At 59.8% G+C, this 56,162-nt stretch carries 55 protein-coding genes, 1 pseudogene and 1 riboswitch (2 of these 57 cut by a window edge); of the genes and pseudogenes, 26 read left to right on the top strand and 30 right to left on the bottom strand.

The genetic code is table 11. The features are described 5' to 3' along the window. From FQ187_RS02700 to FQ187_RS02680, 5 genes are all read right to left on the bottom strand, one after another. Nucleotides 1-5, bottom strand: partial view of a homoserine O-acetyltransferase gene (locus FQ187_RS02700; protein WP_149628311.1) — the start only. Its footprint begins 1,135 nt before the window's first position; the window shows 5 of its 1,140 coding nt (coding positions 1-5); its start codon is at nt 3-5; its stop codon lies beyond the left edge, outside the window. A 184-nt stretch (nt 6-189) separates the two neighbouring features. Next, a complete protein-coding gene (locus FQ187_RS02695; RefSeq protein ID WP_149628310.1) occupies nt 190-483 on the bottom strand; it encodes a DUF167 domain-containing protein in 294 nt (97 codons plus the stop codon). A gap of 4 nt (nt 484-487) precedes the next feature. Continuing rightward, the gene (locus FQ187_RS02690; RefSeq protein ID WP_129440346.1) at nt 488-1,078 is read right to left on the bottom strand and encodes a YggT family protein; all 591 of its coding nucleotides are present in this window, start codon (nt 1,076-1,078) and stop codon (nt 488-490) included. Nucleotides 1,079-1,088: 10 nt separating this feature from the next. Next, nucleotides 1,089-1,907 carry a pyrroline-5-carboxylate reductase gene (gene proC, locus FQ187_RS02685; protein WP_149628309.1) on the bottom strand — a complete coding sequence of 273 codons (819 nt, stop codon included), beginning with the start codon at nt 1,905-1,907 and terminating at the stop codon, nt 1,089-1,091. Between the two features lie 35 nt (nt 1,908-1,942). Continuing rightward, nucleotides 1,943-2,629 (bottom strand): YggS family pyridoxal phosphate-dependent enzyme, encoded by a 687-nt coding sequence (locus FQ187_RS02680; RefSeq protein WP_149628308.1) that lies wholly within the window; start codon nt 2,627-2,629, stop codon nt 1,943-1,945. Nucleotides 2,630-2,684: 55 nt separating this feature from the next. Here FQ187_RS02680 and FQ187_RS02675 point away from each other — a divergent pair, with 55 nt between their 5' ends. Continuing rightward, complete coding sequence (locus FQ187_RS02675; RefSeq protein ID WP_149628307.1) at nt 2,685-3,719, top strand: type IV pilus twitching motility protein PilT; 1,035 nt, start codon at nt 2,685-2,687, stop codon at nt 3,717-3,719. Nucleotides 3,720-3,768: 49 nt separating this feature from the next. On the opposite strand, the gene FQ187_RS02670 is transcribed toward FQ187_RS02675, so the two are convergent. Further along, entirely contained in the window at nt 3,769-4,389 is a 621-nt protein-coding gene (locus tag FQ187_RS02670) for a C40 family peptidase (RefSeq protein WP_149628306.1), read from the bottom strand. A 250-nt stretch (nt 4,390-4,639) separates the two neighbouring features. On the opposite strand from FQ187_RS02670, the gene FQ187_RS02665 reads away from it, so the two are divergent. Next, complete coding sequence (locus tag FQ187_RS02665; RefSeq protein ID WP_149628305.1) at nt 4,640-5,071, top strand: NINE protein; 432 nt, start codon at nt 4,640-4,642, stop codon at nt 5,069-5,071. Nucleotides 5,072-5,108: 37 nt separating this feature from the next. On the opposite strand, the gene FQ187_RS02660 is transcribed toward FQ187_RS02665, so the two are convergent. The 7 genes from FQ187_RS02660 to gshB all read right to left on the bottom strand — a co-directional run bounded on the left by FQ187_RS02660 (nt 5,109) and on the right by gshB (nt 11,117). Further along, complete coding sequence (locus tag FQ187_RS02660; RefSeq protein WP_149628304.1) at nt 5,109-6,380, bottom strand: dihydroorotase; 1,272 nt, start codon at nt 6,378-6,380, stop codon at nt 5,109-5,111. Further along, entirely contained in the window at nt 6,377-7,381 is a 1,005-nt protein-coding gene (locus tag FQ187_RS02655; RefSeq protein ID WP_007897943.1) for an aspartate carbamoyltransferase catalytic subunit, read from the bottom strand. The genes FQ187_RS02660 and FQ187_RS02655 overlap by 4 nt, the downstream gene beginning before the upstream one ends. Nucleotides 7,382-7,408: 27 nt before the next feature. Continuing rightward, on the bottom strand, nt 7,409-7,912 hold the full coding sequence (gene pyrR, locus FQ187_RS02650; RefSeq protein ID WP_033060467.1) for a bifunctional pyr operon transcriptional regulator/uracil phosphoribosyltransferase PyrR: 504 nt from the start codon (nt 7,910-7,912) through the stop codon (nt 7,409-7,411). Nucleotides 7,913-7,995: 83 nt separating this feature from the next. Next, on the bottom strand, nt 7,996-8,433 hold the full coding sequence (ruvX, locus tag FQ187_RS02645; RefSeq protein ID WP_005792259.1) for a Holliday junction resolvase RuvX: 438 nt from the start codon (nt 8,431-8,433) through the stop codon (nt 7,996-7,998). After that, nucleotides 8,433-9,005: a YqgE/AlgH family protein gene (locus FQ187_RS02640; RefSeq protein ID WP_149628303.1), complete on the bottom strand. Its 573-nt coding sequence runs from the start codon at nt 9,003-9,005 to the stop codon at nt 8,433-8,435. Before FQ187_RS02640 ends, ruvX begins: the two co-directional genes overlap by 1 nt. Nucleotides 9,006-9,186: 181 nt before the next feature. Further along, nucleotides 9,187-10,086 carry an energy transducer TonB gene (locus FQ187_RS02630; RefSeq protein ID WP_149628302.1) on the bottom strand — a complete coding sequence of 300 codons (900 nt, stop codon included), beginning with the start codon at nt 10,084-10,086 and terminating at the stop codon, nt 9,187-9,189. A 77-nt stretch (nt 10,087-10,163) separates the two neighbouring features. Further along, the gene (gene gshB / locus FQ187_RS02625) at nt 10,164-11,117 is read right to left on the bottom strand and encodes a glutathione synthase (protein ID WP_008152603.1); all 954 of its coding nucleotides are present in this window, start codon (nt 11,115-11,117) and stop codon (nt 10,164-10,166) included. 234 nt (nt 11,118-11,351) lie between these two features. Here gshB and pilG point away from each other — a divergent pair, with 234 nt between their 5' ends. The 6 genes from pilG to FQ187_RS02595 all read left to right on the top strand — a co-directional run bounded on the left by pilG (nt 11,352) and on the right by FQ187_RS02595 (nt 21,358). Further along, nucleotides 11,352-11,756, top strand: a complete 405-nt coding sequence (gene pilG / locus FQ187_RS02620) for a twitching motility response regulator PilG (RefSeq protein WP_008152601.1) — start codon at nt 11,352-11,354, stop codon at nt 11,754-11,756. Nucleotides 11,757-11,813: 57 nt separating this feature from the next. After that, entirely contained in the window at nt 11,814-12,179 is a 366-nt protein-coding gene (gene pilH / locus FQ187_RS02615; protein WP_109635579.1) for a twitching motility response regulator PilH, read from the top strand. 10 nt (nt 12,180-12,189) lie between these two features. Then, a complete protein-coding gene (locus tag FQ187_RS02610) occupies nt 12,190-12,738 on the top strand; it encodes a chemotaxis protein CheW (RefSeq protein WP_149628301.1) in 549 nt (182 codons plus the stop codon). Nucleotides 12,739-12,893: 155 nt separating this feature from the next. After that, nucleotides 12,894-14,951 (top strand): methyl-accepting chemotaxis protein, encoded by a 2,058-nt coding sequence (locus tag FQ187_RS02605; RefSeq protein ID WP_149628300.1) that lies wholly within the window; start codon nt 12,894-12,896, stop codon nt 14,949-14,951. A gap of 52 nt (nt 14,952-15,003) precedes the next feature. Continuing rightward, nucleotides 15,004-20,910 (top strand): Hpt domain-containing protein, encoded by a 5,907-nt coding sequence (locus FQ187_RS02600; RefSeq protein ID WP_149628299.1) that lies wholly within the window; start codon nt 15,004-15,006, stop codon nt 20,908-20,910. Then, entirely contained in the window at nt 20,903-21,358 is a 456-nt protein-coding gene (locus tag FQ187_RS02595) for a chemotaxis protein CheW (protein WP_149628298.1), read from the top strand. Before FQ187_RS02600 ends, FQ187_RS02595 begins: the two co-directional genes overlap by 8 nt. A gap of 114 nt (nt 21,359-21,472) precedes the next feature. Here FQ187_RS02595 and FQ187_RS02590 read toward each other — a convergent pair whose 3' ends face one another. Continuing rightward, a complete protein-coding gene (locus FQ187_RS02590) occupies nt 21,473-21,868 on the bottom strand; it encodes a DUF6124 family protein (RefSeq protein WP_149628297.1) in 396 nt (131 codons plus the stop codon). Between the two features lie 340 nt (nt 21,869-22,208). Here FQ187_RS02590 and FQ187_RS02585 point away from each other — a divergent pair, with 340 nt between their 5' ends. The 3 genes from FQ187_RS02585 to FQ187_RS02575 all read left to right on the top strand — a co-directional run bounded on the left by FQ187_RS02585 (nt 22,209) and on the right by FQ187_RS02575 (nt 24,115). Then, on the top strand, nt 22,209-22,838 hold the full coding sequence (locus FQ187_RS02585; protein WP_149628296.1) for a nucleotidyltransferase domain-containing protein: 630 nt from the start codon (nt 22,209-22,211) through the stop codon (nt 22,836-22,838). Further along, entirely contained in the window at nt 22,801-23,226 is a 426-nt protein-coding gene (locus FQ187_RS02580; RefSeq protein WP_149628295.1) for a hypothetical protein, read from the top strand. Before FQ187_RS02585 ends, FQ187_RS02580 begins: the two co-directional genes overlap by 38 nt. 271 nt (nt 23,227-23,497) lie before the next feature. After that, entirely contained in the window at nt 23,498-24,115 is a 618-nt protein-coding gene (locus FQ187_RS02575) for a hemolysin III family protein (RefSeq protein ID WP_095127102.1), read from the top strand. Nucleotides 24,116-24,120: 5 nt separating this feature from the next. On the opposite strand, the gene FQ187_RS02570 is transcribed toward FQ187_RS02575, so the two are convergent. Next, complete coding sequence (locus tag FQ187_RS02570) at nt 24,121-25,029, bottom strand: LysR family transcriptional regulator (protein WP_149628294.1); 909 nt, start codon at nt 25,027-25,029, stop codon at nt 24,121-24,123. Between the two features lie 107 nt (nt 25,030-25,136). On the opposite strand from FQ187_RS02570, the gene FQ187_RS02565 reads away from it, so the two are divergent. Genes FQ187_RS02565 through FQ187_RS02555 form a run of 3 tightly spaced genes read left to right on the top strand, consistent with a single transcriptional unit; the run spans nt 25,137 to nt 27,677 of the window. Beyond that, nucleotides 25,137-26,378, top strand: a complete 1,242-nt coding sequence (locus FQ187_RS02565) for a D-amino acid dehydrogenase (RefSeq protein WP_149628293.1) — start codon at nt 25,137-25,139, stop codon at nt 26,376-26,378. Nucleotides 26,379-26,396: 18 nt separating this feature from the next. After that, nucleotides 26,397-26,747 (top strand): RidA family protein, encoded by a 351-nt coding sequence (locus tag FQ187_RS02560; protein ID WP_149628292.1) that lies wholly within the window; start codon nt 26,397-26,399, stop codon nt 26,745-26,747. Nucleotides 26,748-26,774: 27 nt separating this feature from the next. After that, a complete protein-coding gene (locus tag FQ187_RS02555) occupies nt 26,775-27,677 on the top strand; it encodes a transporter substrate-binding domain-containing protein (protein WP_149628291.1) in 903 nt (300 codons plus the stop codon). Nucleotides 27,678-27,809: 132 nt separating this feature from the next. Here the strand turns inward: FQ187_RS02555 and FQ187_RS02550 are convergent, their stop codons facing one another. Continuing rightward, nucleotides 27,810-28,529, bottom strand: coding sequence for a 16S rRNA (uracil(1498)-N(3))-methyltransferase (locus FQ187_RS02550; protein WP_149628290.1), 720 nt, complete (start codon nt 28,527-28,529; stop codon nt 27,810-27,812). A 27-nt stretch (nt 28,530-28,556) separates the two neighbouring features. Continuing rightward, on the bottom strand, nt 28,557-29,963 hold the full coding sequence (locus FQ187_RS02545) for an adenosylmethionine--8-amino-7-oxononanoate transaminase (RefSeq protein WP_149628289.1): 1,407 nt from the start codon (nt 29,961-29,963) through the stop codon (nt 28,557-28,559). Between the two features lie 223 nt (nt 29,964-30,186). On the opposite strand from FQ187_RS02545, the gene FQ187_RS02540 reads away from it, so the two are divergent. Next, a complete protein-coding gene (locus FQ187_RS02540) occupies nt 30,187-31,950 on the top strand; it encodes an FAD-dependent oxidoreductase (protein WP_149628288.1) in 1,764 nt (587 codons plus the stop codon). 413 nt (nt 31,951-32,363) lie between these two features. Here the strand turns inward: FQ187_RS02540 and FQ187_RS02535 are convergent, their stop codons facing one another. Then, nucleotides 32,364-32,870: a hypothetical protein gene (locus FQ187_RS02535; RefSeq protein ID WP_149628287.1), complete on the bottom strand. Its 507-nt coding sequence runs from the start codon at nt 32,868-32,870 to the stop codon at nt 32,364-32,366. 34 nt (nt 32,871-32,904) lie between these two features. Here FQ187_RS02535 and FQ187_RS02530 point away from each other — a divergent pair, with 34 nt between their 5' ends. The 3 genes from FQ187_RS02530 (at nt 32,905) to FQ187_RS02520 (ending at nt 34,575) form a co-directional block, all read left to right on the top strand. Beyond that, on the top strand, nt 32,905-33,135 hold the full coding sequence (locus FQ187_RS02530) for a hypothetical protein (RefSeq protein WP_149628286.1): 231 nt from the start codon (nt 32,905-32,907) through the stop codon (nt 33,133-33,135). Between the two features lie 262 nt (nt 33,136-33,397). Continuing rightward, nucleotides 33,398-33,949: a cytochrome b gene (locus FQ187_RS02525; protein ID WP_149628285.1), complete on the top strand. Its 552-nt coding sequence runs from the start codon at nt 33,398-33,400 to the stop codon at nt 33,947-33,949. Between the two features lie 32 nt (nt 33,950-33,981). Then, nucleotides 33,982-34,575 (top strand): YceI family protein, encoded by a 594-nt coding sequence (locus tag FQ187_RS02520; RefSeq protein WP_149628284.1) that lies wholly within the window; start codon nt 33,982-33,984, stop codon nt 34,573-34,575. Between the two features lie 287 nt (nt 34,576-34,862). Here the strand turns inward: FQ187_RS02520 and FQ187_RS02515 are convergent, their stop codons facing one another. From FQ187_RS02515 to ahcY, 5 genes are all read right to left on the bottom strand, one after another. Then, on the bottom strand, nt 34,863-36,758 hold the full coding sequence (locus FQ187_RS02515; RefSeq protein ID WP_149628283.1) for a DEAD/DEAH box helicase: 1,896 nt from the start codon (nt 36,756-36,758) through the stop codon (nt 34,863-34,865). 223 nt (nt 36,759-36,981) lie between these two features. Next, on the bottom strand, nt 36,982-37,797 hold the full coding sequence (locus FQ187_RS02510) for an ABC transporter substrate-binding protein (protein WP_149628282.1): 816 nt from the start codon (nt 37,795-37,797) through the stop codon (nt 36,982-36,984). Nucleotides 37,798-37,884: 87 nt separating this feature from the next. Further along, complete coding sequence (locus FQ187_RS02505) at nt 37,885-38,961, bottom strand: hypothetical protein (protein ID WP_149628372.1); 1,077 nt, start codon at nt 38,959-38,961, stop codon at nt 37,885-37,887. Between the two features lie 79 nt (nt 38,962-39,040). Continuing rightward, nucleotides 39,041-39,886 (bottom strand): methylenetetrahydrofolate reductase [NAD(P)H], encoded by an 846-nt coding sequence (metF, locus tag FQ187_RS02500; RefSeq protein ID WP_149628281.1) that lies wholly within the window; start codon nt 39,884-39,886, stop codon nt 39,041-39,043. An 89-nt stretch (nt 39,887-39,975) separates the two neighbouring features. Beyond that, nucleotides 39,976-41,385: an adenosylhomocysteinase gene (gene ahcY / locus FQ187_RS02495; protein ID WP_077747242.1), complete on the bottom strand. Its 1,410-nt coding sequence runs from the start codon at nt 41,383-41,385 to the stop codon at nt 39,976-39,978. Nucleotides 41,386-41,408: 23 nt separating this feature from the next. Continuing rightward, a riboswitch (S-adenosyl-L-homocysteine riboswitch) is annotated at nt 41,409-41,511 on the bottom strand. Nucleotides 41,512-41,709: 198 nt separating this feature from the next. Between ahcY and FQ187_RS02490 the strand changes: the two genes are divergently transcribed. Together FQ187_RS02490 and FQ187_RS02485 are read left to right on the top strand one after the other, a co-directional pair. After that, nucleotides 41,710-42,114: an acyl-CoA thioesterase gene (locus tag FQ187_RS02490; RefSeq protein ID WP_134420628.1), complete on the top strand. Its 405-nt coding sequence runs from the start codon at nt 41,710-41,712 to the stop codon at nt 42,112-42,114. Nucleotides 42,115-42,319: 205 nt separating this feature from the next. Beyond that, the gene (locus FQ187_RS02485) at nt 42,320-43,207 is read left to right on the top strand and encodes a formate/nitrite transporter family protein (protein ID WP_149628280.1); all 888 of its coding nucleotides are present in this window, start codon (nt 42,320-42,322) and stop codon (nt 43,205-43,207) included. Here FQ187_RS02485 and FQ187_RS02480 read toward each other — a convergent pair. Together FQ187_RS02480 and FQ187_RS02475 are read right to left on the bottom strand one after the other, a co-directional pair. Then, nucleotides 43,208-43,372, bottom strand: a pseudogene (locus FQ187_RS02480) (sodium:proton antiporter); the annotation flags it as partial. A gap of 65 nt (nt 43,373-43,437) precedes the next feature. Further along, nucleotides 43,438-44,607: an MFS transporter gene (locus FQ187_RS02475; protein ID WP_149628279.1), complete on the bottom strand. Its 1,170-nt coding sequence runs from the start codon at nt 44,605-44,607 to the stop codon at nt 43,438-43,440. 234 nt (nt 44,608-44,841) lie between these two features. Between FQ187_RS02475 and FQ187_RS02470 the strand changes: the two genes are divergently transcribed. Both FQ187_RS02470 and FQ187_RS02465 read left to right on the top strand, forming a co-directional pair. Then, nucleotides 44,842-45,675, top strand: a complete 834-nt coding sequence (locus FQ187_RS02470) for an EamA family transporter (RefSeq protein ID WP_149628278.1) — start codon at nt 44,842-44,844, stop codon at nt 45,673-45,675. A 40-nt stretch (nt 45,676-45,715) separates the two neighbouring features. Beyond that, nucleotides 45,716-46,099, top strand: a complete 384-nt coding sequence (locus FQ187_RS02465) for an MAPEG family protein (RefSeq protein ID WP_129440417.1) — start codon at nt 45,716-45,718, stop codon at nt 46,097-46,099. Nucleotides 46,100-46,144: 45 nt separating this feature from the next. Here FQ187_RS02465 and FQ187_RS02460 read toward each other — a convergent pair whose 3' ends face one another. After that, entirely contained in the window at nt 46,145-47,317 is a 1,173-nt protein-coding gene (locus FQ187_RS02460; RefSeq protein ID WP_149628277.1) for a murein transglycosylase A, read from the bottom strand. Between the two features lie 128 nt (nt 47,318-47,445). Here FQ187_RS02460 and FQ187_RS02455 point away from each other — a divergent pair, with 128 nt between their 5' ends. After that, entirely contained in the window at nt 47,446-47,895 is a 450-nt protein-coding gene (locus tag FQ187_RS02455; protein WP_149628276.1) for a cytochrome c, read from the top strand. A gap of 15 nt (nt 47,896-47,910) precedes the next feature. Here the strand turns inward: FQ187_RS02455 and FQ187_RS02450 are convergent, their stop codons facing one another. From FQ187_RS02450 to FQ187_RS02435, 4 genes are all read right to left on the bottom strand, one after another. Then, nucleotides 47,911-48,306: a DUF1090 domain-containing protein gene (locus FQ187_RS02450; protein ID WP_149628275.1), complete on the bottom strand. Its 396-nt coding sequence runs from the start codon at nt 48,304-48,306 to the stop codon at nt 47,911-47,913. Nucleotides 48,307-48,405: 99 nt separating this feature from the next. After that, the gene (gene ligB, locus FQ187_RS02445) at nt 48,406-50,085 is read right to left on the bottom strand and encodes an NAD-dependent DNA ligase LigB (RefSeq protein ID WP_149628274.1); all 1,680 of its coding nucleotides are present in this window, start codon (nt 50,083-50,085) and stop codon (nt 48,406-48,408) included. Nucleotides 50,086-50,244: 159 nt separating this feature from the next. Beyond that, nucleotides 50,245-51,435 carry a methionine adenosyltransferase gene (metK, locus tag FQ187_RS02440; protein WP_056739024.1) on the bottom strand — a complete coding sequence of 397 codons (1,191 nt, stop codon included), beginning with the start codon at nt 51,433-51,435 and terminating at the stop codon, nt 50,245-50,247. Between the two features lie 18 nt (nt 51,436-51,453). Then, nucleotides 51,454-52,449, bottom strand: coding sequence for a metalloregulator ArsR/SmtB family transcription factor (locus FQ187_RS02435; RefSeq protein ID WP_149628273.1), 996 nt, complete (start codon nt 52,447-52,449; stop codon nt 51,454-51,456). A gap of 259 nt (nt 52,450-52,708) precedes the next feature. On the opposite strand from FQ187_RS02435, the gene tkt reads away from it, so the two are divergent. The 3 genes from tkt to FQ187_RS02420 form a co-directional block, all read left to right on the top strand. Beyond that, nucleotides 52,709-54,706, top strand: a complete 1,998-nt coding sequence (tkt, locus tag FQ187_RS02430; RefSeq protein WP_149628272.1) for a transketolase — start codon at nt 52,709-52,711, stop codon at nt 54,704-54,706. Nucleotides 54,707-54,856: 150 nt separating this feature from the next. After that, nucleotides 54,857-55,909, top strand: a complete 1,053-nt coding sequence (epd, locus tag FQ187_RS02425) for an erythrose-4-phosphate dehydrogenase (RefSeq protein ID WP_149628271.1) — start codon at nt 54,857-54,859, stop codon at nt 55,907-55,909. 12 nt (nt 55,910-55,921) lie between these two features. Then, nucleotides 55,922-56,162: the 5' portion of a phosphoglycerate kinase gene (locus FQ187_RS02420; RefSeq protein WP_149628270.1), read on the top strand. 923 nt of this gene lie beyond the right edge of the window; the window shows 241 of its 1,164 coding nt (coding positions 1-241); it begins with the start codon at nt 55,922-55,924; its stop codon lies off the right edge, out of view.

Raw genomic sequence — 56,162 nt, 5'->3', positions numbered from 1 at the left:
GGCATCGACCCTGCTCTCGTTGAAATGAGGCGTAAGTCTAAAGACCGCTGCCTTTAGCAGCAAGCAAAGGCCGGGGCTGATTTCATTCAGCTGGACCGAGGCGCGCCATTCGCGAGCAAGCCCGCTCCCACATTGGAATGCGTTCCCTTGTGGGAGCGGGCTTGCTCGCGAATGCAGCGCCTCGGTCTATCAGCTCTGTCGCACCAACCCCGGCAAATCCGGCAGCTTCTTCGGCGAGCAAATCCGCACCCGTTTCTGCCGGTTCAACTCCCCGCTAATCAAACTCACCTGGCTCTTGGAAACCCCAAACGCCTTGGCCAGAAACGCCATCAAATACGCGTTGGCCTTGCCTTCAACCGGCGGCGCCGTCAGGCGAATCTTCAATCGATCCCCATGCAGCCCGCAGAAATCATCGCTGCGGGCCGCCGGTTGCAGGTGACATTCCAGAATCAGGTTGTCACCGTCCCAGCGAAAGTAGCTCACCGGGTCAAATCAGCAGGCGTAGGATTTCCGGCATCATCGTCATGGCGGCGAGGTTGTTGATCACCAGCATGTCGATCAGCTTGAGCACCATGAACGCCAGGATCGGCGAGATATCCAGGCCGCCAAGGTTCGGCAGGATCTTGCGGAACGGCGCCAGGGCCGGTTCGCAGATCTGGTTAACCAGTTCGGCGCCAGGGTTATGGCTGCCCGGTGCGACCCACGACAGGATCACGCTGATAATCAGGGCAAAGAAGAAAATCTTCAGGAACAGCGCGGTCACGCCGATCAGCGACCAGAGCAGCAATTGCAGCGGGTTACCGGTGGTGCCGTAAGTCAGCAGCAGAGTCAGGGCCATCAGCGCTAGCTGCACGAGGATTGCCAGCACCAGCGAGGACATGTCCAGGCCGAACATGCTCGGGATGATCCGGCGCAACGGCTTGAGCAGCGGCTGAGTGGCTTTCACGGCGAACTGGCAGAGCGGGTTGTAGAAGTTTGCGCGTACCAATTGCAGCACAAAGCGCAGCAGCACGATCAGCAGGTACAGGCTGCCGAGGGTTTGCAGCACGTAGACCGCTGCAGTGTTCAATCCAATCATGTAAGGCTCCTTATTGACCCAATTGTTCGGCCATCTCGGCCGAGCGGTGCGCCGCGGCGCCGAGTGCTTTTTCTACCAGGGCTTCGAAGCCGCCGGCCTGGAACGACTTGATCGCCGCTTCCGTCGTGCCCGCAGGCGACGTCACGCGGCGACGCAGTTCCGCAGCGTCGACGTCACTGGCCACGGCCATGTGAGCAGCGCCCAAAGCGGTTTGCAGGGTCAGTTGTGCAGCGGTTTCCGGCGGCAGGCCAAGTTTCACGCCGGCGGCGGTCATTGCTTCGATCAGCAGGAAGAAGTACGCAGGGCCCGAGCCGGAAACGGCGGTGACCGCGTCCAGTTGCTGCTCTTCATCCAGCCACAGTGCGATGCCGACGGCGGACAGCAGTTCTTGCGCCTGTTGGCGTTGCTCGGTGTTCACTTCAGCCGTGGCGAACAAACCGCTCACGCCCTGACGCAGCAGCGCGGGGGTGTTGGGCATGCAACGCACGATCGGTTGGGCGCCGAGCCAGTTGTTCATGCTGGCGCAGGTGATGCCGGCCGCAATCGAGACCACCAGTTGATTGGGCTTGAGGCTTGGACGAAGCGCTTCGCAGACGGCTTTCATCGCTTGAGGTTTGACCGCCAGTACGACGACTTCGGCGCCCTGGATGGCGTCGGCGTTGTCGGCGAACACGTCTATACCGTGTTCAGCGTTCACGCGAGCGCGGGTGTCAGCGCCCGGATCGCTGGCGCGGATCTGCGCGGCGTCCAGACCTTTGGCGAGCAGGCCGCCGATCAGGCTGGCGGCCATGTTGCCGGCACCGATAAAGGCAATACGAGTCTTGCTCATGTCAGGTCCTTATAAAGAGGGGAGTCAGCCATTGTTCACGGTTGACTGTAATCACGGGCGCCAAACAGGGCCGTACCGATGCGGACCCAGGTGGCGCCTTGGGCGATGGCCGACTCGAGGTCGTGGCTCATGCCCATGGAAAGTGTGTCGAGCGGCAGGTTCAGGCTGTCTTGCAGGCGCTGCACGGCAGCGAAAGCGGCATCCTGGGCGGCGCGATCTTCGGTCGGCTCGGGGATTGCCATCAACCCGCGCAGCTTGATGCGCGGCAGTTCGCTGATGGCATTGGCCAGCGCCGGCAGGTCGGCCGGGGTGCAGCCGGATTTGCTGGCTTCACCGCTGACGTTGATCTGGATGCAGATGTTCAGTGGGGGCAGCTCGGCAGGACGTTGTTCGGACAGGCGTTGTGCGATTTTCAAACGATCCACGGAATGCACCCAGGCGAAGTGCTCGGCGATAGCGCGAGTCTTGTTCGATTGAATGGGGCCGATGAAGTGCCAGATCAAGGGCAGGTCAGCCAATTCGAGCTGTTTGCCCAGGGCTTCCTGCAGATAGTTCTCGCCAAAGTCGCGCAGGCCGGCGGCGTAGGCTTCACGCAGGGCTTCGGCGGGCTTGGTCTTGCTCACGGCCAGCAGCTGGACGCTGTCTTCGTCGCGTTTTGCGGCGACGGCAGCGGCGTGGATGCGTGAACTAACCTGAGCGATGTTGTCTGCTATCGTGGACATCAAGAGGCGCCGGCGGCTGAAGGTTCGCGGCATTCTACTGGAATTGAGGAACGCTATGGATATCACTGAGCTGCTGGCTTTCAGCGCGAAACAGGGCGCGTCCGACTTGCATCTGTCTGCCGGCCTGCCACCGATGATTCGGGTCGACGGCGATGTGCGGCGCATCAACCTGCCGGCCCTGGACCACAAGCAGGTGCAGGCGCTGATCTACGACATCATGAACGACACTCAGCGGGTGGACTTCGAGAAGCACCTGGAGACCGACTTCTCCTTCGACGTGCCCAGCGTTGCGCGTTTTCGGGTTAACGCGTTCAACCACAATCGTGGTGCTGGCGCGGTGTTCAGGACCATTCCGTCCAAGGTCCTGAGCATGGACGACCTCGGTATGGGGGAAGTGTTTCGCAAGATTACCGAAGCGCCGCGGGGGCTGGTGCTGGTGACCGGTCCGACCGGTTCTGGCAAATCCACCACCCTGGCGGCGATGATCGATCATCTGAACACCCATCGTCATCACCACATCCTCACCATCGAAGACCCGATCGAGTTCGTCCACGAGTCGCGCAAATGTTTGATCAATCAGCGTGAAGTCCATCGCGATACACGCAGCTTCGCCACGGCTCTACGCTCGGCCCTGCGGGAGGACCCGGACGTGATTCTGGTGGGGGAGATGCGGGATCTCGAGACCATTCGCCTGGCGTTGACCGCCGCCGAAACCGGTCACCTGGTGTTTGGCACGCTGCACACGACATCGGCGGCGAAAACCATCGACCGGGTGGTGGACGTGTTTCCGGGGGACGAGAAGTCGATGGTTCGTTCGATGCTTTCCGAGTCGTTGCTGGCGGTGGTATCGCAGACCTTGGTCAAGAAGATCGGCGGCGGGCGGATTGCGGCCCACGAAATCATGCTCGGCACGTCAGCGATCCGTAACCTGATCCGCGAAGACAAGGTGGCGCAGATGTACTCGTCGATTCAGACCGGGGGAAACCTGGGGATGCAGACGCTGGATATGTGCTTGAAGGAGCTGGTGGCCAAGGGCTTGATCAGCCGCGAGCATGCGCGGGAGAAGGCGCGCACGCCGGATGGTTTTTGAGGCTTAAAGCAAAAGATCGCAGCCTGCGATCTTTTGATCTTGCTTCAAATCAGCGCTGAACAACCTGCAGGGTGTTCTTCTCTTTCGGAGTAACCCGCTTGGCAACCACATAGTGGCTTTCCCAGAAGGGTTTTTTCAGCGTGTCGATGGTCACCGACTTGCCACGACGTGGTGCGTGGATGAAGCGGTCGTTGCCCAGGTAGATGGCAACGTGATTGACCCGACGGCTCTTGATGTTGAAGAAAATCAGGTCGCCAGGTTTAAGATCCTTGCGATCGACTTTCTCCCCATGACCGCTGGCCATGGCGTTGGAAGTGCGCGGCAGGTCAAACGTGGCGTCGTTGAACGCGTATTTCACCAGGCCGCTGCAGTCGAACCCTTTACTTGGGCTGCTGCCGCCCCAACGGTACGGAGTACCCAGGACATTTACGGCGCGGCTCAGCACGTTGCTGCTTTCCTTGCTCGCCATCGGCGGTACAAGGCTGCTTTTGCTGCTGCTCAACTGGGGAGCGCGTTTTACGGATTGTGTGTTTTTGCTCGAAGGAGCAGAAACATGGGATTTTTGGGTGTAACCATTAACGTTAGGAAGACGTTGCTCACGATTGGTGGCGTGGGCGGCCAGTGGCATCAAAAGGCAAATGGTTAGCCATGTCTTGAAAAATGGACGCATTAGGCAAGGCTCATATTAGTTAGCGCGCAACTTTATAACAGCTTTTTTGGCCCTTCCGAGGCCGTTGGTCGATTCAACCCTGGAGTCAACGGAACCAAATAAGCGGAAAATGGACGCGATTGTCGGACAGACGTCAGGTGTTATAAGGCTTTGACGGGAGAGACAGTAGCATTTGCCATACGTCGGCAACTCGTAAAAAAGTCACAAAGATTTAAAGAATATTTATCTATCGTGTGAATCGAGGTCCTTCATGAACACCTATCAACAATCCGATCCGCAACAAGATACACACAGCAAAGTGATCGGTTACCTGCTGTGGATTTTCGGTTTTACCGGCGCTCACCGCTTCTATTACGGCAAGCCAGTGACGGGGACGATTTGGTTCTTCACCTTCGGTTTGTTGGGTATCGGTTGGCTGATCGACGTGTTTCTGATCCCGGCCATGGATCGTGAAGCGGACCTGCGTTTTACTGCCGGGCCCATTGAGTACAACGTAGCGTGGATTCTGCTGACGTTTCTTGGGGTGTTCGGCGTACACCGGATGTATCAGGGGAAGTGGATCAGCGGGTTGCTGTACCTGGTGACGGGCGGGTTGTTCTTTCTGGGGGTGCTGTATGACTTCTGGACGCTGAATGACCAGGTGTCGATTCGCAATGCCCAGAACCGAGGCGCTTTCCAGTAAGTTGTGGTGAGGGGGCAAGCCCCCTCGCCACAGGGTCTTAAGCCTGGTGGCTAATACGCCCATCCACCAAGGTGTAACGCACCACGCCCGGCAGGCTGTGGCCAATGAACGGGCAGTTTTCGCCTTTGGACAGCCAGGTCTCACCGGCCACGGTCGAAGCCGCCGGGTCGAACAGCACGATGTCCGCCGGTCCACCTACCGCCAGTTTGCCCGCCGGCAGGCGCAATGCCTCGGCAGGTCCGGTGCTCAAGCGCGCCAGCAGCGTTGGCAGGTCCAGCAAACCATCCTCCACCAGTGTCATCGCCAGCGGCAGCAGCAGTTCAACGCTGCTGATGCCCGGTTCGGTGGCCCCGAACGGCGCCAGTTTGGCGTCCCGCTCGTGGGGTTGGTGATGACTGGAGATGGCCGAGACTACACCCGATTTCACCGCTTCACGCAGGCCATCGCGGTCGGCGCGGGTGCGCAGCGGCGGCTGGACGTGATAGAGGCTGCTGAAGTCGATCAATGCTTCGTCTGTCAGGATCAGCTGATACAAGGCGACATCGGCCGTCACCGGCAGGCCGCGAGCCTGGGCCTGAGCGATCAGGGCCACGCCACGTGCACTGGTGAGCTGGCTGAAGTGTGCGCGCACGCCACTTTGCTCGACCAACAGCAGATCACGGGCCAGAGCCACGGTTTCAGCGGTTTCGGGAATGCCCGGCAAGCCGAGGAAACTGGCGGTCGGGCCTTCGTGGGCCAGGCCACCTTCGGCCAGATCATGGTCTTGAGAGTTGAAAATCACCGTCAGGTCGAAGGTCGCCGCGTATTCCAGCGCCCGGCACAGGGTTCGGGTGTTGCGGAAGCTGTCCAGGCCGTTGCCGAAGGCCACGCAACCGGCATCGCGCAGGGCGACCAGTTCTGCAAGCTGTTCGCCGTCCAGGCCTTTGCTCAGGGCTCCGATCGGGAAGACTTTGGTGTTGCCGGCCTCGCGGGCGCGGTCGAGGATCAATTCGGCCACGGCCGAGGTGTCCAGCACCGGTTTGGTTTTCGGCGGGCAGCACAGGCTGGTGACACCACCGGCTGCGGCAGCACGGGTTTCGCTGGCGATTGAACCTTTGCGGCTGTAACCCGGCTCGCGCAGGGCGACGTTCAGGTCAACCAGCCCAGGGGCGGCGACCAGGCCTTTGGCGTCGAGGGTGTCGACGGCGACAAAACCGGCTGGCGCGGCGCCAAGGGCAATGATCTTGCAGGCTTCAATATGGATATCGGTAACTTGATCCAGGCCGCTGGCTGGATCGATGACGCGGGCGCCGAGAATGCTGAGCTTCACTGGGCGTTCTCCTGCTCGAATTGGCGCTGGGCAGTCTGGCCGCTCATGGCCATGGACAGCACAGCCATACGAATTGCGATGCCGTAGGTGACTTGATTGAGGATGACCGAATGCGGGCCGTCGGCCACCGCCGACTCAATCTCCACGCCGCGGTTGATCGGCCCCGGATGCATGACGATGCAATCCGGTTTGGCTCCGGCCAGGCGCGCGGTGGTCAGGCCGAACAGGCGGTAGAACTCGCCTTCGCTCGGCAGCAGGCCGCCCGTCATGCGTTCACGCTGCAGGCGCAACATGATCACTACGTCGACGTCTTTCAGGCCTTCGGTCATGTCGGTGTAAACCTTCACGCCGTATTGCTCGATGCCGATCGGCAGCAGGGTTTTCGGCGCGATGACGCGGATGTCCGGGCAGCCGAGGGTTTTCAGCGCGAGCATGTTCGAGCGCGCCACCCGCGAGTGCAGGATGTCGCCGACGATGGCTACGGAAAGGTTTTCGAAGCCACCCTTGTGCCGACGGATGGTGAGCATGTCGAGCATGCCCTGGGTCGGGTGAGCGTGACGGCCGTCGCCGCCGTTGATGATCGCCACTTGCGGGCAGACATGTTCGGCGATGAAGTGCGCCGCGCCGGAATCACCGTGCCGCACGACGAACATGTCGGCGGCCATGGCTTCCAGGTTGCGCAGGGTGTCGAGCAGGGTTTCGCCCTTGCTCGCCGACGACGTGGACACGTTCAGGGTGATGACGTCGGCCGACAGGCGCTGGGCCGCCAGTTCGAAGGTGGTGCGGGTGCGGGTGGAGTTCTCGAAGAACACGTTGCACACGGTCTTGCCGCGCAGCAACGGGACTTTCTTCACCGCCCGGGCGCCGACTTCGAGGAACGAGTCGGCGGTGTCGAGGATTTCCGTCAGCAGCTCGCGGCGCAAACCGTCGAGCGAGAGGAAGTGGCGCAGCTGGCCCTGATCATTGAGCTGCAGCGGGCGCTTGGTTTCTAGAGGCGTCATCGCGAGGGGGACTCTCAATAGGGCGAATTAAAGGGCGAGGTCTTGCAGTTCGAGCTTGAGTTCCGGGCCGGACAGCTTCACCCGTTCGTGGGCGGCCAGCGACAGGGTCGCGCCGACCACATTCGGGCGGATCGGCAGCTCGCCGGCGTCCAGGTCCAGCAGGCACACCAATGTCACGCTGGCCGGGCGGCCGTAGTCGAACAGCTCATTGAGGGCGGCGCGGATGGTCCGGCCGCTCATCAGCACGTCATCGATCAGCACCAGGTGTTGGCCTTCGATCTCGAACGGCAGGGCCGAAGGGCGCACTTGTGGGTGCAGGCCGTTCTGGCTGAAGTCGTCGCGGTAGAAGGAGACGTCCAGGGTGCCGAGCGGCGAGTCGCTGCCCAGTTCATCGAGCAACGCCTGGGCGACCCAGACGCCACCGGTTCGAATACCGATGTAGCGCGGTTCGCTGATGCCACGTTTGGCCAGATAAGCGTCAAGCCGGGTCGCCATCTGGCTGATCAGTTCAACGGGATTGGGCAGGCTCATGGTTGCTCCTTCTTGGGCCCGAGCCAGGTTCTGCTGGAGAGGTGGCTCGGGTTGTCGCTAAGTAGAGACGCTGTTGCGGCTCTTCAGGATTCGAACAGTGCGGTGTTTTCGTCGAGCCAGCCTTGCAGCAGCAGGGCGGCGGCGATGGCGTCCACCGGGTTGTCGCGGTAGCTGCCCTTTTGTCCGCCACGATCACGCCGTTCACCCTTGGCTTCGAAGGTGGTCAGGCGTTCATCGTGGGTATAGAAGGGCAGGTTGTAACGACCGTTGAGGCGGCGGGCGAATTTTTCGGCGCGCAGGCACATGTCGCTAGGGGTGCCGTCCATGTTCAAGGGCAGGCCAACCACCACGGCATCGGGTTTCCACTCTTTGATCAGGGCTTCGACCTGATTCCAGTCGGGAATACCGTTTTGTGCCTTCAAGGTGCACAGCTCGCGGGCCTGGCCGGTAATCACCTGGCCGACCGCAACGCCGATCTGTTTGGTGCCGTAGTCGAAACCCAAAATCAGGCGCAGGGCCATCAGGCGTGTCCCGCCTGGCTGGTCAACAGGCTGAGATTGACGCCCAGGTGCTTGGCCGCTGCTTCCAGGCGCAGTTCGCTGCTGGTGTTGAACAAAATATCGGCATCGAACGGGCAGGTCAGCCAGGCGTTCTGGGCCAGTTCGGCTTCCAGCTGCCCGGGTTCCCAGCCAGCGTATCCGAGGGCGATCAGGCTCTTCGCCGGACCGACGCCGTCGGCGATGGCGAACAGTACGTCCTGGGAGGTCGACAGGGCCAGTTTCTCATCAAGCTCAACGGTGGCCTGATAACTCTGCCCCGAGGGGTGCAGAACAAAACCGCGATCGGTCTGCACCGGGCCGCCGATGAAGATCGGCACGTGCTGGCAGAGCACCGGCGGTTCGATGTCGGGGCGCAGCTGCTCGAGGATATCGGCCAGGTTGAGGTCTTGCGGACGATTGACCACCAGGCCCATGGCACCATTGGCCGTGTGCTCGACGATGTAGGTCAAGGTGTGCGCAAAGTTCGGGTCGACCATGTGAGGCATGGCGATCAGGAATTGATGCTTGAGGTAGCTGGGGCTGACGTTCTTCATGAGCGCTAGTGTGGCGTTGGAGGGGCGAACTGACAAGCTGAGGATGGCGCAATTTGGCAGTCGACACCGATCCAATGTGGGAGCGGGCTTGCTCGCGAAGGCGTCGTGTCAGTCGACATTAATGTTGAATGATTGACCGCATTCGCGAGCAAGCCCGCTCCCACAGGGGATTTGTGGGGTGTCAGTTACTGGAGAGTCTGTCCCCGCGCGCAAACTTCCACGTGCGGATGATTTCCAGGCGGTCGATATCCGACAAATCCCCGGTAAACGGTGAAAATGGCGCCGCCAGCCGCACGATGCGCTGCGCTGCCTGATCCAGCAGCGGTTGCCCGGATGACTCCAGCACCAGCACTTCATAGAGCGAGCCGTCGCGGTTGATCGAAACCATCAGGCGCAAATTGCCGTAGATCTGCTTGCGTCGCGCTTCGTCGGGGTAATTCAGGTTGCCAATGCGCTCAACCTTCTTGCGCCACTCGTCCTTATACCAGGCGCCCTTGTCGCGCATGGTCGACGCGGCACTCAGGCGATGGATACGCGGGCGCTTGGCATACAACTGTTGTTCGTTGGCCAGTTCCGCTTCCAGGCTGGCAATGTCGGTGGACAGCTGTTCACTGTCGAACGTCGGCGCGGCGACTGCGGGTTTGGTGACGGGCTTGGGTTCTTCTGTTTTGGCCGCGGCCTTTTTCGGCTTGGGCGCGACGGTCGTCACGGCTGCCTTCGGTGCGGCTTCCCGCACTTCAGGCTTGGCCGCCGGCGGTGGCGTGACTTTCTGCACCTTGTTGTCCTGGAAAGGTGCGACCTCGGTGGTCTTGGGAATTGCCTTTTTATCCAGGGTGCCGCTGCCTTGCTGATTTTCTTGAGCGAGGAAATCGGCTTTCTGAGGCTTCTTTTCGCTTTTGAAGGTGGCGAGGGTGATTTCCAGGGTTTTGCTGATTTGCTTGGGTTCGACCATGGAAAAGCCGACGCCCAACAGCAAGGCCAGGTGAATCAGCGCCGCAAGAAACAGGGTAAAACCGAGGCGATCAGCCGGGCGCACGCCACGATGGGCGAGTTCAGCGGGCAGATCGGACGGGAGCGTCATGACAAAAAAACCAACATCGCGTTTTTCACAGGCCGCGGATGATAACGCAATGTTGGTCGTTTCTTGGCTGTTCTATATCAACGAGCCTTGAGCTTCTGATCGATGGCATCCATCAGAAGGCCGCCGATGTCGGTGCCAAACGCGTTATCAATCTCGCGAATGCAGGTCGGGCTGGTGACGTTGATTTCCGTCAGATGCTCGCCGATCACGTCCAGACCGACGAACAACAGGCCTTTTTCGCGCAGGGTCGGGCCGACTTGTGCGGCGATCCAGCGATCTTTCTCGGTCAGCGGTCGGGCTTCGCCACGGCCACCGGCGGCGAGGTTGCCACGGGTTTCACCGGCGGCAGGAATTCGTGCCAGGCAGTAATCCACCGGCTCGCCGTCGATCATCAGGATGCGCTTGTCGCCATCGACGATCGCCGGCAGGTAACCCTGAATCATGATCTGCTGTTTGCCATGCAGGGTCAGGGTTTCGAGGATCACCGACAGGTTCGGGTGGCCAGCGGTGTGACGGAAGATCGAAGAGCCGCCCATGCCGTCCAGCGGCTTGAGGATCACGTCGCCGTGGTGATCGGCGAATTCACGCAGTACGTCCGGGCGACGGCTGACGATGGTCGGCGGCGTGCACTGCGGGAACAGCGTGGCGAACAGCTTTTCATTGCAGTCACGCAGGCTTTGCGGCTTGTTGACCACCAGCACGCCAGCGCGTTCGGCTTGCTCCAGCAGGTAAGTGGAGTAGACGAATTCCATGTCGAACGGCGGATCCTTGCGCATCAGGATCACGTCCAGATCGCTCAGCAGCGCGTCGGTCTCGGCTTCGAGTTCGAACCATTTTTCCGGGTTGGCGAAGACTTTCAACGGACGCATCCGCGCCCGCGCTTCGCCTTCGGCCTGGTACAAATCGCCCTGTTCCATATAGAACAGTTCCCAGCCGCGCTTCTGTGCGGCCAGCAGCATGGCCAGCGAGCTATCCTTTTTATAGGAAATGCTGGCGATAGGATCCATGACAATCCCGACGCGAACGCTCATGGGTTTTTCCTCGAAATTGGGTGGGTCGCAGTGACCTGAAAAAGTGGCGTCAGAGTGGCGCTCAGTGTGTTCCCGGTCAAGGAAAAACCACCGCGCCGGTCCCCCGATAGATTGCATTTGGAGACTGTGCTAAAAAGGCTACCACATCGTTCCGGCCCTTAAACATCAAGGGTTTCGAGCCTCCGGTTATCGGAAATGGACAATTTGATTCGCAAAGGCGACGGCAGAGCATTTATGGAACAGCATTCCAGCGCCTTGAAGGTCATGGTGATCGACGATTCGAAAACGATTCGCCGCACCGCCGAAACGCTGTTGAAGAACGTGGGTTGTGAAGTGATCACCGCCATCGATGGTTTCGATGCCCTGGCCAAGATTGCCGACAATCACCCCGGCATCATCTTTGTCGACATCATGATGCCGCGTCTGGATGGTTATCAGACCTGCGCTTTAATCAAGAACAACAGCGCGTTCAAGTCCACGCCAGTGATTATGCTGTCGTCCAAGGACGGGCTGTTCGACAAGGCCAAGGGGCGCATCGTCGGCTCCGACCAGTTTTTGACCAAGCCTTTCAGCAAGGAAGAGCTGCTGAACGCGATCCAGGCCCATGTCCCGGGCTTCGCCGCTGTTTTGCCGCAATAGGACACGCACAGTGACGCTCGGCCAGCGGGCCCGGTGTCGACAAGAATGGGGAAGACCATGGCACGTATTCTGATCGTCGATGATTCGCCGACCGAAATGTACAAACTGACCGGCATGCTGGAAAAGCACGGTCATGAAGTGTTGAAAGCCGAAAACGGCGCCGACGGCGTGGCCCTGGCCCGTCAGGAAAAACCCGACGCGGTGCTGATGGACATCGTCATGCCCGGCCTCAATGGTTTTCAGGCGACCCGCCAGCTGACCAAAGACCCGGACACCGGGCACATCCCGGTGATCATCATTACCACCAAGGATCAGGAAACCGACAAGGTCTGGGGCACGCGCCAGGGCGCCAAGGACTACCTGACCAAACCGGTCGACGAAGACACCCTGATCAAGACCCTGAACAACGTGCTGGCCGGTTGATCGTCCGGCCATGACCGAGTCGCTGACGGCTTTCGAACTGCTGCTGCAGATCGACCAGCGTTGTCGTCTGCTGGCGGCGGACTTGCCGTCCCAGCCGACCCGACAAGACAGTTGGAGCGGCATCGGCTTCCGTCTGGGCGAACACTGGTACGTCGCGCCGATGGGCGAAGTCAGCGAAGTGTTGCACGAGCCGCGGTTCACCCAGTTGCCGGGGGTCAGACCCTGGGTCAAGGGCGTGGCCAACCTTCGCGGGCGGCTGTTGCCGATCATCGACTTGTGCGGCTTCTTTTTTGGTAAAGAGCCTGGGCATGAGCTGTCAACAGTGCGCAAGCAGCGCCGGGTATTGGTGGTGGAGCATAACGACGTGTTTGCCGGGTTGATGGTCGATGAGGTTTTCGGCTTGCAGCACTTTGCCCAGGACAGTCTTGAGCCGGTAGATACCTTGAGCGACCCGATTGCACCGTTCATCAAAGGCCGGTTTCAGCGCGAGCAGAACTGGCAGGTGTTCAGCCCGTTTGCGTTGGTGCAGTCCCAAAGCTTTATGCACGTCGCGGTTTAATTGGCGCAACGCCGATCTAATGTGGGAGCGGGCTTGCTCGCGAAGGCGGTGGGTCAGTCAGAATCAATGTTGAATGAATGACTGCTTTCGCGAGCAAGCCCGCTCCCACAGGGTTCTCGGCAAGGTTCACAGGTGTGGTTAACAGGCGAGGACCGATGATAAAAGCAAAAACAGGCAAACCAGAAGGGTCGCGCAGCCGGTCACAGATCATCGCGCTGTTCATTGCGCTGATCGTCTTCATCATGCTGCTGTTCGCCAACTTCGCGTACCTCAACACCCAGGCCGCGTACGACAAGCAGTACATCGGCCACGCCGGTGAGCTGCGCGTGTTGTCCCAGCGCATTGCCAAGAACGCCACCGAAGCTGCTGCCGGCAAGGCGGCGGCGTTCAAGTTGCTGAGCGATGCGCGCAATGACTTTGCCCAACGCTGGGGCTATCTTAAGAAAGGTGACCCAGACACCGGCCTGCCGCCCGCGCCGTCCACCGTGCGCCCGGAAATGCGCGCCGTGCAACTGGACTGGGAACGCTTGCTGAAAAACACCGACGCGATCCTCTCCAGCGAACAGACCGTGCTGTCGCTGCATCAAGTCGCCGCGACCCTGGCCGAAACCGTGCCGCAGTTGCAGGTCGAGTACGAAAAAGTCGTCGAAACGCTCCTCCAGCGCGGTGCCCCGGCCGCGCAGGTGGCCATGGCCCAGCGCCAGTCGCTATTGGCTGAGCGGATTCTCGGTGCGGTGAATACCGTGCTGTCCGGAGATGAAAATTCGCAGCAGGCCGCCGATGCCTTCGGTCGCGATGCGGCGCGATTCGGCCAGGTGCTCAACGGCATGCTCCAGGGGAATCCGTCACTGAAAGTCAGCCAGGTTGAAGATCGCGATGCTCGTGCGCGGTTGATCGAGATTTCCGAGCTGTTCGAATTCGTCTCGGGTTCGGTGGATGAAATCCTTGAAACCTCACCGGAGCTGCTCAAGGTCCGCGAATCGGCGACCAATATTTTCACCCTGTCGCAGACCCTGCTCGAGGAAGCCTCGCACCTGGCCGGCGGTTTCGAAAACCTGGCCGGCGGGCGCAACACCGACACCATTGGCGGCTACGTGCTGGGCCTGTTGGCGCTGATGTCGATCATCCTCATTGGTCTGGTGATGGTCCGGGAAACCAATCGTCAGCTGCGCGAAACGGCCGAAAAGAACGAGCGTAACCAGAACGCAATCATGCGCCTGCTCGACGAGATCGAAGACCTGGCGGACGGCGACCTGACCGTAACTGCCTCGGTAACCGAAGACTTCACCGGGACCATCGCCGACTCGATCAACTATTCCGTGGACCAACTGCGCGATCTGGTGGCGACCATCAACCTCACCGCTGGCCAGGTCGCTGCCGCCGTGCAGGAAACCCAGGCCACCGCCATGCACCTGGCGCAGGCTTCGGAACATCAGGCGCAGCAGATCGCCGAGGCGTCCACCGCAATCAATGACATGGCCCAGTCCATCGACCAGGTCTCGGCCAACGCCGCCGAATCCTCAGCGGTGGCCGAACGCTCGGTGGAAATCGCCAACAAGGGCAACGAGGTGGTGCACAACACCATTCACGGCATGGACAATATTCGCGAGCAGATTCAGGACACCGCCAAACGCATCAAACGCCTCGGCGAGTCCTCTCAGGAAATCGGTGACATTGTCAGCCTGATCGATGACATTGCCGACCAGACCAACATCCTTGCGCTCAACGCGGCGATCCAGGCCTCCATGGCCGGTGATGCCGGACGCGGTTTTGCGGTGGTCGCCGATGAAGTCCAGCGGCTGGCCGAGCGCTCGTCCGCCGCCACCCGGCAGATCGAAACCCTGGTGCGGGCGATTCAGACCGACACTAATGAAGCGGTGATCTCCATGGAGCAGACCACCACCGAAGTGGTGCGCGGCGCTCGTCTGGCGCAGGATGCCGGAGTGGCCCTGGAAGAAATCGAAGGCGTGTCGAAGACCCTCGCCGCGTTGATCCAGAGTATTTCCAACGCGGCGCAGCAACAGACGTCTTCGGCCGGTCAGATTTCCCTGACGATGAACGTGATCCAACAGATCACTACGCAGACCTCGTCCGGCTCCACCGCCACCGCCGAGAGCATTGGCAACCTGGCGAAAATGGCCAGCCAGCTGCGGCGTTCGGTGTCCGGTTTCACCTTGCCGGCCGCCAAGGCGCAGGCGTCGGATAAAGTGTGAAACGCCTGCGAGTGAATGCTTTTTTTGAGTAGAGCAGTGATTTGGAGTGGTTATGGGTGATCGGCACGACTATGTGGCCCTCGAGTGGGTCAAAGGCGAGATTGCCGAAACGCTGAAGGTGGCTCATCAGGCGATTGAAACGTTGCTTGATGACCCGCAGGCGACGCACGCGCTCAGTGAATGCCTGGCGTGCATCCATCAGGTTCACGGCAGTTTGCAGATGGTCGAGTTCTACGGCGCGGCGCTGCTCGCCGAAGAGATGGAACATCTGACCACGGCTTTGCAGCAGAACCGCGTCAGTCATCGCGATGAGACGCTCCACCTGTTGCTGCAAGCCCTTGGGCAGCTGCCGATTTACCTCGACCGGGTGCAAGGTGCGCGCCGCGACCTGCCGCTGGTGGTGCTGCCGCTGATCAACGATCTGCGCAGCGCCCGCGGCGAAAGCCTGTTGTCGGAAACCAGCCTGTTCAGCCCGCAATTGCCGGACCTGCCGCCCCTGGACGAAGAGTCGCTGGCGCTGCTGGAGCCGGCGGATTTACCGAATGTGCTGCGCAAGTTGCGGCAGATGTTGCAGATGGCCCTGGTCGGATTGCTGCGTGAGCAGGACGGCGAAACCAACCTCGATTATCTGACCAGAGTGTTTACGCGTCTCGAAGGCCTGTGCGGCAATGCGCCCCTGAGCCCGTTGTGGCAAGTTGCCTCGGCGCTGGTCGAAGGTATATGCAGCGGCTCGATTGCTAACAGTCCGGCGTTGCGCAGTCTGTTCAAGGAGGCCGACAAAGAACTGAAGCGCCTGCTCGAACAGGGCATGCCCGGAATCAATCAGCCGGCGCCGCTGGAGTTGCTCAAGAGTTTGCTGTTCTACATTGCCAAGGCCGAACATCCCACCGGGCAGATGCTGACCATGAAAGATCGCTACGGACTGGACGACGCTTTGCCTGACAGCGCAATGGTCGACGAAGAGCGCGCACGGCTGGCTGGTCCCGACCGCGATGCCATGCGCTCGGTGTTGGCCGCTTTGTGTGAAGAGCTGGTGCGGGTCAAGGAACGCCTGGACCTGTTCGTGCGCAGTGACCGCCAACACACCTCCGACCTCGAAAGCCTGCTGGCGCCACTGCGGCAAATCGCCGACACCCTGGCGGTGCTCGGTTTCGGCCAGCCACGCAAGGTCATCATCGATCAACTGGCGGTGGTGCTGAGCCTGGTCCAGGGCCAGCGTGAGCCCAACGATGCGATCCTGATGGACGTCGCCGGTGCCTTGCTCTACGTCGAAGCGACGCTGGCCGGCATGGTCGGCACCGTCGAGCCGGAAAGCCAGGAAGAAAGCCGTCTGCCGACCACCGACCTGACACAGATCCATCAGATCGTGATCAAGGAAGCGCGCATCTGCCTGCAACAGGCCAAGGACATGATCGTCGACTACATCGACGCCGACTGGGACCGCCAGCACTTGCAGCCACTGCCGGCCTTGCTGACCCAGGTGCGCGGTGCGCTGGCGATGATTCCGTTGAGCCGTGCGGCGAGCCTGATCGAAACGTGCAACCACTTCATCCGCGAACACCTGCTGCTGGATCCGGATCACCCCGGCTGGCAGGAACTGGACAGCCTGGCCGACGTCATCACCAGCATCGAGTATTACCTGGAGCGCCTCAGCGACGACCCCGAAGCGCCGGGTGAAAAGTTGCTCGACGTCGCAGAAAAAAGCCTGGCCTCACTCGGCTTTTTCCCCAGCGAGCAGCAGGTGCCGGTGCTTGAAGATGTGCTCAGCCCGAGTGAAGCGCAGGTCATGCAGGATCTGCAGGAACTGGACGACCCTGAGACCGTCCAGTCACTGGCCGATGTGTTGGCCAGCCCTGTGTCCTCCGTCAATCCGCCCGCCCTGACGACCCCGGGAAGCCTGTTGCCGCCGCCCGCCGGTGAAGAACCGGTGGACGACGAGCTGCGGGAAGTATTCCTCGAAGAGACCGATGAAGTCCTGGAAACTCTCCGGGAGTACCTGCCGCGCTGGTCGGCCGATCCCGAGAGTCAGTCAGCCCTGAGCGAACTGCGCCGCGCCTTCCATACGCTCAAGGGCAGTGGTCGGATGGTCCGCGCTTTGGTGCTGGGCGAATTGGCCTGGTCCGTGGAAAACCTGCTCAACCGCGTACTGGAACGCAGCGTTCCGCCAGGGCCGGCGGTGCAACAACTGCTGGGCGATGCGCTGAATCTGCTACCGGAGCTGGTGGCCGAGTTTGCCAACCATGCCCAGCGCCAGCGCAATGACGTTGACCAATTGGCTGCACGCGCCCACGCCTTGGCCAAGGGCAATGAGCCGATACCCGACGAGGACGCACAGGACGTCGCCGCCCTCGATCCGCTGCTGCTTGAGATTTTTCGCAACGAAGCCGAAACCCATTTGGGCAGCCTCAACCGTTTCCTCGATAAAGCCGCCGAGCACGTGCCATTGCAGGCCAGCGACGAGTTGCAGCGGGCGCTGCACACCCTCAAGGGCAGCGCCTCCATGGCTGGCGTATTGCCGATCGCCGAGCTGGCAACGCCGCTGGATCATCTGGCCCGGGAGTACAAGGCGCACCTGATCGCCCTGGACCTGGACGAAGTCGAACTGCTGCTCGACGCCGAAGGCTTGTTCCGTCTCGGGCTGCGACAGCTCAAAGCCGACCCACTGGCCGAGATTCCTGGCGCTCGCTCATTGATCGAGCGAACCCAGGCGTTGCTGGCCGAGCGTCTGGAAACGCTCCTGAGTGCCCCGAATACCGGGTTGCGCATCAAGCGTGATCCGCAACTGATCAACAACTTCCTCGCCCAAGGCATGGACATCCTGCTCGACGCCGAAAGCCTGTTGCAACGCTGGCAGCAACATCCCGGCGAGCGTCAGGAACTCAGTGCATTGCTGGATGAATTGACCACCCTCGGCGAAGGTGCCCACCTGGCTGATCTGCATCCGGTGGATGAACTCTGCGAAGCCCTGCTTGACCTATACGGTGCGGTGGAAGAAAGCAGCCTGGCGGTCAGCGAGGCGTTTTTCCACGAGGCGCAAAGTGCCCACGAAGCGCTGATCAACATGCTCGACGAACTGGCGGCCGGCCAGGAAGTCAGCCCGCAACCGGAACGCATCCGGGCCTTGCGCGGCTTGCTTGATGAGAGCCTTGATCCCTCGGCCATGGGCCTGATTCGCAGCGACGGTAGCCGCACCCTGAGCATTAGGGAACTGGGCAGTGCCACAGCCGAACTCGAACAGACCGCGACCCAGGTTGAGCTGGACGATGAGATCGTTTCGATCTTCCTCGAAGAGGCGGTGGATATCCTCGAAAGCGCCGGCCAGGCTTTGCAGCGCTGGCTGATCGACCCGGACAACGCTGCACCGTTGTTGTCGTTGCAGCGAGATTTGCACACGCTCAAGGGTGGCGCGCGGATGGCCGAGGTCGAGCCGGTCGGTGAGCTGGCCCATGAACTGGAAAGCCTTTACGAAGGTCTGGTGGACCGCCGTTACGCCTACAGCGAAGCATTGGCGCACTTGCTGCAACACAGTCATGACCGGCTCGCGCAGCTGCTTGATCAGTTGCAGAACCAACGGCCATTGGGCGATCCGGGTGAGGTGATCGAGGCTATTCGCGAGTTTCGCCAGGGCAACGCCAGCGCTGTTGAAGCGGTCGAACCTGTACGGGCCGAGGACTCGCCGGGGCACGATCCGGAGCTGCTGGAGATCTTCCTCGAAGAAGGTTTCGACATCATCGAAAACTCCGGCGCGGCGCTGGTGCGCTGGCAGGCCGAGCCGTCGAATCGTCAGGAAGTGGAAACCCTGCTGCGTGACCTGCACACCCTCAAGGGTGGCGCGCGGATGGTGGAAATCGCGCCGATTGGCGACCTCGCCCATGAGCTGGAATTCCTCTACGAAGGCCTGTCCGCTGGCGTACTGCAACCCACCGCCGCGTTGTTCGGCTTGTTGCAAAGCAGCCACGACCGACTGGCGCAGATGCTCGACGCGACCCGTGCCGATCAGCCATTGCCGCCCGCCGATCAACTGATCGACGCGATCAAGAACTTCAGTCATCCGGCTGTGCCCGAAACACCGGCACCGGTCGTGGTGTCCGCAACGCCGAAAGTCGAGACGCTCGCACCGCAACCCGATGCCGGCGCGGACATGGTCAAGGTCTCGGCAGAACTGCTCGATGATCTGGTCAACCTGGCCGGCGAAACGTCGATTTTCCGTGGCCGGATCGAACAACAGGTCAACGATGCGCGGGTGGCTCTGAGCGAGATGGAAACCACCATCGAGCGCATGCGCGACCAATTGCGTCGTCTCGACACGGAAACCCAGGGGCGGATTCTCAGCCGCCAGCAAGTCGACGCCGAACGCCTGGGCTACGAAGAATTCGATCCGCTGGAAATGGACCGCCACTCGCAGTTGCAGCAACTGTCGCGCGCGCTGTTCGAGTCCGCCTCCGACTTGCTCGACCTCAAGGAAACCCTCGACCGACGCAATCAGGACGCGGAAAACCTGCTGCAACAGCAGGGCCGCATCAACACCGAATTGCAGGAAGGCCTGATGCGTACGCGCATGGTGCCGTTCGAACGGATGCTGCCGCGCTTGAAGCGGATCGTCCGGCAGGTCTCCAGCGAACTGGGCAAGGATGTGGAATTCATCGTCGGCAATGCCGAAGGCGAGATGGACCGCAACGTCCTCGAACGCATGGCCGCGCCGTTGGAACACATGCTGCGCAACGCCGTGGATCATGGCCTGGAATCGGCCGAGGTGCGTATCGCGGCGGGTAAACCGGCTCAGGGTCGTATCACGCTGGACCTGTCGCGAGAGGGCGGCGACATCATTTTCGACATCCGCGACGACGGTGCCGGCGTGCCGCTGGACGCGGTGCGGCGCAAGGCGATCAACCGCGGGTTACTGGCCGCGGACAGCGACATCAGCGACCGCGATGTACTGCAATTCATCCTGCAACCGGGATTCTCCACCGCCGAGAAAATCACCCAGATTTCCGGACGCGGCGTCGGCATGGACGTAGTGCATGAAGAGGTCCGGCAGCTCGGCGGCAGCATGAGCATCGACTCTGTGCCGGGGCAGGGCGTGCACTTCCGGATTCGACTGCCGTTTACCGTGTCGGTCAACCGGGCGCTGATGGTGCAGTGCTTTGATGATCAGTACGCGATCCCGCTGAACACCATCGACGGCATCGTTCGCGTGCTGCCCAACGAACTTGAAGGGCATTACCGGCTCGATCCGCCGACCTACAAATATGCCGGGCAACACTATGAGCTGTGCTACCTCGGTGAACTGCTGAAAACCAGCCATCGCCCGAAACTGCTGGGCCAGAGCCTGCCGCTGCCGGTGTTGCTGGTGCAGTGCAACGAGCGGCACATCGCGGTGCAAGTCGACTCCATGGCCGGCACTCGCGAGATCGTGGTCAAAAGCCTCGGCCCGCAATTCGCGGCGGTGCAGGGTTTGTCCGGGGCCACGATTCTCGGCGATGGGCGGGTGGTGCTGATTCTCGACTTGCTGGCGCCAATCCGCGCCATGCAGGCCCGCGTGCCGCAACAGTCAGCGACTCAGGAGGCGGAGGTCGAGCCGCACAAGCCACTGCTGGTGTTGGTGGTCGATGACTCAGTCACCGTGCGCAAGGTCACCAGCCGTCTGCTGGAGCGCCACGGCATGAACGTGCTGACCGCCAAGGACGGTGTCGACGCCATGCTGCTGCTTGAAGAACACATGCCCGACCTGATGCTGCTGGACATCGAAATGCCGCGCATGGACGGCTTCGAAGTCGCGACCCAGGTACGCACCGACGAACGTCTGCAGCACCTGCCGATCATCATGATCACTTCCCGCACCGGGCAGAAACACCGCGACCGCGCCATGGCTATCGGCGTCAACGACTACCTCGGCAAGCCATACCAGGAATCGGTGCTGCTCGAAAGCATCGCCTTGTGGAGCAAAACCCATGCTTGAGCACCGCTCCAGTAACCTCACCGGCCTGCTGCTGCCCTTGGCCGACCGCAATCTGATTTTGCCCAACGTCGCTGTTGCGGAGCTTATTGATTACCAACCCAGCGCCTTCGACCTCGACACGCCGCCGTGGTACCTCGGGCGGGTAATGTGGCGGAACCGGCAGATTCCGTTGCTGAGTTTCGAGTCGGCGTGCGGGCAGAAAATCGTCATCGGCGAGCGGGCGCGGATCGTCATCCTCAATGCGCTCGGTGGGCGGCCCGATTTGAAATTCATCGCCTTGTTGGTGCAGGGGATTCCGCGGTCTTACAAGCTTGATAGTCAGTTGAGTTATGTGGATGTGCCGTTGTGCTCGCTGGAACAGGCGGCGGTGCAGGTGGGGGAGCAGGTGGCCAAGGTGCCGGATTTGCTGGCGCTGGAGGAGTTGCTCGTAAGTGCTGGGTTGATCTGACTGGCCTCTTCGCGAGCAAGCCCGCTCCCACAGTTGATCGTCGGTGAACACAAAATATGTGTACGACTGGGACCCCCTGTGGGAGCGGGCTTGCTTGCGAAGGCGGCCGTCAATTCACCACAGCCCTGACTGCGAAGCGCTGGCCTGAGCCTTCATCTGCGCCGACTCATGATGATCCAGCGCCCGCTCCACCAACAACTGCACCCCATCGGCCATTCGGCTGAGCGCCAAGGCTACAGAGCGGCGTGAGCCTTCCACATCGTCCGCCAGATCGGCAGCAATGGCGCTGATGGACAGCAGGTCTTCGGAGGCGTTGGCAAGAAGGGCTTCGGTGTCGATATCGGGGGAGACGCTGAAGAGCTGATGTTTGCGGCGCTTGCGCGGTTTTTCATGGGGTGGGAAGTAGTAGGAAAAGACGCGGTCGGCGGCTTCCTTGAGTTTTTCGGATTCGAGGGATGCTTGGGAATCGGTGTCAGTGTTATCTGCTGGGTTGGGCGTTACCTTGGACATAATGAGTTTCCGCTTACAGATTGGAGTTGGCCCATTCGTTATGAATGGCGCTTTTGCGCCCTTTTTTGGGGTTTCCAGTCCCAGTCACTGGATGTGCAGCGACACGCAAACGATAAGGACCAACGCAAAACCGCACCAGTCGGCGGGTTCCGGCATTGCTGTAGGCAGCGACGCCAGACTGCGTAGCCTCTCACCACTCCTGCGGACAAACTTTTAAACACAAAATCCCAAGCTGTCGGACCTTCCGACAAGCCCCCTCGCCACAAAGGTTTCTGCGTTAGGTTGAAGATTCCCAAAAAGGGACCTATCGTTCCTTTTTTGGGACTTATCGGTCGTTGCCGTGAAAAACCTGTCATTGAGCGAAGCTTTGTTCACCACCACCCAGCAAAAAGTGCTCGGCCTGCTGTTTGGTAAACCCGACCGAAGTTTTTACGCCAACGAGATCGCCCGCTGGGCTCAAGTGGGTAAAGGCAGCCTCATGCGCGAGCTGGATCGGTTGCAGCGGGCAGGCGTGCTGACCATGACCCGTCAGGGCAACCAAACCCACTATCAAGCCAATCCCGACTGCCCGATCTATGCGGAACTGCTGGGCATCGCCCGCAAAACCTTTGGTATTGCCGAACCTCTGCGTCAGGCGCTCCAACCCTTTGCCGAACAGATCACCTGGGCATTTGTGTACGGCTCTATCGCCAAGGATCAGGCAAACGCATCCAGTGACATTGATCTCATGCTGATCGGCGAGGGCCTGCACTACAGTGAAGTGATGGAGCGGCTTATACCGATGGAGGAGCAGTTGGGCCGCGTCCTCAACCCGACGCTCTACACCCCCGACGACTGGGCCGCGAAACTGGCCGCTGAAAATAGTTTTGTCGTGCGGGTAGCGCAGCAGGACAAGATCAATCTGATGGGGGGAAACCCTTTGGAGTCCAAGGATGGGCAGCAACGAGAATCTGGAAAACCTGTTACGTAGCGGTGGACTGAAAGCTGAGCCGCCGGATCGCAAGGAATGCGAAGGGCTGATGCGTTCGGTTGTGGATCGATTGAAAGACGCGCAAACGTCTTCGCTTTCCTTCGCGAGTCGTTTCGACCTGGCTTACAACGCTGCCCATGCCCTTGCACTGACGGCTCTTCGCTTGTGCGGCTACCGTTCAGACAAGCGATATCTGGTGTTTCAGTGCCTGATTCATACAGCTGATATTGGCAAAGTACAGGTTCGGCTATTCGCCCTGTGTCATGAGCGACGAAACCTGGCGGAGTACGAAGGCTATATGGATGAAGATCCGGCGTTGTTGGCGCAACTATTGGAAAGCACCGAGCAGCTTCAGATTCGCGTGCAGCAGCAGATGACCGGACTGTAATGCTCCGCCATTGAAAACTGCGGGGATTATTTCTGGCCTCTTCGCGGGCAAGCCTCGCTCCGGATTGGTGTGATATGCGGTTTCTGTGAACGACATATACCCGTAGGAGCGAGGCTTGCCCGCGATGCAGGCGACATGGCCGAAAATCAAGATCAAAAGATCGCAGCCTTCAGCAGCTCCTACGGGGGTGTCGTGTTCTGAAACATTGCGCTTTTAACCTTCAGGCCTGAGCCTTACGCGATGTTGCAACGAACGTTGAGGTGAGCAATACATGTATCACGGGGAAAGATTGAACGCCTGGACGCATCTGGTCGGGGCGGTGGCAGCGGTGGTCGGGGTGGTGTGGATGCTGGTGATTGCTGGCATGGACGGTAGCCCGTGGAAGATCGTCAGCGTGGCGATTTACGGGTTCACCTTGTTGGTGCTTTACAGCGCGTCGACCGTTTACCACAGCGTGCGTGGGCGCAAGAAAGCGATCATGCAGAAGGTCGATCACTTTTCGATCTACCTGTTGATTGCCGGCAGCTACACGCCATTCTGTCTCGTGACGCTACGCGGGCCGTGGGGCTGGACGCTGTTCGGGATTGTCTGGGGATTGGCGCTGATCGGCATCCTGCAAGAGATCAAACCGCGTTCGGAGGCGCGGATTCTGTCGATCGTGATCTACGCGGTGATGGGCTGGATCGTGCTGGTGGCGGTCAAACCGTTACTGGCGGCGTTGGGCAGTACGGGTTTCGCCTGGCTGGCGTCGGGCGGCGTGCTGTACACCGTGGGCATTATCTTTTTTGCGCTGGATAGTCGTTTGCGCCATGCCCACGGGATCTGGCACCTGTTCGTGATCGCCGGGAGTTTGCTGCATTTCGTGGCGATTCTGTTTTATGTCCTTTGAGGCCTCTAAGGGATCAAGCGATCCAGCTGCGCCTGCGCCCGTCGGCTGAACACCTGCAACAAGTCGCTCAAAGTGTGGGGCGGCGGTTCGTCGGCGCGGGTCACCGCGTACAACGTGATCGGTAACGCTGGCGCCAGAGGTCGAATCGCCGTGGTGGCGGGGGACGCACCAAGCGCGGTAAACGGATCGATCACCGCCAGCCCGGCACCGGATTCCACCATCGCCCGCGCGAGCGAATAGGTCTGCACGGCGATGCGTACCCGTGGCGGCGGATCGACCGCTTCAAGGTAGCTGTCGAGTCTGGCCGCGAGCGGGTCGGCGCTGGACAGGCCGATCAGCGGCGCACCCGCCAGTTCGCTCAACGGCAACGGCTGGCCCAGAGTGTCATCGGCCCAATAACCTGTCGGTGCCAGCGCCACCAGCATCCCGCAGGCCAGAGCTTGCGCCTTCAGGCCCGGATGATCCGGGCGCTGCAAGGTCAGCGCGACATCCACTTCGCGCATCAACAAATTCTGCATCAGCTCACGGCTGTGGGCGCTGGACAGTTCGCAGACGATGTCCGGGTAGCGTTGCGTCCATTCGTTGATGGCCGGCGGCAGCAGCGACAGGGCCAGCGCCGGGATCGCGCCGATCCGTACGCTGTGACCCGGCTCGCGCCGCAGGCTCTGGGCCAGACGTCGTACGCCTTGCAGGCTTTCGGTGACCTTGTCGACTTCGCGCTCAAGTTCCAGCGCTTCAGGCGTGGCCTGCAATTTACCGCGTACCCGCAGGAATAACGGGAAGCCCAGTTGCTGCTCGGCGTGTTGCAGCATTTTGCTCACCGCCGGTTGCGATACGTGCAGCAACTGTGCGGCGCCACTGACCGAGCCGGTCTGGCGAATGGCCTGGAAAATCTCGATGTGTCGCAGTCGCATGGCAAGTCCATAACCTTTATTTATGGGGCAGGCATCTTTAAGCATTGTTCAACGGCTGTCACCTGGTCCTAACCTGAAGCCTGTTTCAACAACGGTTAAGGACAGACATGGCTCAGCGGGTTTGCATTATCGGTGGCGGCGTCATCGGGCTGACGACGGCTTACGCACTGATTCGCGACGGCATCGACGTGACCCTGATCGAGGCCCGGGATTCGCTGGGCAGCGAGACCAGCTTCGCCAACGGCGGCCAGTTGTCCTACCGTTACGTCGCGCCACTGGCCGATGCCGGCGTACCGTTGCAGGCGCTTGGCTGGATGCTGCGCGGTGACTCGCCGTTGAAGCTGCGTCCGCGCCTGGACCCGGCGCAATGGCGCTGGATGGCGTCCTTCCTGGCGGCCTGCCGTCGTTCGGTGAATCAGCGCAACGGCGCGCACCTGCTGCGTCTGGCGCTGCTGAGCCAGTCCACGCTGCAAGGCTGGCGCGACGAAGACCGTCTCGACGGTTTTGACTGGCGGCGCAACGGCAAACTGGTGACGTTTCGTGAAGCCGCCAGTTTCGAACACGCTCGCCGTGGACTGGCTGATCCGCGACAGCAGCACGTGCTGTCGCGGGCCGAATGTGCCCAACTGGAGCCTGCACTCGCCGAGGCGCCGTTTGTGGGAGCGATTTATACGCCTGACGAAGAAGTCGCCGATTGCCATGCTTTCTGCCAGCAACTGCTGGCTCGACTCCAGGCGTCGGGGCGTTGCGAGTTTTTGCTCGGGCGCAAGGTCACCGGCATTCGCCACGCGGACGGCGCGGTGCAGGCCGTCGAAATAGGTTCGCAAGTGCTGCCTGTCGAGCAACTGGTGATTGCCGCCGGTCATCGCAGTCCGGCGCTGGCGCTGCCCGGCATGAACTTGCCGCTGTATCCGCTCAAGGGCTACAGCCTGACCTTGCCGATCCGCGCCGAACATCGCGCGCCGGAGCTGAGCATCACCGATTACAACCGCAAGATCGTTTACGCCCGCATCGGTGAACAACTGCGCGTGGCGGCGATGGTCGATATTGTCGGTTTCGACCCGGCACTCGACCCCAAACGTCTGGCGCTGATCAAGCGCCAGGCGCAGGAAACCTTACCGAATGCTGGCGATTACGACGCCGCCATCGAATGGGCCGGCATGCGCCCGGCCACCCCCAGCGGCGTGCCGTTGATCGGGGCCACGGCGTACCGCAACCTGTGGCTCAACCTCGGCCATGGCGCCCTGGGTTTTACCCTGGCCTGTGGCAGCGCCCGGTTGCTCAGCGAGTTGATCGCCCGACGCGCACCTTCAATCGAAATGCAGGGCCTCGCCCCCCGCGTCGCCTGACTTGAAAAGGAAAAACCGATGAACATCAACCGAATCAACAGCAACAGCCGCCTCTCTGGCGCGGTGACCTTTGGCGATCTGGTGTTTCTCTCGGGACAGGTTCCGGGTGACAGCACCGACGTCACCGGACAAACCGCCGAAGTGCTGGCGAAGATTGACGCGTTGCTGGCCGAAGCTGGCAGCGACAAGGATCATCTGCTTAACGCGACCATTTACCTGAATGACATTGGCCGCGATTTCGCCGCCATGAACGAGGTCTGGTCGCAGTGGCTGTCACCGGGCAACGCGCCGACCCGCACCACCTTGCAGGCGCAACTGGCCCGTCCAGAGGTGCTGGTGGAAATCACCGTGATCGCCGCCCGCCGCTAATCGCCTTACCCACAACGGAGAATAACAATGCAAAAAATCACGTTGATCGGCTGCACCCTCGGCCTGCTGCTCGCCAGTCAGGTCCAGGCCAACGAAGCGCCGCTGACCGGCACGCTGAACAAGGTCGCCAATGCCAAGAGCATCACGTTGGGCTATCGCGACGCGTCGGTGCCATTCTCCTACGTGGGTGATCACACGGGGCAGCCGATGGGCTATTCGGTGGACCTGGCGAGCAAGATTGTCGAGCGCATCAAGCAAAAACTCGATCAGCCGGATCTGCAGGTGAAGTACAACCTGGTGACCTCGCAAACGCGCATTCCACTGGTGCAGAACGGCACGGTCGACCTTGAGTGCGGCTCCACTGGCGTGACTGCCGAGCGCATGCAGCAAGTGGCGTTTTCCTACGGGTTCATCTACGTGAAGGGGCAGTTGCTCACGGCGAAGGACAGCGGCATCAAGAGTTTCGCCGACTTGCGCGGCAAGAATGTCGTGACCACTGCGGGCACCACCAACGAGCGGTTTCTGAAGAGCTACAACGTCGATAACAAGATCGATATGTTCGTGATCAGCGCCAAGGACCACGGCGAAGCCTTCCAGATGCTGCAGTCAGGTCGGGCGGCGGCGTTCTACATGGATGATGCGCTGCTTTACGGCGAACGCGCCAAGGCCCGCGATCCGCATAATTGGGTGGTAGTGGGCGAGGAGCAGTCGCGGGAAATCTACAGCTGCATGGTGCGCAAGGATGATCCGCAGTTTCTTGAGTTGGTGAACTCGACCCTTGCCGATCTGTACAGCTCGGGCGAGATCAACGGCATCTATCAGCGCTGGTTCCAGCAACCGATTCCACCCAAAGGCCTGAACCTGGAATTCCCGATGACCAGCGAGCTGAAGGCAATCATCGCCAAACCGGTGAGTGACCCGGTGCAATAGTTTCTGAACGATCAGATTCTGTTTTATGTCTTGTAGACCGCGTCGCGGGCCTTCGCGAGCAAGCCCGCTCCCACATTTGATCTCTGAACGACACAGATCAAGTGTGGGAGCGGGCTTGCTCGCGAAGAGGTCCTAGAAGTCGCCCCAAAGCTGTTGGGCAACCGCCAACGCTACCACCGGCGCGGTTTCGGTGCGCAACACGCGAGGGCCGAGGCGGGCGGCGTGAAAACCGCCAGCCTTGGCCTGCTCGACTTCAGCGTCGGACAACCCGCCTTCCGGGCCGATCAAAAACGCGAGCGTCGCCGGTTTCGCATGGCTCACCAACGGCTCGGCCACCGGATGCAGCACCAACTTCAATTCTGCCTGAGTCTGCTTCAGCCAATCGGCCAGCAGCAGCGGCGGATGAATCACCGGCACCCGTGAACGCCCGCACTGCTCGCAAGCGCTGATCGCAACCTGACGCCAGTGCATCAGGCGTTTGTCGGCACGTTCGTCTTTCAGCCGGACTTCACAGCGGTCGCTGAAGATCGGGGTGATTTCAGTGACACCCAACTCGGTGGCTTTCTGAATCGCCCAGTCCATCCGCTCGCCACGGGACAAGCCCTGGCCGAGATGGATCGACAAGGGCGACTCGACCTGCCCGGCGAAGCTTTCATCGATCTGCACGACGACGCGCTTCTTGCCGACCTCCACCAGCGTGGCGCGAAACTCCTGGCCCGAACCGTCGAACAGTTGCAACGCATCACCCTCGGCCATGCGCAGAACGCGGCTGATGTAATGGGCCTGGGCCTCGGGCAACTCGTGTTCGCCGGTGCTCAAGGGGGCGTCGATAAAGAAGCGGGACAGTCTCATGCTGGGTCTCTAAAAATTGGATGGTCTTTAGCCCGGATCGCGGAAGCCCGGGTGGAAGTCTTTCGGCACCGCCACGCTAACGCTATCGCGAGTCGCGATGTCGATACCCTCGCTGGCCACTTCGGCCAGAAAGTCGATCTGTTCAGGCGTGATCACGTATGGCGGCAGGAAGTACACCACGCTGCCCAACGGTCGAAGTAAAGCACCACGCTCCAACGCATGCTGGAACACTTTCAAGCCGCGACGTTCCTGCCACGGATAAGCTTCCTTGGTGGCCTTGTCCTTGACCATCTCGATGGCCAGCACCATGCCGGTCTGGCGCACTTCCGAAACGTTCGGGTGATCGGCCAGGTGCGCAGTGGCGCTGGCCATGCGCTGAGACAGGGCCTTGTTGTTCTCGATGACGTTGTCTTCTTCGAAGATATCCAACGTCGCCAATGCCGCCGCGCACGCCAGCGGATTGCCGGTGTAGCTGTGGGAGTGCAGGAAGGCGCGCAGGGTCGGGTAGTCGTCGTAGAAAGCGCTGTAGACATCTTCGGTGGTCACGCAGGCCGCCAACGGCAGGTAACCGCCGGTCAGGGCCTTGGACAGGCACAAGAAGTCCGGGCGGATGCCGGCCTGCTCGCAGGCGAACATCGTCCCGGTGCGGCCGAAGCCGACGGCGATTTCGTCGTGGATCAAGTGCACGCCATAGCGGTCGCAGGCTTCGCGCAGCAGTTTCAGGTACACCGGGTGGTACATGCGCATGCCGCCGGCGCCCTGAATCAGTGGCTCGACGATGACTGCCGCGACGGTGTCGTGATTCTCGGCCAGGGTTTGTTCCATGGCGGCGAACATGTTGCGCGAGTGTTCTTCCCAGCTCATGCCTTCCGGGCGCAGGTAGCAATCGGGGCTCGGCACCTTGATGGTGTCCAGCAGCAGCGCCTTGTAGGTTTCGGTGAACAGCGGCACGTCGCCCACCGACATCGCCGCCATGGTTTCGCCGTGGTAGCTGTTGGTCAGGGTGACGAAGCGCTTCTTGTTCGGCTGGCCGCGGTTGAGCCAGTAGTGAAAGCTCATTTTCAGCGCGACTTCGATGCAGGACGAACCGTTATCGGCGTAGAAGCATCGGGTCAGGCCTTCCGGCGTCATCTTCACCAGGCGCTCGGACAACTCAATGACCGGCTGATGGCTGAAACCAGCGAGGATCACGTGTTCCAGCTGACCGACCTGGTCCTTGATGCGCTGGTTGATCCGCGGGTTGGCGTGACCAAACACGTTGACCCACCAGGAGCTGACGGCGTCGAGGTAACGTTTGCCTTCGAAGTCTTCCAGCCAGACGCCTTCACCGCGTTTGATCGGGATCAGCGGCAGCTGTTCGTGGTCTTTCATCTGGGTGCAGGGATGCCACAACACCGCAAGATCGCGTTGCATCCACTGATTATTCAGGCCCATTTTCAGTCTCCTCGAGGCGGCTCGCGACGTGCGCGGGCAAACAATCGCGCAAGCCTATGCAATGCGTGACGTGGGGACAACCCATTGTGTGGATTGAGCTACTTTGTATAGGTGGATAGACGTCGCTGGCGGCCTTTTGATGGCTGACGTATTCTTCGCGGTTCTTTGAGTCGTCTGACTCGTAAAACCGCTATTTCCTACGTGTATTTCCGGAGTTCGCTGAATGTCTGCTGGTTGGCTGCGCGCCTGTGCGCTGGTGATGTTGGGGCTGTTCAGCGTGTCTGCGCTGGCCAAGGATAAAACGGCGATCGTGATCGGCGGAGGGCTGTCTGGCCTCACCGCGGCTTACGAACTGCAAAACAAGGGCTGGCAGGTGACCCTGCTGGAAGCCAAGCCGAGCATGGGCGGTCGCTCCGGCATGGCCACCAGTGAGTGGATCGGCAACGACAAGACCCAACCGGTTCTGAACAAGTACGTATCGACCTTCAAGCTGAGCACCACGCCGGCCCCTGAGTTCGTGCGGACCCCGGGCTACCTGATTGACGGTGAGTATTTCACTGCCGCCGATCTGGCAACCAAGCAGCCGGCCACCAGCGACGCGCTCAAGCGCTACGAAAAGACCCTGGACGATCTGGCGCGCTCGATCGAAGACCCGCAGAACCCGGCGGCCAACAGCACGCTGTTCGCGCTGGACCAGATTAACGTGGCCAACTGGCTCGACCGTCTGAATCTGCCGGCCACGGCTCGTCAGTTGGTGAATCAGCAGATTCGTACCCGTTATGACGAACCATCGCGCCTGTCGCTGTTGTACTTCGCACAGCAAAGCCGCGTTTACCGTGGAGTTGCCGACCGTGACCTGCGTGCTTCGCGTCTGCTCGGTGGCAGCCCGGTGCTGGCACAGGCCTTCGTCAAACAACTGAAAACCATCAAGACCAGCTCCCCGGTCTCGGCGATCACCCAAGACAAGGACGGCGTGACCGTCAAAGTCGGCAGCGTTGGCTATCAGGCTGACTACGTCGTCGTGGCCGTGCCATTGCGCGCCCTGAACAAGATCCAGATGACTCCGTCGCTGGATGCCCAGCACATGGGCGCGATCAAGGGCACCAACTACGGTTGGCGCGACCAGATCATGCTGAAGTTCAAGACGCCAGTGTGGGAAAGCAAGGCGCGGATGACCGGCGAGATCTACAGCAACGCCGGTCTGGGCATGTTGTGGGTTGAGCCGGCACTGAAGGGCGGCGCCAATGTGGTGATCAACCTGTCCGGCGACAACGCGCGCGTGATGCAGGCTTTCGGCGACAAGCAGATGGTCGATCAGGTGTTGATCCGTCTGCACGCCTTTTATCCACTGGCGCGCGGTTCGTTCACCGGTTACGAAATCCGCCGTTACAGCACCGACCCATCGATGGGCGGCGCTTACCTGGCGTTCGGCCCTGGCCAGATCAGCAAGTACTGGCGTCTGTGGGAACGTCCGATTCAGCGTGTAGCCTTTGCTGGCGAACACACCGACACGTTGTACCCGGGCACGCTGGAAGGTGCATTGCGCACCGGTCAGCGGGCAGCCAGTCAGGTAGAAGACCTGGCGGCCGGCAAGTCGTTTGAACCGGCGAAAGTTGTTCCGGCAGCGACCGTTGCGGCGGCCGGCGCGGTGGCAGCGAAGAAAGGTAACTTCTTCAGCAACCTGTTCGGTGGTTCTGACGACAAACCGGCACCGGTCAAGGCGCCAGAGCCAGTGGCTCCGGTTGCTCCGGCACCGGCTCCAACACCTGAGCCGGCCCCAGCGCCAGCGCCAGTCGAAGCGCCGAAACCAGCGGCACCGGTGAAAGCCGAACCCGCTAAAAAAGCCCCGGCCAAAACTCCGGCGAAGAAACCGGCAGCCAAGACCGAGGCGAAAAAAGCCTCGGCCAAGGCTCCGGTGAAAAAAACTGAGCCGGCGAAGAAACCAGCAGCCAAACCGGCGGCGACTACTGAGACCAATGCTCAGTAACGTTCAGGCGTAAAAAAAGCGCGGCTCAAGGGCCGCGCTTTTTTTTGACCATTTATCAAGCGTGAGACGTCCCGGTTTTGCCTGTGTAGTTGCCAGGAGTCGCACAATCCATGATCCCGGTCCTACACGCCTCGGTGATATCTCAGATACTTCCCACAAAGCAATCAGAAGCAAATGATAGATAACGCCTGACGTTGAGTTTTATGCTCTTCAAAAAACTGGAGGTCATATGAAAGCACTTACAGTAATGATTGTATTGATCGCACTTGCTGGCTGTGCAAATGGCCATTTTTTTCCTAAAGGATATAACCATGAACTGGCCTATAAATGCGATATAGATCCGTACAGCCCTGATTGCTTACAGCCGCCTCCAGTATTCAAAGGTCCTTAGACAAATAAGGCATATATCATAATTAGAGTGGACCTAATGAGAACTTCCATTCATAAATCTTTGTGCCCGTCGGTAGCACTTTGACAAAATGCTCGCTTGGCTTTGGAATACGACCAGGGACAAATCCAAAGCGAGCCCAGCACAGATTTCCCGTGCGCTGATCGTAAATGACCAGATTCCCATCATCTTGAATAGCCATACAAGCGTTGTGCCAAAGCGATTTATCAATACTGTGAGTGCTTTCAGCGATCCATAAACGCCTTCTGAACGGATCATAAAGAAAACCACTATTGCTGATCACAAACCGCAGAGGCTCACGCATTTTTTTCTGATACAAGGTTCTGCTATAAATCTGATTGCCATCTGCAATCCAGACTATAGCGCCATTATCCGTGATGACTAAATTTCCATCAGCTTGCAATACCAATCGAAATCGACTGTTTGGAGACATGAGATACTGGCCCGGCGACATCGATTGATTGGGAGGCAGCACCGGAGAACCACTTGCTTGAAATTGTGTAGTAGCCATATTTTTTCCTTACCTAATGAGTTGTAGAGCCCTCATGGAATCAGGTTCAAATACGGAAATGGCTATACATATTTGTCGCTTGGCTAAAAAAATCATCGCTGGTTGGCGTGAAACAGAAAACGAAACGGCAGCAGTCGTGTGCTCTGGATCGGTGAAGGCTGAGGCTGCCAAGAATACACCGGCCAAAGCTCCGGCGAAAAAAACTGAACCGGCGAAGACGCCAGCGACCAGACCGGCACCGACTTCGGAGATCAAGGCTCAGTAGCGTTCCGGCAAAAAAGCGCGGCTCAAGGGCCGCGCTTTTTTTACCGGAAAAAAACCTGAGCAGAAAATCGAATAAACCTTTTGCTACAGGTGTTCATTGGTTTGTATTCACTTTTTTTCACAATTTGGCGCCTTTAATCTTTCCTTAACTCCCCTATTTCAGACTCTTTATCGTATTTCTCGATATTTCAAAGCGAAATTTTCCGCTTTAAATCGATAGATAACTCGATAGTCTTGGTCGCAGTTCTCACAGGATTTGGGTAATGCAGCTACGTAATTCTTCTTCGCGCTACGGTTGGGTCAGCATTTTCATGCACTGGGGCGTGGCGCTGGTGGTCTTCGGTCTGTTTGCGTTGGGTTTGTGGATGGTCGGTCTCGACTACTACAGCGTCTGGCGCAAAGACGCGCCCGACTTGCACAAGAGCATTGGCCTGGTGTTGTTAGCCGTCATGGTTCTACGGGTGCTGTGGCGTTACATCAGCCCACCACCACCCACGCTTGAAAGCTATAGCCGCATGACGCGCATTGGCGCCAAGTTCGGCCATTCGTTCCTGTATCTCAGTCTGTTTGCTGTGATGATTGCCGGTTACCTGATTTCCACCGCAGAAGGTGTCGGGATTCCGGTGTTTGGCCTGTTTGAAGTTCCTGCATTGATTTCCGGACTACCGGATCAGGCAGACACCGCCGGTGTGATTCATCTGTATCTGGCGTGGGTGCTGGTCATTTTTTCCGGCCTCCATGCGTTGGCAGCATTGAAGCACCACTTTATCGATCGTGATGCGACCCTGACGCGAATGCTGGGCCGCAAAGCTTGAAGCTCAACCTCGACTCCAAAGGAATAGAAAGCATGTTGAAAAAGACTCTCGCCGCTCTGGCAATCGGTTCTGCTCTGCTGTCCGCCAATGTGATGGCGGCTGACTACGTCGTCGACAAGGAAGGCCAGCACGCCTTCGTTGACTTCAAGATCAGCCACCTGGGCTACAGCTTCATCACCGGTACCTTCAAGGATATCGACGGCAAGTTCAGCTTCGACGCTGCCAAGCCAGAAGACAGCAAGATCGAGTTCAACGTGAACACCGCCAGCGTGTTCACCAACAACGCCGAGCGCGACAAGCACATCGCCAGCGGCGATTTCCTGAACGCGAGCACATTCGCTAAAGCGACGTTTGTTTCCACCAGCGTCAAATCCACCGGCAAAAACGCCGCTGGCAAAGACACTGCGGATGTGAACGGGGACCTGACCATTGCTGGCGTGACCAAGCCAATCGTGGTCAAGGCCACTTTCCTGGGTGAAGGCAAGGATCCATGGGGCGGCTACCGTGCCGGCTTCGAAGGCACTACCAACCTCAAACGCTCCGATTTCGGCAAGCAGAAAGACCTGGGCCCACAGTCCGACGCGGTCGAGCTGTACGTTACGTTTGAAGGTGTGAAAGCGAAGTAACTTTCGCTGCTAAAACAAAAACGCCCCCGATCTTGCGATCGGGGGCGTTTTTTATTGCCTGGCGCAATACGCACAGGCGATGAGATCAAGTGTGGGAGCGGGCTTGCTCGCGAAAGCGGTGGGTCAGTCGCCATCAATGTTGAATGTTCAACCGCTTTCGCGAGCAAGCCCGCTCCCACATTTGTTCTTTGGTGAATCCGGTATTTGCGCTTGACTTCAGGGCCGCTACGCAGAAAAAAAATGCCCCTGATCTCGCGATCAGGGGCATTTTTTATGGCTGCGTTAAATCAGCGATTGCGGGTCAGCAACGCTGGTTTCTCGCCGCGCGGACGGCCTGGCAGTTGATCAAGTTGCTCAGGAGTCGGGAAACGATCGGTTTTCGACTCCTTGTGAATGATCTTCGGTGCCGGGCCGCGCGGGTTTTGCACGGCCGGCTCCGAACGCGGCTGGTCGTCGGTACGAGCCGGGCGACGGTTGCGGGACTCTTCGCGACGGGCCTGGCCGTCACGTGGAGCACCGTTGCGTGGGCCGCTGCGCTTGGCCGGCGGGGTGCCGGTGGTGGCGCCATCGCTGCTGCGTGGACCGCTTTGACGACCCTGAGGCTTGCCGCCGCCAGTGCGCGGAGCACCTGCACCTGCACCTGCGCCAGATGCGGCGCCTTGTGCCGGAGCACCCGGACGGCGACCACGGCCCTGAGCCGGTTTGGCTTGAGGAACGTAGTCGACGCGGTTACCGAAGTTATCGATATCGTCGTCCAGGAACTCGTCCGGAGCACGGTCCGCAGCAGCAGCGCGTGGCGCTGGACGCTGTTGCTCGCGAGCCGGAGTGCCTTCGCGTGGCTTGTGTTCACGCGCCGGGCGATCACCGCGGCCAGTGGCTGCAGGTTTTTCCTTGCCGCCCTTGTCCTTGCCTTTGTCTTTACGCCCGCCGCCACCGCCGGTGCCGTTCGGACCGTCGCCGCGCGGGCCACGTGGGTTGCGCGGGTTACGCACATCCGGACGCTCGCGGACTTCTGGTTTCTCGGCTTCTACAGCGCTGGAATCGAAGCCCATCAGGTTGCCGTCGGCAATCTTCTGCTTGGTCATGCGCTCGATGCTTTTCAGCAGCTTTTCTTCATCCGGTGCGACCAGCGAGATCGCTTCGCCTGAACGACCGGCACGGCCGGTACGGCCGATACGGTGAACGTAGTCTTCGTCGACGTTTGGCAGTTCGAAGTTGACCACGTGTGGCAACTGATCGATGTCCAGGCCGCGAGCGGCGATGTCGGTGGCGACCAGGATGCGCACTTCGCCGGCCTTGAAGTCGGCCAGGGCTTTGGTGCGAGCGTTCTGGCTCTTGTTACCGTGGATCGCAACGGCGCTCAGGCCGTGTTTGTCCAGGTATTCGGCCAGACGGTTGGCGCCGTGCTTGGTGCGGGTGAACACCAACACCTGTTCCCAGGCACCTGCGGTGATCAAGTGCGCCAGCAACGAACGCTTGTGGCTGGCGGCCAGGCGGAATACGCGCTGTTCGATACGCTCGACCGTGGTGTTCGGTGGCGTGACTTCGATGCGTTCCGGGTTGTGCAGCAGCTTGCCGGCGAGGTCGGTGATGTCTTTGGAGAAAGTTGCCGAGAACAGCAGGTTCTGACGTTTGCTCGGCAGACGGGCCAGGACCTTTTTCACGTCATGGACGAAGCCCATGTCCAGCATGCGGTCGGCTTCGTCCAGCACGAGGATTTCCACGTGGGACAAATCGACGCTGCCTTGGCCGGCGAGGTCGAGCAGGCGGCCGGGGCAGGCCACCAGCACGTCAACACCGCGGGACATGGCCTGAACCTGTGGGTTCATGCCGACGCCGCCGAAGATGCAGGCGCTGACGAACTTCAGGTCACGGGCATAGACCTTGAAGCTCTCGTGTACTTGAGCCGCGAGTTCGCGGGTTGGGGTCAGGACCAGTACGCGCGGTTGGCGCGGGCCGTGACGCTGGGATTTGTCCGGGTGACCGTTGGGGAACAACCGCTCCAGAATCGGAAGGGCGAAGCCGCCGGTTTTACCAGTACCTGTCTGAGCCGCGACCATCAGGTCGCGACCTTGCAACACGGCGGGAATGGCCCGCTGTTGCACCGGAGTAGGCTCGGTATAGCCCGCTGCCTCGATGGCGCGGACTAAAGCCTCGGAGAGACCGAGGGAAGCAAAGGACATGAGTAATCCTGTTTTAGTTAGGGCTTGGCCCAATGGGAGTCTTGCCTGGCGCGAATGGCGTTTAAGAGGAACGCAATCCCGTCCGGTCCTGCTGGGCCAAGAAGGCTCATCTGGAGTGCTCGCGCGGGCTGAAAAGCTGCGCTGTAGCGGGGTCGAGATGCCTTGAACAAGTCCGAGCGTCCGGGCGTGAGCCTGGCGGGAAGGCCGGAGTATAACAGAGCAATCACTGCGCGCCGATTTCCTGCTGCTCAACGGTTTTTCCGCTGGCGGCGGTGGCTCTGGTGGTTTTTACCTCGGCCGCCGGGTCGGCGCCATAACGGGCGCTCAGTTCAGCGTACGCGGGCTCGCGCTTGAAGCGTCTGAGTTCGGCGCCGAAGCGCTGCACCAACAAGTCCATGCCGGCGTTGCGGCGCACTGCCAGAAACTGGCTCTGGTGGCTGATGACGGTCGGGTTTTCGGTAATCTTGTCGCGGATGCCCAATTCGTCGAGCAAGTGCTGTCCGACCCGGCGATCAGTGATGAGCAGGTCGATCCGCCCGCGCACCAGTTTGCCGAAATTGGCTTCATGGGTCGGCGCCGGTTCGTGAGTGAACAGGGTCGATTCACGAAAGTCCTGGCTGTACAGATAGCCTGGGGAGGTGCCTATGGTCAGCCCTTTCAGGTCGGCCAGGGTGCGAAAAGGGCGGGGCCGCTCATTGGCGTAGAACATCACGAACTCCACTTCAGAGAGCGGCTCGCCCGGGTAGAGCAGGGTGGCGTCGCGCTCATCGCTGTGGAAGATGTCCAGCGCGCCGTCTGCCTGGCCCGTTTCGAGCATCGACAGGCAGCGTTTCCACGGCAGGAACTGCCATTCCACTTCGATGCCCAGGCGTTTGAAGACGATGGCGGTGGTTTCGTAGTCCAGTCCCAGGGATTTGCCGTTTTCCTCATACACGTAAGGTGCCCAGGGCTCGGTGACAATGCGCAGCTTCTCGCCCCGAGCGGCGAAGCTCAGGCAAGTAAAAAGCAGAACTGTCAGCAACTGGGCAATAACGGGCATGGCCTGAGGTTAGTACTCTCAGGGCCTAATGAGAAGCTCGGGCGAGCATGTTTAGCGTTGTCCTTGAGATAGATTGCGCGCAGGCCTCTATTTATCGGCCGAATTGAGCAAGTGGTCGTGGATAGCTTTGCGTCGACCGCCCAGGATCAGTCGTACCAATTCCCTGTCGAACCAGCGTTCGAGCAAGTGCTGAGTGACCGGCTTGCCGAGGCGCTCTTCCTGGTTTTGCAGCGCCTTGTCCCACCACACCGGCCCACAGGCCTTGTCGAACTCATTGTGGTGTTCATAGCAGCCATAGAGGATCTCGCGGATGAACTGACGCAGATGTTTGGGCAGTGCCAGGGTGATGAGTTTGTAGAGCATTCGCTGGGCCCATGGCGGTCGTGGCAGATGAGCTGACACGCGGCGAGTATCGTCCAATGCTGCCTGACTGGTCGGGTTCTTGGCGTGTTTGACGAGCCAGGCTTTAACCTTGGCCCTGAACAACTGCTTGCGGCTCCAGTAGTGATGGATCAGGTCCGGGCACTTATTGATCTGCATCGTGCGATAGGCCGCGACCGACAGGCAGAACTCTTCAAGGGTATAAGCCCCCTGTGCCATAGGAAACAATTCGTCGATCAAGGCAATGGAGTGATCGAGCACCTGTGCGTCCTGCTGGTGCAACCCGATCACGCCGGAGTTGAGCAGCATCATCTGATCGTCAGCCAGGCCTTTGTTCAAAAGCGTACTCGACAGCGCACTGTAGAGCACGTTCTCCTTATTGGTGCCGTATTGGGTGTAGTAGTCGTTGCACAGCAGAGTGCCGGGTTGCACGCGATTGAACAGTTCGACGGGTGAACAATGGAAGAACGTGTCAGTGTCGATCAGCAATGCGACTTCCGACTCCTCAAGCACCTTGCGCAACGCCACATGCTTGGCTCGAAAGTGATAGCCATGGGGTTCGTTCCAGCGGCGACGAGTAGGCTCGTCAAGGGGGCGCACTCGTACCGGCAGGTGCTCGTAGGGCTGCGGGTTGTCACTGAAAACCTGGATGTCGAGCGCTGAGTGGGGCGTTTCACGCAGCCAGGCCAAGGCACTCGCGATGCTGAACACGGCTTCCTGGTGGTACGTCTGGGAGCCGAAAACCAAATAAACCAGTTGAGGGCGTGGTGAGGACTCAGTCATCATTGAGAACAACATTCCCTGGGTCTTTTGAATATAAAAGGCCCTCAGAAGAGGGCCTTGGGATGAGGCGTGGAGTCTATCAGCGCGGTAGCTTCAGATTGTTCCACACGGCCAGGCTCGCTTCGGCCTGGTTCAGGGTATAGAAATGCAAACCCGGTGCTCCGCCCTGCAACAAACGTTCACACATTTCAGTAATAACCTGTTCACCGAAACGCTGAATGCTTGAGGTGTCGTCGCCGTAGGCTTCCAGCTGCTTGCGGATCCAGCGCGGGATTTCCGCACCGCAGGCATCGGAGAAGCGCGCCAGCTTGCTGTAGTTGGTGATCGGCATGATCCCCGGAACAATCGGGATGTTCACGCCCATCGCCCGTACACGCTCGACGAAGTAGAAGTAGCTGTCGGCGTTGAAGAAGTACTGGGTGATCGCACTGTCGGCGCCAGCGTTGGCCTTGCGCACGAAGTTGGTCAGATCGTCTTCGAAATTGCGCGCTTGCGGGTGCATTTCCGGATAGGCGGCGACTTCGATGTGGAAATGATCGCCGGTTTCTTCACGAATGAATTCAACCAGGTCATTGGCGTGGCGCATTTCACCACTGGCCATGCCCATGCCGGAAGGCAGGTCACCGCGCAGGGCAACGATACGGGTGATGCCGGCTGCCTTGTATTGGGTCAGCAGGCCGCGCAAGTCGTCCTTGCTGTCGCCAACGCAGGACAAATGCGGTGCGGCAGGTACTTTGACTTCGCTTTCGAGCTGCAACACGGTGTTGAGGGTGCGATCACGTGTCGAACCGCCAGCGCCGTAGGTGCAGGAGAAGAAGTCAGGATTGTAGGTCGCCAGATGACGGGCAGTGGCGATCAGTTTTTCATGCCCAGCGTCGGTCTTCGTAGGGAAGAACTCAAAGCTGTAGCGACGGTCTTCGGACATGGGAATACCCTTTGCAATCGCAAAAGGCGGGCCGGTGATGGCCGGTCCGCCTGGTCAGGATCGGCGGGCGCAAAGCCCGCCGGGTCCAATCAGTAGCGGTAAGCGTGCGGCTTGAACGGACCTTCAACGGTCACGCCGATGTAGTCGGCCTGGGTCTTGGTCAGTTGAGTCACCACGCCGCCGAAACCGCGGACCATTTCCAGGGCCACTTCTTCGTCGAGTTTCTTCGGCAGCACTTCAACGGTCAGGCGCTCGGCTTTCTGGGCTGGCGACAGGTCGGCGTACTTCTGGCCGAACAGGAAGATTTGCGCCAGAACCTGATTGGCGAACGAACCGTCCATGATGCGGCTTGGGTGGCCAGTTGCGTTACCCAGGTTAACCAGACGGCCTTCGGCCAGCAGGATCAGGTAGTCGTCGTTCTGGGCGTCGAACGCGCCAGGACCGGTACGGTGGATTTTGTGAACCTGTGGCTTCACTTCTTCCCATGCCCAGTTCTTGCGCATGAAAGCCGTGTCGATTTCGTTGTCGAAGTGGCCGATGTTGCAGACAACAGCGCGCTTCTTCAGGGCTTTGAGCATGTTTGCGTCGCAAACGTTGACGTTACCGGTGGTGGTCACGATCAGGTCGATCTTGCCCAGCAGCGCTTTGTCGATGCTTGCTTCGGTGCCGTTGTTGATACCGTCGATGAACGGTGAAACCAGCTCGTAACCGTCCATGCAAGCTTGCATGGCGCAGATCGGATCGACTTCGGAGACTTTAACGATCATGCCTTCCTGACGCAGGGACTGGGCCGAACCCTTGCCCACGTCACCGTAACCGATGACCAGCGCTTGCTTGCCGGACAACAGGTGGTCGGTACCACGCTTGATCGCATCGTTGAGGCTGTGACGGCAGCCGTACTTGTTGTCGTTCTTGCTCTTGGTTACCGAGTCGTTGACGTTGATGGCCGGGATTTTCAGCTCGCCCTTGGCCAGCATGTCCAGCAAGCGGTGAACGCCCGTGGTGGTTTCTTCGGTAACGCCGTGGACGCGGTCCAGGATGGCCGGGTATTTCTTGTGCAGCAGCTCGGTCAGGTCGCCGCCGTCGTCGAGGATCATGTTGGCATCCCAAGGCGCGCCATCTTTGAGGATGGTTTGCTCCAGGCACCACTCGTACTCTTCTTCGGTTTCGCCTTTCCAGGCGTAAACCGCGATACCGGCAGCGGCGATAGCGGCAGCGGCCTGGTCCTGAGTCGAGAAAATGTTGCAGGACGACCAGCGCACTTCGGCACCCAGGGCAACCAGGGTTTCGATCAGCACGGCAGTCTGAATGGTCATGTGGATGCAGCCGAGGATTTTCGCGCCTTTGAGCGGCTGCTCACCGGCGTACTTGCGGCGCAGACCCATCAGGGCTGGCATTTCGGATTCGGCGATGATGGTTTCGCGACGGCCCCAGGCAGCCAGGGACATGTCGGCAACTTTGTAATCGTTAAAATCTGCAGGCGTGATAACAGCGCTCATGATGAGCCTCCATTCGTAATGTATGCGAATGGGCGCCGTTGTGCGTTTAGTGTTTGACCGATAACGGTCAAGCAACGCCCCATCCGAGCCTGACAGGTCGAACCTGCTGCAGCGCCCCTCGGACAGGTGGCGGGAAAACGGTATCAACCGAAGATGACCGTTTTGAAACGGAGGCGATTATAGCCGTGTGAGCGATACTTCCAAAGCGTTTCTGTTGGTCAATGTCTGAACGGTAATCGAGACCATAGTCGATGCCTGATAGAGCTCTAGGTCGGGCTCTGCCATGATGCCCACCATCATTCGGCAAGACGCTCAGGAGTGAATATGAATTTCCACACCCGCAAATGGGTAAAACCCGAAGACCTCAACCCCAACGGCACGCTGTTCGGCGGCAGCCTGTTGCGCTGGCTCGACGAAGAAGCGGCGATCTACGCCATCGTCCAACTGGGCAATCAGCGTGTGGTCACCAAGTACATTTCCGAGATCAACTTCGTCAGCGCCTCGCGCCAGGGCGACATCATCGAACTGGGCATCACCGCCACCGAGTTCGGTCGCACCTCAATCACCTTGAAGTGCGAAGTGCGTAACAAGATCACCCGCAAAAGCATTCTGACGGTGGAGAAGATTGTTTTCGTCAATCTGGGTGAAGACGGTTTGCCTGCGGCACACGGTCAAACCGAGATCAAGTACGTCAAAGACCAGTTCAAGGATGATATCGCCAGCGAGTGATATCGGCGGCGCGCCCTTCGCGAGCAAGCCCGCTCCCACATTGGATCTTCAGCGAACACTGTTCCTGTGAACGACTGAGATTAAGGGTGGGAGCGGGCTTGCTCGCGAAAGCGGTGTAACAGTCGATGATGTTTTAACGGGTCAGTGAACAGCTCCGAACCCTGCGTGTCGTACCTACATGACACGCCACCGGTTCCGGAGCTTTATGGACACGCAAAAAGACGGCAAGACCCCGAACCTCTCGCCTGAAGAACAGCACGACGTCGACAGGAGCCAGCCACCGCGGGCGGCGGTGTTGCACGAAATCATCCGCACCCAGGGCGATCAGGAGCTCGAACGCAGCGTCGCCGCCTTGTGGTGGTCGGCGCTGGCCGCCGGCCTGACCATGGGGCTGTCGCTGATGGCCATGGGGCTGCTCAATTCCCGTCTGCCGGACGGCGAAGGCTTCAAGGTGATCGCCAGTTTCGGTTACTGCGCAGGCTTTCTCGCGGTGATCCTCGCCCGTCAGCAGTTGTTCACCGAGAACACCCTGACGGCTGTGCTGCCGATCATGACCAAACCCACACTGAACAATTTCGGTCGATTGCTACGCCTGTGGTCGGTGGTGCTGGTGGGCAACCTCTGCGGCACGTTGCTGGTGGCGTATGTGATGCTGAATCTGCCGATTTTCGACAGCAAGACCGACCTGGCCTTCCTCGATATCGGGCGCAAGATCATGGAGAACGACGCCAGCCAGATGTTCGCCAAAGGCATTGTGTCGGGCTGGATGATCGCCACCATGGTCTGGATGATTCCGTCCATGGAGAGCGCGAAGATGTGGATCATCATCCTCATCACCTACCTCATGGCGTTGGGGGATTTCACCCACATCGTGGTCGGGTCCGCTGAGGTCTCGTATCTGGTGTTTGCCGGCGAGTTGCCGTGGAAGGATTTCTGGCTGGTGTTCGCCGGGCCGACGCTGGCGGGGAACATCATCGGCGGCAGCTTCATCTTCGCGCTGATCAGTCATGCGCAAATTCGCAGCGAGAGCGGGCCGCCGAAGAAGTCTACGGATCAAGGCCAGGAGCCCGACCCGCAGAACACCCTAAAATGATCAGTGATGATCGGCCTGTGCCGCTGGCGCAGGCTCGTCCTTGGTCACGTGCTTGACCAGTTTGCCAATGCTCAAGCCCTGCAACAGGATCGACGACAGCACCACGATGTAGGTGATGCTCAGAAGCAAGTCTCGCTCCGGGCCCAGCGGCAGGGCGAGGGCCAGTACCCGCCGCGTCAACTTCTTCGCGGGCTTGCTCGCGAAGGCAATGTCATGGGCAATGCAGTTATTCAGCCGGACACATTAACCGCAGCAGCACTGCGACGTTGCAGATAAATGTAGGAAAGTGCCGTCAGTACCGTCAACCCGCTGACCAGTGCGCCGGTCCACGGCAAGTCCGCCAGGTCCGCACCACTGGCGACGACCAGTCCACCAATCCACGCACCGGCCGCGTTGCCGAGGTTGAACGCGCTCTGGTTCAACGTTGAGCCCAGATTCGGCGCTTCATGGGCCTGATCGATGATCAGCAGTTGCAAAATCGGGCACAGGGCAAAGGCGAAGATGCCCCACAACACCAGCGTGATCGCTGCCGGGATCACTGAGTGACTGGTCTGTGTGAACGCGGCCAGCACAACCAGCACGGCCAGTGCCATACCCACCAGCGACGGCAGCAATCGACTGTCAGCCAGGCGACCACCGAGCATGCTGCCCGCGGTCAAGCCGACCCCGAATAGCAGCAGCATGATGGTCACGCCATGCGGGCTGACACCGGTGATGTCTTGCAGGATGGGGGCAATGTAAGTGAAGACGCTGAACAGGCTGGTCGATGCCAGCACGCTCATGCCCAGCGCCAACAACACGTTGACCTTGCCCAGTACTTTGAACTCGCTGGCGAGGTTGGCTTTGTCCATGGCGATGTCCTTCGGCAACCAGACCCACTGCGCGATCGCGGCAATCACGCCGATTACCGACACCGCCCAGAACGTCGAGCGCCAGCCGGCGTATTGCCCGAGCGCGGTGCCCAAAGGCACGCCCAGCACGTTGGCCAGGGTCAGGCCGGTGAACATCATGGCAATCGCCTGGGCGCGTTTGTTAGGTGCCACCAAACCGGCGGCAACCACCGAACCGATGCCGAAGAACGCGCCATGGCAGAGCGCGGTGATCACTCGTGCGGCCATCAGCGTGGCGTAGTTCGGCGCCAATGCGCAAAGAATGTTGCCGAGGATGAACATCAGGGTCATGCCCAGCAGCGTGGCTTTGCGCGGCATGTTGGCGGTGCCGATCGCGAGGATCGGCGCACCGAACACCACGCCCAGGGCGTAGCCGGTGATCAACAGGCCCGCGTGGGGAATGCTCACGGCGAGGTCGCGGGCGACATCGGGCAGCAAGCCCATGATGACGAATTCAGTGGTGCCGATGCCGAACGCGGCAACAGCGAGGGCAAGCAAGGCGAGTGGCATGCGCAAGGTCTCTGTCGGTAGTCTTGACGCTCTGATCAGGCATACGCATGCCGACGCCTGTTCTCGACGAGCGCGGGCGGTGGCAAAAATTTATTGGAATTAGTCTGTGCGCAACTGAGTGCGGCGTAGTCGCTTGCAGTATAAACAGCTGCTGACATATGGCGAATCAATTATCTCCCCCGCTTCATGTAGAAAGGAGCATGGGAGGGGACGGTCAACAAAAAGGAGTGTGCCGTGCTTGCGACAGCACTGGTGTTAGTAGCGGCGCTGTTGCACGCGGCGTGGAATACCCTGATCAAATTCAGTGCGGAACGGCTGCTGGTGGTGGCCTGCATGGACAGCGTTGCAATGCTGTTTGTCGCACTGATGCTGCCGTTCGTGGCGTTGCCACCCCTGGACATCTGGCCGTGGATTCTGACGTCGGCGGCATTTGAATTGCTCTATCGCTATTTGCTGATACAGGCCTATAGGGTCGGTGATCTCGGGCTGGTCTATCCGCTGATGCGTGGTTTGTCGCCGCTGGTGGTGCTGGCACTGACGCTGATCTTTGCCGGGGAGGTGCTGACGAACCAGCAGATCTTCGGAATTCTACTCATCCCGTTCGGCATGCTGTGCCTGCTCTGGCAGGGCGGCGGCGGTGCGCGATTGCCGTGGTCGATGCTGCCGGTGGTGGCGTTGATCGGCCTGTGCATCGGCTGCTACACCTTCATCGATGGCCAGGCATTGCGGCGCTGGTCGCATCCGCTGGATTACCTGGTGTGGGTCACGTTGCTCAGTGCCTGGCCGTTCCCGTTACTGGCGCTGGTGCGTAAGCGACCGGCCTTCATGTTGTTCTGGCGTGAGCAGTGGCGGCTGGGGTTGGCGGTCGGGTTTTGTGTGTTGTTCAGCTACGCTCTGGTGCTGTGGGCCATGCAGCTGGGCTCGATTGCCGAGGCGGCGGCATTGCGCGAGATCAGCGTGATTCTGGTGGTGTTGTTCGGCATGCGCTACCTGAAAGAACCTTTCGGCAGGCCACGGCTCTTAGCCTGTGGGCTGGTGCTGATCGGCATGCTGGTAATGAAGTTCTGACTGGAACTCGACTCTTGAAACTTGAAGAAGGGATTGCGTTATGACGGTTGCTCTGTGGTGCATTTTGATCGCGATTTTCCTGCCCTATATTTGCACGGGCATCGCCAGGGTCAGTGGCGGGTTCAGGCCGAAAGACAACCATGACCCCCGTGACTTTCTCGAGTCGCTGAATGGTTTTGGCCGACGCGCGTATGCGGCGCATCTGAACAGTTTTGAAGTGACTCCCGCGTTCGCGGCGGCGGTGATCGTCGCGCATCTGGCCGGCAATGCCGAACTGGTGACGATCAATGTGCTGTCGGTGTTGTTCATCACCAGTCGGCTGCTTTACATCATTTGCTACTTGGCGGACTGGGCTATTTTGCGATCGCTGATGTGGTTGGTGGGGATGGGGTTGATCGTCAGTTTCTTTGTGGTTTCTGTTTAAGAGCAAGCTCAAAAGATCGCTGGCGATGCCAGCGATCTTTTGACTTTAAAGCTTGTCGGTCACCTGAGGCACTTGAGGCAGGGCTGCACCTTTAGGCCAGAGCATCCAGATTTGCCCCTGCTGTTTCATGTCTCCCGCCAATTGCCCGGCCGCCTCGCCGGTGCCCCAGAACAGGTCCGCACGGACTTCGCCGGCAATTGCGCCGCCGGTGTCCTGAGCGGCGACCGGGCGTACCAGTGCGGTACCGTCCGGTTTGGTGGTCGACAACCACAACAGACTTCCCAGCGGAATCACTTTGCGATCCACCGCCGCGCTATAGCCTGCGGTCAGCGGAACGTTCAGCGAGCCGCGAGGCCCTTCGTTGCTGTCCGGGTTGCGGGTGAAGAACACGTAGCTGGGGTTGCTGCCCAGCAGTTCCGGGATGCGCGTCGGATTGGCCTTGGCCCAATGGCTGATGGCGCCCATGGTCACGTCTTCTTTTTTCAGCTCGCCCTGGTCCACCAGCCAGCGGCCGATCGGTCGATACGGGTGACCGTTTTGATCGGCATATGCAATGCGCAACTGGCGGCCATCATCGAGCTGGATACGACCTGAACCCTGGATTTGCAGGAATTGCAGGTTCATCGGGTCGGTCAGCCAGGCAACAACCGGTGCCTTGACCCCTTTGGTTTCAATCGTGGCCGCATCGTCGTAAGGCTTGAGCACGCGACCTTCGAGTCGTCCGCGCAGGCGTTTGCCTTTGAGTTCCGGATAAATGCTGTCCAGAGAGACGATGATCATGTCCTCGGGCACACCGTACACCGGGATGTTTGCCACATCGGTCTGGGTCAGGCTGCCGGGGTAGACCGGCTCGTAATAGCCGGTGATCAAACCGTTGGGATTGTCATTGGCGGCGCGCAGGCCGTAGACGTCGAGGTTCTGCTTGAGGAAGCCGCGAATGTCGCTGGCGGTTTGCGGTACTTTGGCGGCAGCCGCACACGTCGAGCCCCACACCGGGTCGGCTTTGAGTCGAGTGCAGGCGCTGCGCCACGAACCGAAGCCGGCGACCAGGTCGTTGTCGGACACCGTCGGAAGTGCTTCCCACGTGGCGCTGGAGTAGGTCGCCAGGGCGTGGGTTTTCGGTGTGTTGTTGTCGCCACCGGTGCAGCCCGCCAGCACGGCCACCATCGGAAGGGTCCAGGCGAGGTTGTGACGCCATGCCTTGAAACGGCTGTTCATGGAGTAATTCCTTTGTCGGTTGCCTGAGTGCTCCATGCGCTCAAACAACCCGTAATGATAATAGGGCTATTGGTCTTTGCCTATGACGCGAGGATACTGGCCGCCGTTTCCCGTGACCTGAAGCCACCATGACTCTTAAAAGACTTTCTGTTGTATTGCTTGCCTGCCTGGCGTTGTCCGCCTGCGGTGGTGTCGATCCCAACTCGCCGCTGGGCCAGCGCAAGGCGATCTTCAAGCAAATGCTCAAGACCGGCGAAGACCTGGGCGGCATGTTGCGTGGTCGCATCCCGTTTGACGGTCCGAAATTCGCTGACGGTGCCGTGAAACTCGATGCCTTGTCCCGTGAACCGTGGAAACATTTTCCTCAAGTGCGCGAAGAAGATCACACCAGCGCCAAGAGCGATGTCTGGCAGAAACAGGAACACTTCCAGGACATGGCCCGCTCCCTTGAAGTCGCCACCGGTGAATTGGTGATTGCCAGCAAGGTTCAGCCTTACAAGGCCAGTAACCTGGGGCCGGCGGTGCAGAAGGTCGAAGATGCCTGCAGTGCCTGCCATAAAGAGTTTCGGGATCATTGAGTCCTGAACTGATCCTTACTTATCCAGCTCATCGAGTGCGTCCTGCAATTCCTTGCGGGACTCGGCGAGTTTGTCTTTGCGCTTGTTGATTTTCTCGGCGTCGCCTTTCTTCATGGCCTTGTCGAGGTCACCCTGACGCTTGCTGACTTCGTGCTTGGCGTCGAGCACCTTGTTCTCCCGTTCCTTCTTCAGGGAAGCGTCGGTGCATTGAGCCGTGACTTCGCTCAGGGCCGTTTCAAGGCCTGCCTGTTGATCGGCGTTGCCGTGAGACTTGGCCAGTTCAATCTGGTTGATGATGCCCTGCTTCTTTGCGGCGCAGCCGGTCAGGCCCGGAGCTTCTTCGGCGGCCATCAGTGGAGCGGCCAGCACGCTGCAAAGGGTCAACAGGGCGAGCGGTGAAAGAAGTTTCATAAAAGCTCCATGTGAAAAAGCGATCAGGTCGATGTGGCGATGGGGTGTTTGAGCCCAGCGGAACCATTGGGTTCCCGGGTCGGCGGGCATCGCCGGCCGCTAAAAACCGTCAATCCCTGCACCACGTAATGTTTCACTCAAGGCCAGGACCTGCGGGTCGCGGAAAAATGCGCTCAATTGCGCTGCGCGTCCCGGGCCGATGCCGGCTTCTGCCTGCCATTGTTCGATGTTTCGTTGTGCCAGTTCCTGCCATGAATCGGCAAGCCGCGCCTGGCCGGTCGGCGGTAAACCCAGGGCTTTGAGCCAGCGAGCGAAAGGGCGTTGTCGGGCACTGTTGAAACTTTTCAAAAGACGAGCGCTGCTGCGTTCGCCGAAGCCGTCAATGTTAGCAAGCTCTTGAGCATCGAGGGTTAACCAATCCAGCAGGCCATTCAGACGGCCTGTTTCGAAAAGTTTCTCCCAAGTGCCAGGACCGACATGTGGCAACGCCAGGCCCTGCTTGCCGCTGAGCCAGGTCAATCGGGCGAGGAATTGGCTTTCGCACCCCGGTGTCGGCTGCCAGCAACTCAAATGATGAAAGTCCTCCGCCAGCGGTACGCTCAATTCAGCGTGTTGGGTGCTGCGCAGCATGACACCGTCTAACCTTGGAATGGTCAGGCCTGCCAGGCTGATGGCGACCTGATCTCCGGCCTGGATATCAAGTGCTTCCCAGCGTTGCAGTGAGCTCACACTGACTCGCTTGATCTGCCGGTCATCGAGCATTACCGGTTTCAGTTCCAGCACAGGGGTGATCCGTCCGGTCCGTCCAATCTTGAAATGGACCTTGCGCACCTCGGCCAGGGCCTGGGCAAAAGGGTATTTCCAGGCGACGCTCCAATAAGGCGGTTTAGCCTGCCAGTGCTCGGCGGGCGGGCGCTGATCCTGGCGCAGGACGATGCCATCACTGGTGAAGGGCAGGGGCGAGCGATACCAGTGATTGCGCCAGCGTTCAGCGTCGGCAAATACCTTGATCGAGTGACTGTAAGGTGCGGTGCTCGGGAAACCCAACTCATCCAGGGCTGCGACGCGGGCGGGCAAACTGGCCGGGCCTTGGGGCCAGTCCCAGACAAACAGACCGATCCCGGCGGCTTGCTCTGTGTTCAACTTCTTACGGGCCATCAAACCGGCCACTGTGGCGCGTGCATTGAGGCTGCCGGCACGGGCCTGTACATGGTCGCTCAGGCGCCAATAGAGCTCGCCTTGCAGCAGCAGGTCCAGCGGCTGTGGCAATTGTTGGGGGATGGCGGCGATCTGGCGCGCCGAAGCCGTCCAGTCCTGGCCGTTTATTCCGTCACCGCGGCTGATTGCCTGAGTCAGCAGGCCTTTGCGGTAGATCAGCGTCACCGCCACGCCGTCGATCTTGGGCTGAATCCAGACATCGCTCCGTCCTTTTAGCCAGGCTTCGACGGCGCGACCATCGCGGAGTTTTTCCAGGCCCGTGTGGGCGATGGGATGAGGCATCTTGCCGCCCGCGGTACGTAGCGGTTCCGCGGATTGCTCCAGGTCGAAACAAGTGCGCCATTCGGTCAGTCGCGCACGGGACTGATCGTAGAGTTCATCGGCGACCAATGAACGGCCGCCCCGGTGATAGCTGTCGTCCCAGAGGTCGATTTGTTTTTGCAGTGACGTGATTTCGTCCAGAGCGCGTGCCGGTGGCCAGTCGGGGCACTCGGCAGCGTGGGTGGCCAGGCAGAAAATTATCAGTAGAAAGCCGAAAAACACGCGCAGGTCGAGCGGCATCGTGAGCGTCCTTGCTCAAGTGGAATGCTGGAAGGCTAGGACGGATTTTCAGGATGAGAGGGCCGGCTGTTTTTCAGCCTGTGTCGGCCTCGGGAAAACAGACAATAAAAAACCCCGCGCGGCGAACCGTGCAGGGCTTTTGGTACCGCCAGGGAAGTCTTACAGGCCGGCAGCAGCGCGCAAGGAATCGGCGCGGTCGGTCTTTTCCCAGGTGAAAGTGGTGAAAGTGTCTTCGCCCACAGTCTTGGTAGTCGGGGTGCGACCGAAGTGTCCGTACGCAGCGGTTTCCTGGTACATCGGGTGCAGCAGGTCGAGCATGGTGGTGATTGCGTATGGACGCAGGTCGAACACTTCGCGAACCAGTTTGACGATTTTGTCGTCGCTGATCTTGCCGGTGCCGAAGGTGTTCAACGAGATCGACGTCGGCTGAGCAACACCAATCGCGTAGGAAACCTGAATCTCGCAACGCTCGGCCAGGCCGGCCGCCACGATGTTCTTGGCCACGTAACGACCCGCGTAGGCGGCCGAACGGTCAACCTTCGATGGATCTTTACCGGAGAACGCGCCGCCGCCGTGACGGGCCATGCCGCCGTAGCTGTCAACGATGATCTTGCGACCGGTCAGGCCGCAGTCGCCAACCGGGCCACCGATGATGAACTGGCCGGTCGGGTTGATGTGGAACTGGGTGTCTTTGCTCAGCAGTTCGGCAGGCAGTACGTGCTTGACGATCAGCTCCATCACGCCTTCGCGCAAGTCTTTGTAGGACACGTCAGGGTTGTGCTGGGTCGACAGTACAACAGCGTCGATACCGACAACCTTGCCGCCTTCGTAACGGCAAGTCACTTGCGACTTGGCGTCCGGGCGCAGCCAAGGCAGCAGGCCGGATTTACGGGCTTCGGCCTGACGCTGAACGAGTTGGTGCGAGAAGGTGATCGGTGCTGGCATCAGCACGTCGGTTTCGTTGCTGGCATAGCCGAACATCAGGCCCTGATCGCCGGCGCCTTGATCTTCAGGCTTGGCACGGTCGACACCCTGGTTGATGTCAGGAGACTGCTTGCCAATGATGTTCATCACGCCGCAAGTAGCACCGTCGAAGCCGACATCGGAGCTGTTGTAGCCGATGTCCAGAATCACGTTACGCACGATCTCTTCCAGGTCGACCCAGGCCGACGTGGTGACTTCACCTGCGATGATTGCAACGCCCGTTTTTACCAGGGTCTCGACCGCGACACGGGCGAATTTGTCTTCAGCAATGATGGCGTCCAGCACCGCATCGGAAATCTGGTCGGCGATTTTGTCCGGATGCCCTTCGGACACAGACTCGGAGGTGAAGAGGGAGTATTCGCTCATCTCGATTTTTTCCTGAATTTACCGATGGTGAGTGTCGCCAGCCGGTCGCTGAAAATGGCGGACCTGGATCTGGAAACCATTACGTAAGCCTACATAGAGGCTTTCCCCGGGAACGAGTCCCGCAGCGGTGGCCCAACGGGCCAGATCGTCCTGTTCAAACCCCAACCATAGATCACCGCAGGCCTCCCTGGCCCAACTCTGGTTGTGGCTACATAACTCTGTCACGAGCAGGCTACCGCCCGGTTGCAGCAAGTTGGCCATGTGCTTGAGTGCTTCGGCCGGCGCGGCGAAATGGTGCAGCACCATGTTCAGTACAACGCAGTCAGCCTTGAGGCGGACACCGTTCAATGCATCGGCCAATTGCAGGCTGACGTTAGCTAGCGTTTCACGTTCGCAAACCTGGCGCGCCAGTTCGAGCATCGCCGGGCTGTTGTCCAGCGCCGTGACCTGAGTGAAGCGGCGCGCCAGTTCCGGCAGAAATGCGCCATCTCCGGGGCCGACTTCGATGGCCGTGGCGCCTTCGCTGAAGCTCAGCTTGTCGAGCAATGCCACCACGCTTTCGCGGTATTGCGGCAGACCGGCGATCAAGTCTTGCTGGGCGCGAAACTTCTCCGCGACCCGTGAGAAAAAGTCCTGGCTGGCCGCCGCTCGTTGCCCATGGACCTGACCGATCCGCGACTGCACCTCGGCAGGCAGGGTCAGGTTGTCCACTTCTTCCAGTAGCGCGGCATGCAGCTTGCCACCCAGCAGGTCGGTGTGGGGCAGGGCGCGACGGTAGAAAATCGCGTTGCCTTCACGACGCGTCGCCACCAGATCGGCCTGGGCCAATACCTTGAGGTGATGACTCATGCCGGACTGGCCGATGCCAAAGATCTGCGCCAGCTCCAGTACGCCAAACGAATCGTTGGCCAGCGCGCGCAATACATTCAGCCGCAGAGGATCGCCGCCAGCCTTGCACAGGGCCGCCAGCTCATCGCAATCGTCATGTCGAATGGAAGGCACACGTAAATTCATAAGGCCAGCAGTCTAGTGACGGTCAGAAAACACCGCAAGGGCAATATCAAAAAGTTTTGATATTGCTCGATAGATGGCACTTCTCGGGGAAAGGGTCACTCTACAAATCGTCAGCGGAAAGGTTTCATCAGGCGAATGCGACTTTATCCACCGGAAAAACGCCCTCAGATGACTATCTGTCATTGCCCCGAGGCGGGTGGGTGAGGGAAAATGCTCGCCTTTTTTCCGTTTCGTTTTATTCAGCCCCAGGAGAACAGCGATGCCCAGCCGTCGTGAGCGTGCCAACGCCATTCGTGCCCTCAGCATGGATGCCGTGCAAAAAGCCAACAGCGGCCATCCCGGTGCCCCTATGGGTATGGCGGATATCGCCGAAGTACTTTGGCGTGACTACCTGAAGCACAACCCGAGCAATCCATCGTTCGCCGACCGTGACCGCTTCGTACTGTCCAACGGTCACGGCTCGATGTTGATCTACTCGCTGCTGCACCTGACCGGCTACGATCTGTCGATCGAAGACCTGAAGAACTTCCGCCAGCTGCACAGCCGTACCCCGGGTCACCCGGAATTCGGCTACACCCCAGGCGTTGAAACCACCACCGGTCCACTGGGCCAAGGCCTGGCCAACGCCGTTGGTTTTGCCTTGGCAGAAAAAGTCCTGGCGGCGCAGTTCAACCGTCCTGGCCACAACGTCGTTGATCACCACACCTACGTGTTCCTGGGTGATGGCTGCATGATGGAAGGCATTTCCCACGAAGTCGGCTCCCTGGCCGGTACTTTGGGCCTGGGCAAACTGATCGCCTTCTACGACGACAACGGCATTTCCATCGACGGCGAAGTCGAAGGCTGGTTCACCGACGACACGCCGAAGCGCTTCGAAGCCTACAACTGGCAGGTCATCCGCAACGTTGACGGTCACGACCCTGAAGAGATCAAGATCGCGATCGAAACTGCGCGCAAAAGCGATCAGCCAACCCTGATCTGCTGCAAGACCACCATCGGTTTCGGTTCACCGAACAAGCAAGGCAAGGAAGACTGCCACGGCGCCCCACTGGGTGACGCGGAAATCGCTCTGACCCGTGCTGCGCTGAAATGGAACCACGGTCCGTTCGAAATCCCGGCCGACATCTACGCCGAGTGGGACGCCAAGGAAACCGGTCGCGCGGCCGAAGCCGAATGGGATCAGCGTTTCGCGGCCTATTCTGCTGCTTTCCCTGAGTTGGCCAACGAGCTGATTCGTCGTCTGAGCGGCGAACTGCCGGAAGACTTCGCTGAAAAAGCCTCTGCTTATATTGCTGAAGTCGCGGCCAAAGGCGAAACCATCGCCAGCCGTAAAGCCAGCCAGAACGCATTGAATGCTTACGGCCCGCTGTTGCCTGAACTCCTGGGCGGCTCCGCTGACCTGGCCGGTTCCAACCTGACCCTGTGGAAAGGTTGCAAAGGTGTTTCGGCTGAAGACGCCAGCGGCAACTACATGTACTACGGCGTTCGCGAGTTCGGCATGAGCGCGATCATGAACGGCGTGACCCTGCATGGCGGTCTGGTGCCTTACGGCGCGACCTTCCTGATGTTCATGGAATATGCCCGCAACGCCGTGCGCATGGCCTCGCTGATGAAGCAGCGTGTCGTGTTCGTCTACACCCACGACTCCATCGGTCTGGGCGAAGACGGCCCGACTCACCAGCCGATCGAGCAACTGACCAGCTTGCGCAGCACGCCGAACCTCGACACCTGGCGCCCAGCCGATGCCGTTGAATCGGCGGTGTGCTGGAAACTGGCTCTGGAACGCAAGGACGGCCCTTCGGCGCTGATCTTCTCGCGTCAGAACCTGCAGCACCAAACCCGCAATGCGTTCCAGATCGCCGACATCGCCCGTGGCGGTTACGTGTTGAAGGACTGCGACGGCGAGCCTGAGTTGATCCTGATCTCCACCGGTTCCGAAGTCGGCCTGGCGGTTCAGGCTTACGACAAGCTGACCGAGCAAGGTCGTAAGGTGCGTGTTGTTTCGATGCCTTGCACCAGCGTTTTCGATGCTCAGGACGCCGGCTACAAGCAAGCGGTTCTGCCATTGCAGGTCAGTGCCCGTATCGCCATCGAAGCCGCGCATGCGGACTACTGGTACAAGTACGTGGGCCTGGAAGGCCGCGTGATCGGCATGACCACCTACGGCGAGTCGGCGCCTGCGCCAGCCTTGTTCGAAGAGTTCGGCTTCACCCTGGAAAACATCCTGGGTCAGGCTGAAGAGCTGCTGGAAGACTGATCCAGAAGTTGCTTTGTCTGGACTGCCGCTTTCGCGAGCAAGCCCGCTCCCACATTGGAATGCATTCTCCTGTGGGAGCGGGCTTGCTCGCGAAGGCGTCGGTCCGACCAACACTGCAATAACGGATTCACCACGGTAATCGAGAACCCCATGCCTCAACCGCGTCCTTACAAAGTTGCACTCAACGGCTACGGCCGGATTGGTCGTTGCGTCTTGCGTGCGTTGTTTGAGCGAGGCGATAAGGCCGGGTTTGAAATTGTTGCGATCAACGATCTGGCTGACATGGCCAGCATCGAGTACCTGACACGCTTCGACTCCACTCATGGGCGTTTTCCCGGGGAAGTGAAGGTCGAGGGCGATTGTCTGCATATTAATGGCGACTGCGTGAAGGTCCTGCGCAGTGCCACCCCCGAAGGCATCGATTGGGCGTCGCTGGGCGTCGATCTGGTGCTGGAGTGCTCCGGCGCTTACCACACTCGTGAAGACGGCCAGCGTTTCCTCGACGCCGGTGCGCCGCGCGTGCTGTTTTCCCAGCCGATGGCCAGCGAGGCGGATGTCGACGCCACCATCGTCTATGGCGTGAACCAGGATTGCCTGACCGGTGATGAGTTGCTGGTGTCCAACGCGTCCTGCACCACCAACTGCGGCGTGCCGCTGTTGCGCCTGCTGGATCAGGCCATTGGTCTGGAATACGTGTCGATCACCACCATTCACTCGGCGATGAACGATCAGCCGGTGATCGACGCCTATCATCACGAAGACTTGCGGCGTACCCGTTCGGCGTTTCAGTCGGTGATTCCGGTGTCCACTGGTCTGGCGCGTGGCATCGAACGCCTGTTACCGGAACTTGCCGGGAGAATTCAGGCCAAAGCCGTGCGGGTGCCGACGGTTAACGTGTCTTGCCTCGACATTACGATGCAGACCGTGAGCGACACCGACGCCACCGAGGTCAACCGGATTCTGCGCGAGGCTGCCACCAGCGGCCCGCTCAAGGGCCTTCTGGCCTACACCGAGTTGCCTCACGCCAGTTGTGATTTCAATCATGACCCACATTCGGCCATCGTCGATGCCAGTCAGACTCGAGTTTCCGGCCCACGGCTGGTGAACATCCTGGCCTGGTTCGACAACGAATGGGGTTTTGCCAATCGAATGCTGGATGTTGCAGAACACTATCTGCAGACAGCTGCCTCTCCAAAACAGTAGGAAATGCGACCCATGACCGTGTTGAAGATGACCGACCTCGATCTGCAAGGTAAGCGCGTACTGATCCGCGAAGACCTCAACGTCCCAGTCAAGGACGGTGTTGTCACCAGCGATGCGCGAATCCTGGCCTCGCTGCCGACCATCAAGCTGGCCCTGGAAAAAGGCGCGGCCGTGATGGTCTGCTCGCACCTTGGCCGTCCGACCGAAGGCGAGTTCTCGGCCGAGAACAGCCTCAAGCCAGTCGCTGACTACC

Origin of the sequence: Pseudomonas sp. ANT_J28, from assembly GCF_008370005.1 — a bacterium.
Lineage (GTDB): Bacteria > Pseudomonadota > Gammaproteobacteria > Pseudomonadales > Pseudomonadaceae > Aquipseudomonas > Aquipseudomonas frigoris.
This window is presented reverse-complemented; position numbering and strand designations above follow the sequence as displayed.

Coding starts and splice junctions, on each gene's coding strand:
- FQ187_RS02690 (WP_129440346.1), bottom strand. CDS start 1,078: ATGATTGGATTGAACACTGCAGCGGTCTACGTGCTGCAAACCCTCGGC.
- proC (WP_149628309.1), bottom strand. CDS start 1,907: ATGAGCAAGACTCGTATTGCCTTTATCGGTGCCGGCAACATGGCCGCC.
- FQ187_RS02680 (WP_149628308.1), bottom strand. CDS start 2,629: ATGTCCACGATAGCAGACAACATCGCTCAGGTTAGTTCACGCATCCAC.
- FQ187_RS02675 (WP_149628307.1), top strand. CDS start 2,685: ATGGATATCACTGAGCTGCTGGCTTTCAGCGCGAAACAGGGCGCGTCC.
- FQ187_RS02670 (WP_149628306.1), bottom strand. CDS start 4,389: ATGCGTCCATTTTTCAAGACATGGCTAACCATTTGCCTTTTGATGCCA.
- FQ187_RS02665 (WP_149628305.1), top strand. CDS start 4,640: ATGAACACCTATCAACAATCCGATCCGCAACAAGATACACACAGCAAA.
- FQ187_RS02655 (WP_007897943.1), bottom strand. CDS start 7,381: ATGACGCCTCTAGAAACCAAGCGCCCGCTGCAGCTCAATGATCAGGGC.
- pyrR (WP_033060467.1), bottom strand. CDS start 7,912: ATGAGCCTGCCCAATCCCGTTGAACTGATCAGCCAGATGGCGACCCGG.
- ruvX (WP_005792259.1), bottom strand. CDS start 8,433: ATGGCCCTGCGCCTGATTTTGGGTTTCGACTACGGCACCAAACAGATC.
- FQ187_RS02640 (WP_149628303.1), bottom strand. CDS start 9,005: ATGAAGAACGTCAGCCCCAGCTACCTCAAGCATCAATTCCTGATCGCC.
- FQ187_RS02630 (WP_149628302.1), bottom strand. CDS start 10,086: ATGACGCTCCCGTCCGATCTGCCCGCTGAACTCGCCCATCGTGGCGTG.
- gshB (WP_008152603.1), bottom strand. CDS start 11,117: ATGAGCGTTCGCGTCGGGATTGTCATGGATCCTATCGCCAGCATTTCC.
- pilG (WP_008152601.1), top strand. CDS start 11,352: ATGGAACAGCATTCCAGCGCCTTGAAGGTCATGGTGATCGACGATTCG.
- pilH (WP_109635579.1), top strand. CDS start 11,814: ATGGCACGTATTCTGATCGTCGATGATTCGCCGACCGAAATGTACAAA.
- FQ187_RS02610 (WP_149628301.1), top strand. CDS start 12,190: ATGACCGAGTCGCTGACGGCTTTCGAACTGCTGCTGCAGATCGACCAG.
- FQ187_RS02605 (WP_149628300.1), top strand. CDS start 12,894: ATGATAAAAGCAAAAACAGGCAAACCAGAAGGGTCGCGCAGCCGGTCA.
- FQ187_RS02600 (WP_149628299.1), top strand. CDS start 15,004: ATGGGTGATCGGCACGACTATGTGGCCCTCGAGTGGGTCAAAGGCGAG.
- FQ187_RS02595 (WP_149628298.1), top strand. CDS start 20,903: ATGCTTGAGCACCGCTCCAGTAACCTCACCGGCCTGCTGCTGCCCTTG.
- FQ187_RS02590 (WP_149628297.1), bottom strand. CDS start 21,868: ATGTCCAAGGTAACGCCCAACCCAGCAGATAACACTGACACCGATTCC.
- FQ187_RS02580 (WP_149628295.1), top strand. CDS start 22,801: ATGGGCAGCAACGAGAATCTGGAAAACCTGTTACGTAGCGGTGGACTG.
- FQ187_RS02575 (WP_095127102.1), top strand. CDS start 23,498: ATGTATCACGGGGAAAGATTGAACGCCTGGACGCATCTGGTCGGGGCG.
- FQ187_RS02570 (WP_149628294.1), bottom strand. CDS start 25,029: ATGCGACTGCGACACATCGAGATTTTCCAGGCCATTCGCCAGACCGGC.
- FQ187_RS02565 (WP_149628293.1), top strand. CDS start 25,137: ATGGCTCAGCGGGTTTGCATTATCGGTGGCGGCGTCATCGGGCTGACG.
- FQ187_RS02560 (WP_149628292.1), top strand. CDS start 26,397: ATGAACATCAACCGAATCAACAGCAACAGCCGCCTCTCTGGCGCGGTG.
- FQ187_RS02555 (WP_149628291.1), top strand. CDS start 26,775: ATGCAAAAAATCACGTTGATCGGCTGCACCCTCGGCCTGCTGCTCGCC.
- FQ187_RS02550 (WP_149628290.1), bottom strand. CDS start 28,529: ATGAGACTGTCCCGCTTCTTTATCGACGCCCCCTTGAGCACCGGCGAA.
- FQ187_RS02545 (WP_149628289.1), bottom strand. CDS start 29,963: ATGGGCCTGAATAATCAGTGGATGCAACGCGATCTTGCGGTGTTGTGG.
- FQ187_RS02540 (WP_149628288.1), top strand. CDS start 30,187: ATGTCTGCTGGTTGGCTGCGCGCCTGTGCGCTGGTGATGTTGGGGCTG.
- FQ187_RS02535 (WP_149628287.1), bottom strand. CDS start 32,870: ATGGCTACTACACAATTTCAAGCAAGTGGTTCTCCGGTGCTGCCTCCC.
- FQ187_RS02530 (WP_149628286.1), top strand. CDS start 32,905: ATGGAATCAGGTTCAAATACGGAAATGGCTATACATATTTGTCGCTTG.
- FQ187_RS02525 (WP_149628285.1), top strand. CDS start 33,398: ATGCAGCTACGTAATTCTTCTTCGCGCTACGGTTGGGTCAGCATTTTC.
- FQ187_RS02520 (WP_149628284.1), top strand. CDS start 33,982: ATGTTGAAAAAGACTCTCGCCGCTCTGGCAATCGGTTCTGCTCTGCTG.
- FQ187_RS02515 (WP_149628283.1), bottom strand. CDS start 36,758: ATGTCCTTTGCTTCCCTCGGTCTCTCCGAGGCTTTAGTCCGCGCCATC.
- FQ187_RS02510 (WP_149628282.1), bottom strand. CDS start 37,797: ATGCCCGTTATTGCCCAGTTGCTGACAGTTCTGCTTTTTACTTGCCTG.
- FQ187_RS02505 (WP_149628372.1), bottom strand. CDS start 38,961: ATGACTGAGTCCTCACCACGCCCTCAACTGGTTTATTTGGTTTTCGGC.
- metF (WP_149628281.1), bottom strand. CDS start 39,886: ATGTCCGAAGACCGTCGCTACAGCTTTGAGTTCTTCCCTACGAAGACC.
- ahcY (WP_077747242.1), bottom strand. CDS start 41,385: ATGAGCGCTGTTATCACGCCTGCAGATTTTAACGATTACAAAGTTGCC.
- FQ187_RS02490 (WP_134420628.1), top strand. CDS start 41,710: ATGAATTTCCACACCCGCAAATGGGTAAAACCCGAAGACCTCAACCCC.
- FQ187_RS02485 (WP_149628280.1), top strand. CDS start 42,320: ATGGACACGCAAAAAGACGGCAAGACCCCGAACCTCTCGCCTGAAGAA.
- FQ187_RS02475 (WP_149628279.1), bottom strand. CDS start 44,607: ATGCCACTCGCCTTGCTTGCCCTCGCTGTTGCCGCGTTCGGCATCGGC.
- FQ187_RS02465 (WP_129440417.1), top strand. CDS start 45,716: ATGACGGTTGCTCTGTGGTGCATTTTGATCGCGATTTTCCTGCCCTAT.
- FQ187_RS02460 (WP_149628277.1), bottom strand. CDS start 47,317: ATGAACAGCCGTTTCAAGGCATGGCGTCACAACCTCGCCTGGACCCTT.
- FQ187_RS02455 (WP_149628276.1), top strand. CDS start 47,446: ATGACTCTTAAAAGACTTTCTGTTGTATTGCTTGCCTGCCTGGCGTTG.
- FQ187_RS02450 (WP_149628275.1), bottom strand. CDS start 48,306: ATGAAACTTCTTTCACCGCTCGCCCTGTTGACCCTTTGCAGCGTGCTG.
- ligB (WP_149628274.1), bottom strand. CDS start 50,085: ATGCCGCTCGACCTGCGCGTGTTTTTCGGCTTTCTACTGATAATTTTC.
- metK (WP_056739024.1), bottom strand. CDS start 51,435: ATGAGCGAATACTCCCTCTTCACCTCCGAGTCTGTGTCCGAAGGGCAT.
- FQ187_RS02435 (WP_149628273.1), bottom strand. CDS start 52,449: ATGAATTTACGTGTGCCTTCCATTCGACATGACGATTGCGATGAGCTG.
- tkt (WP_149628272.1), top strand. CDS start 52,709: ATGCCCAGCCGTCGTGAGCGTGCCAACGCCATTCGTGCCCTCAGCATG.
- epd (WP_149628271.1), top strand. CDS start 54,857: ATGCCTCAACCGCGTCCTTACAAAGTTGCACTCAACGGCTACGGCCGG.